Source organism: Ruegeria sp. AL3 (genome assembly GCF_056536065.1).
This window is the reverse complement of the sequence record NZ_JBQFJG010000003.1, coordinates 1-51488: the sequence shown is the minus strand read 5'-3', so window position 1 is coordinate 51488 and position 51488 is coordinate 1. Positions and strand designations below refer to the sequence as shown.

Here is a 51488-nt window from a genome sequence, read left to right as displayed (position 1 = left end):
AATTTCCTCCTCAAAACGGTACAAAGCGGGGCAGGCGGTTCAGGCTTGGCTCCATGAAACGTTGCAACCTTGCATCCGCATCCGCTTCGGTTTCACCGGGCAGGATGGGGGTCACAAACCGGACCAGAGCGCCATCGGTGCGCCCCATGGTGAAGCCGTCCTGAATAACGCTCATCTTGGCGCGGAAATCATTGACCATACGCTTGCCGCGCTGTTCGAACCAGTAATAGACCAGCTGTTTTGACAGCTCTTTCTGGATCACGGCGCGGTTGACCGTAAAGCGGCCATAAGGCGTGTTGCCGGGGTTGATCTCATACGGTTCAAGGCTGAAGATTTCCCAACCGCCCACCGGCAGGCACACTTCGGGCGAATGGATGCCGTCGCCGTCGGTCTGCTTGTCGTAAAGGCCACGAACATGTTCACGAAATCGCCCGATCCGGTGTTGATATAGGTGGCATTGAGGTAATCGCTGGCACCCAGAACCTGTTCTACCTGTGGATCCAACGTGGTGGGCGACCCGGACCAGGCCCAAGCTGCCGTGGATACAGTACAAACGGGTCACGTTCCACAGGCCGCACTTCGGAAGCGGGCCGCAGGGTCCAGGCGGTTGAAACCGTAAGCGTCAGAAGGGCCGCAACCGCCAGCGCCACCGATGCGCGAATGCCAAAGATACGCAAGGCAACAGAACCCAGCCCTGGGTATCCAGATCAATGGTCTCGGCAAAGGGTTGCGGATCGGCGCCAGACGCTGCAAGCCGATGGCCATCAGGAACAGAATGGCGACGCAGAGCAGGAAGATGATCCAGCCTTCAAAGAAATGCATGAAGCCTTCAGCCTGCTCGATGCCGTGCTGATTAACCAGCACGCCGATCACGCCAATGCGGATCGAGTTCATCAGCACGGTCAGAGGGGCCGCCGAAACCAGCAAAACCACCTTGTGCCAGATCGGGCCACGGTAAAGCAGGGCAAAGAGATACGAGAAGCTCAGGATCGGGAACAGATAGCGCAGCCCGGAACAGGCCTCGGCCACCTGCAGTTTGTAGACCCCCAGATCGATGATGTTGCCTTCGATGAAAACCGAAACACCGGCCATCTGCACGAACCAGACGCCCAGTTCGGACGAAATCCATTGCAGGAAGATCGTGAGCTTCCAATAGACGAACTGCGGCAGCGGCAGCATGAACACCAGATGCAGCACGGGCAGCTGGTGGTATTTGCCCCGCTGCCAGCCGAACACGGTCAGCATGACGCCGCCCACCCAGATGATCATGGCATAGGTGACGATATCGGGAATACGGGCCAGGTTGCCCAGAATGGCGATGATCAGGGCCACGGCAATCACAAGCACGCCCGGCCAGCGATCATGCACAACCGGGTTGGGGGCGGCATATCCCGCAATTCACGCAGGAACAGATACAGCGAGATGATCGGGATCAGCGGGCCATGGCTGTATTCGGGGTGCTCGTGCGGCGCCCAGAGACACGATCCCGATCCAGAAGACGGGTACCGATCCAAGCAGCAGCAGGACAAACCAGAACAGCCCGACGGTGTTCAGGACCGGCAAGCCTCTTCTGGCCGCTTCAAGGATATTACTGCGGCTGTTTTTCGAATCGAGGTGATGCATCACGGTCCATCATGCACAATAAGGTGTGGCCTGAAATTATGACGGCTCAAGTTCCCGCTATTTTGATCCGTTTTCGGGACATTGGGCGCGGGATGTCCTGATTGTCGATATCATGAACCGCGTGAATGAACGTCAGGGTTTGAGAGAAAAGCGTCGGCCCAAAGTCAGAAAGACCGAGTTTGAAGTTGCCTTAAAGCCGTTCTGATCGTCCATTTCATATTGGTACCCCACGTTTACAGCCCAGTCTTTCGTGACCGCCCGTGTATAGGACGCACTGAACGTACCGCGCTGGCGCGGGTTGGGTTGACTGGTTCCCTCGTCTTCCTGGTCGATGTAATCGACGCTGAAAGACAGACCCGATACCGGGTTGATGAAATAGTCATATGTCAGAAACACCAATGTTTCACGTGTTTCTATGCTCTGCGTACTGGTGCCGACCCGGCGTTGCACCGTTGCTCCGATCCGGGAACTGGCCAGCTGATAGCTGTAGTCGAGCTGCCCGATCGGTGTGACTTCGTCGAATGGTCCTCTGGTCAGGCCCAGGTTGAAGCTGAATAGTCCGTTGGCGCGCTGAAAACTGCGGCCGGCCGTTGCGTTTATCCGTGACCCATTGACCCCGAATGTCTGGTCAATCTGAAAATCCGCCGAACCATCTGGCAGGGTTTTGTTCCATGCGAAATCCCAGACGAAATCCTCGGTCACGGTGTTGGTATTGGTTGTGCGCTGCGTGTCATCCACCTGACTGTAACCGATATTCGCACTGACGGTGGTGACAGGGGATATGTCATAGGTCCCCCTACTGTCACAACCGTTGTTTGCTCATCGGTTCGCACGTTGTCTTCTGCCGAGAAATCAGTGTAGCCGAGACGCAAGTTGGCTTGGAAAACCGGTGACACCCGCAATGTCGTGATCGCAGTGTAATCGCTTGATTTGTTGTCGAACAGGTTCGGATCGATCGTGTTTGTATAAGTGCGTTCGCTATAGCTGTAGATGAATTGGAACCCGATTGGATCATTCAGGCCGGTTTGCCAATTCAGGTTGCCCAAGGAGTTGACCTGATCCCCGATGGTTCCGGTCACATCGGCGGCATCGATTCTGCCATCCAGATTGGTGTCGGTCAGTGAACGATTAAAAGCCAGATCCTGTTCGCGGTAATCCAATAGCAGGTCAAGCTGGCTGTTCTGGCGCGACCGCTGATACGACAGGCGGGCAGACGGGTCCGCAAAGCTGGAATCCGTCCCGATAATCGGCTCATTGGCGATCCGGTACAGTCCGGAAAGGTCAAGAGCCAATCTCGAATCCGAGGTCTGCTTCAGAATACCCAATGCCAGCGTATTCTCCCACCAGGTCGTGGACCCAAGCGAAGGATCGGTCAGGCGAAGATTGCTGTCATGTCTAAGCGACGAGAGATAATCCAGGGTCACACTCAGGCCGGTCCCGGTCCCAATCTGCTGACCGGTCGGCAGGCCGACCCTTCGGGCCGGGTTTCGCTGTGCCCGTTGTGCGATCAATTGCTGGCTGGGTGTCTGCTGCACAACTGTCGGTGCGACGGTTGTCTGCTGCACGGATGTTTGCTGTGTCGAGGTTTGTGTTTGCTGCGCAGTCGTTTGCTGTGTCGAGGCCTGCTGCCCGACAGCTGGTGTAAACGAACTTATGACAGCGATCCCGCCCCCAGAATGGTGGACAGCCTGCTCCTGGATTTCCCACCTGTATCAGCCCCTATTCGAACAAGCGGCGTGCTGGTACGACAACCACGTCTCCGGGTCTAAGCACTGTATTGCCTTGGATGCCACCGCCCGAGCCTTTGTAGTTATAGGTGTATTTTCTCATCACGCCTGTTTTACTGTCAGCCCGGCGCAATTCGATGCGCTTGCGAGCCGCGAAATTGGTCAGACCACCGGCCTGAGCCAAAACCTGAAGAATTGTCGTGCCTTCGGTTGCCAGATGCTTGCCGGGCACATTGACCTCACCCATGATGAAAACATCGATGGTTGGTCCGGATGCGGCCTGTCCGCCCAGAAGCGGCGGCGGAGCCAGCGACGCCACTGAAATAAAGACTGTCGGCGGCGTATTGAAATTCGAGGCCAACGCCGATGAGAGCGACGCGCTTAATCCGCTGGTCGACTGACCGGCCGCACGGATCGAGCCGGCAAGCGGAAAGTTGATGGACCCGTCCGGCAGAACCAGAATGGTCCGATTCAGGGTGGGGTCTTCGAGAACTTCAACCTGCAGCGCATCACCCGGTTGGATTTGATAGGATTGCGCCCATGATGCGGTGGCCGCGATCATGGTAAGGGCAAGAGCGATTAATGACCCGATGACTGTACGCATATTCAAATCTCTCACTTTTTCCTACTTATGCCTTCCCACAAGCTGCAAAACAATCAGCAGGAGTCTGATACATACAAGATGCGGCAGAAATGCAGCGGCGTCATTAGCTCTGTGTTAGTGGCTGTTGGTGGGTACAGCGTTCAGCTGTTCAATCTCAGCCTCTACCAATGACGCTATTTCCGTAGAAGCCCCGCTGAAAGCCCTGGCCTTATGGAAAGACGCAGCGCATCTTCGTTCCGCTCCAAAGCCGCATATGTTCTCCCCAGATGATATAGTACCGTGGGATGTTCAGGAACGCCGCTGCCGCAGGTTCAAGATAGGCGGCGGCCTCTTCATAATTTCCCACCCGGTAGGCGACCCAGCCATATGTTTCTTGGAAGGCCGGTTCCTGTGTGCCACGCAGACGTTGCGCCAAAACCTGTGCGCGCCGCAGACTCTCCTCATCGTTGCGATATGTTGTCAGCAGGCTTGCAAGATTGTTGGCTACAATCAGAGAGCGATTGGTGATCGGATAAAGCTTTTCGTATGTTGCGATTGCCTGGTCCAGATCCCCGCTGCGTTCGTAATCCGTCGCCTGCAGCATGAGCAAGGCCGGGTTTTCAGGCAGATTGGCCAATGCCTCGGTCAGAATTTCCCTAGCCTGATCGGGAGCGTTCCGTTCCGTTGCCAATCCGTGCAGCGCAATCCATGCCCGCGTCGTAGTCGGATATTCCTCAAGAATGACACGGTAGAGCTGCTCAGCCTCACCGCGGTCGCCTTCACTGATCAACGCGCGGGCTTTGATCAGGCGGATTGGCAAAGAATCCGGGTCTTCTGCAAGCAACTGGTCAAGATGGGCGAAGGCTTCGGCCGTCTGCCCCTTTGTAAGCATCAGGCGAACAAGCGCGATATCGGCGGGCAGGCCAAATTCGGGATCATCCGCCAGCTCGTTCAGGAAAGAGGTCAGCTCATGTGTGCGTTGCTGTGCGGCCAGCATGTGCGCCCTGAGCTCATTCGCGGAGCGCCGTGTTCCCGGGCTGTCCAGATCCCTGATGGCATGAAGGACGGTTTCCAGGCGGTCCCAATCCTGCATGCTCAGATATACTTCTCCCAACAAAAGCAGAAGCTCGGAATGTTCCGGAGTCTGGCGCAGGGCTTGGGCCAAAACACGTTCGGCGATCACCAGATCACCTTCCGCGATCAGAAATCGGACATAGCGCAGCGTTTCGTCCGGTGCGTTCCCCGAAATTTCCGTCGCCAGCGCCAGCATCTCGCCCATCAGTTCTCTGTCTCCGTTGCGCTCATGCGCCTGGCCATCAGGGTCATCAATTGCGGGTCACGGGGCGCCTGACCGAGCGCTTCGCGCAAAAGCACAATCGCATCGCCGGTCTTGTCCTCGTCAATCAGCCAGGACGCCTTGAACTTGAGAGCGCTGACCGGGCTGCATCCTCGGACAGGACTTTTTCAACCAAAGCGCGGGCTTCATCGGGCTGGCTGACCTGGAACAGCATGAGGGCAAATTCTACCTCACTAGCGCGGGTCTGTATGTTTCTTTCCGCGCCTTCCAGCAGTGTTCTGCATCTCGGCGATCGCGGCTTGTTCATCACCCGATCGGAATTTCAGCGCTGCACGCACCGTCTTGAATTGGAACGTGTTCGGGCCGTTCTGAGCGATGATCGTATCCAGCTCGGCAATTGCCGCTGCAGAGTCGCGGTTATCGTTCAGAAAGGCGATCAACCGCTGTGTCGGCATGTGATCTTCAGCGAGCGGATCCACCTCAGCCCGCAGCATCTGTTCTGCCGCATCCAGATTCCCCTGATCGATATAATGTTCCACAAGCAACTGCTCGACGCCCTCATCGTCAGGGAATGTCACGGCCATCTGCCGAAGAAACGTCTCGATTTCTGCGGGCATATCCAGTTCCTGAAGTGCGCGGAGCCGGATTCCATAAAGGCTTTCTTCCATTGGATCGGTGGCTATGGCCACCTCTGTTTCCTCCAGAACACCGGGCCAGTCCTCATCGCGGATCAGATGGTCAATTACGATCTGGCGCGCGGTCATCAGTTCCGGATGGCTTTTGATCATCTCGCGGGCCCTATGGACGGCGACATCCACACCTGCGAAATCCCCATCCCTGACCGCGTCGGTATAAGCCAGCATATTATTGATGGATTTGATTTCGATATCATCCGGAGCCAGAGCACTTGCCAATGCGCCGTGACGCCTGACATCTTCCCAATTCCCCACTTCCAGAGCCATCTCGGCAAGGTTCCGATGGCCCTCAAGGTTGTCTGGGTACTGTTCTATCAGCCGCAGATACTGACCATATGCAACCGGGATGTTGCCGCGCTCGCGCTCCACCTGGCAAAGGTCAGTCGCGCTTCTTTATGCTGGCCGTTGAGGTTGAAAACATTTCTGAACTCAACAAGTGCGCGCTCGACATCACCGGCTTCCAGATGGGCCAACCCGGCCGGAAATGCGCTTCGGCCCGCTCCTCGGCCGAGTCGCACGCGCTCAGCAGGAGCGTCGCCGCAAAAGAGCTGCGATCAGCCGTGCGCCAATAGGAGGTACGATCCAGTTCATTGCTGTTCTCCTGCAAAACTTAAGGAAAAAGCATACAACCAATCAACCTGTTCGGCTGCATGGCCCGTTCTCAGCAACCCGTGCCGCGCAGGACCACAAAAATGGTCCGGAACACGATTGAAACATCTGTACTGAACGACATGCTTTTCCAATACTCGGTATCGTGAAACGCACGCTCAGCAAATGTGGACTGATTGCGTTTCGAAACCTGCCAGGGTCCCGAAAGGCCGGGACGCATGGCGGTATAGAATTTTCTGGATAAAGCTCTTTCTGGTTCACCATCATCGGGCGGGGACCGACCACGGACATTTCACCTACAAAAACGTTCCAGAACTGCGGCAGCTCATCCATCGAGGATTTGCGCAGGAAAGTTCCGAATTTGATGATACGCGGGTCATTGCGCAGCTTCTGATCGCGGTCCCATTCTTCCTGGCTTCGGGGTTCTTCGCCAGATGCTCCTGCAGCACGGTTTCAGCATCATGCACCATGGTGCGCAATTTAAGCATCTTGAAGGCTTTGCCATTCTTGCCGACACGTTCCTGCCGATAAAACGGGGTCACGCCCTGACACGCAAGAAACGCGGCCAGCAACAGCACCACCGGCACGACAAAAGGCGCTGCAAGCACTGCGAACGCTATGTCAAAAGACGCTTGCCTCCGCTTCTGTATATCCCTGGATATGACACTGTGGCAGGCACAACAGAAATACCGGAGTAGCCCGCGCCAGCGTTGGCCACTTCTTTCGAATGACTTGTCACTATTTAAACCCCAACACACACAAACACTCATGAACCACTTACCAAACTCAGGAACCGAACACGCTCGACCTCAACTACATATATTTAAAATCTTATATTTCTATACCACTTCGACCCTGCACTTACTCACTTGCGAGGTCGCTTTCCCGTATACAACTGTTAACAAATTCCACCTGCCTTGCAAAACATTAATGCTGGCGAACGTGTTCTCTGGTCGCTGAATGCAGGTGCTTTTTACGGTATCATGAAGCTGCGACCAATTGATCGGCCGCAAATTCATGAACTTTCGTTTCCTGCGGGACACAATGGGCAAGAATTTAGATCTTTAGGTTTGATTCCCGCCCTAGAATCTCTTTTAATGTGTGATCACAGCAGGTTCTGATTGCCTCTTTCTCGGTCAACTCAATAAGGGCGCAACGGAAACAATCGCGCCGATCACCTCAGATTGAGAAAGCGGAAAGGTCAATTCACCGCGTGTGCAGTTTAGTGGTGCCTGCTATCTTGATTTTGTGACAAACTAGTACCCAAGTACTTTTTGTTTATGTGATGTGTTCTTTGTGTAAGGGATTTCTGGTGGTTCAGAGCATGAGTTTGGATAATCTCCGGGGGCCAGTACGAGGTTTGACAAGGCAGAAGGCAACCGAGGTGCAATGGCGTCCAGCGACGGGTTTTATCTAGATTATTTCGGGCTTGACCGACGGCCCTTCACGCTGCTTCCGGATCCCGGATTCATGTACTGGTCGCCGCTGCACAAGCGCGGTTACTCGGTCCTGCAATTCGGCATCATGAGTTGTGCGCCCATCACCGTGCTGACCGGGAAATCGGGGCCGGGAAAACAACCCTGATACAGCATCTCCTCAGCGAGATGGAGCAGTCGATCACCGTAGGGTTGATCTCGAATGCGCAGGGCGGTCGCGGAGAGCTGCTGCAATGGGTCCTGCACGCGCTGGGTCTGCCGATCGAGGCGGATGCAAGCTATGTACAGATATTCCGGGCGCTGCAGGATTTCCTGGTCGCGGAATATGCCGAGGGCCGGCGGGTGGTTCTGATCTTTGACGAAGCGCAGAACCTGACCGTCGAAGGGTTGGAAGAAATCCGGATGCTGACCAATATCAACTCGAATACGGATGAGCTGATCCAGCTTGTTCTGGTTGGTCAGCCTGAATTGCGCGACATGGTTCTTGATCCCAAGATGCGCCAGCTGACACAGCGCGTTGCCGCAAGTTTTCATCTTGAACGGATGGATGAGTCTTCGGTCAAAGCCTATATCAGACATAGGATGAAAACGGCTGGCGGTTCAGGCGATGAGTTCACCGAAGAGGCCTGCAAGCAGATTTTCACACAAACGCGCGGTGTTCCGCGACTTGTAAATCAGTTCTGCGACTTTGCCCTGCTTTATGCCTGGACGAATGAGGCCGAGAAGGTGGATGAAGAGGTTGTGGAGCAAGTGGTCAAAGATGGCGTGTTCTTTGGCGGAAACTCACTCGAGAAGGAGCTGACAGTCTGATATGGGCCCGGTTCGCTATTACTTTTCCATTTTCCTGAGGCGGTTTCCGTATTTCCTGATCGTCGCCCTGATCGTGTCTGTAGCGTCATTCATTGTCGCTAGAGCATTGCCGCCACGTATGTCTCGACGATGCGCCTTATTGTTGAATCGCCTCAGATTCCGGGCAATTTGGCTGCCAGCACCGTCACGACACCTGCAGCGGAACAGCTTCAGATCATCGAACAGCGCCTGCTGACCCGTCCGATCCTTCTGGAAATCGCGCGCGAGTTTCAGGTTCTGCCCGACCAGGATGAAGCAAGCCCCGATCAGGTTGTCAAAGCCATGCGCAAGAACACCTCGATCTGGATTTCCAGCGGTCTCAATCAGGCCAATCTGATGACAATCAGTTTCGAGGCGCGAACCGGTCCGATCGCAGCTGGTGTGTTGAACGCGTATCTGACGGAAATCCAAAAGCTGGACGTCTCGTATCGCAAGGAGCGCGCGACCGACACGCTGGCCTTTTTCCAGCTGGAAGTTGACCGCCTGAGCAACGAGCTAAGCAGACGCAGCGCCCGCATTCTCGAGTTCAAGAATGATAATTCCGATGCGCTCCCCGACAGTCTGCAGTTCAGGCTGGCGCAGCAGGGGGCATTGCAGACCAATCTTGAACAGACGGATCAGCAGATTTTTCCCTTAAGTCACAGCGGGAAAATCTCATGAATATCTTCAGTTCGACAGGGCAGGTTGTCGGGCCTCCGCAACAAAACCAGACCCCGGCACAACAGCAGTTAAGTCAGCTGCAGTCACAGCTCGACAATCAGCTTGTGGTCTATTCCGAGAACAGCCCGCAGATCAAACTGCTGCGCGCCAGGATTGAAAAGCTTGAGAAAGTTGTAGCTGCCGAACAAGCAAACGCCCCGGCGCCATCTAACCAGACGGGAAATTCATCCCTTGACCTGCAACTGGCGCAGATCGACTCGCAGATTGCAGCGCTCGAAGATCAGCGCCGGGTGCTTCAGGACAGGCTCGACGCGCTGACCCTGACGATTGACCAGACCCCGGCCAACGCCATCACGCTTGCAGAACTGCAACGCGAACACGACAATATTCAGAACCAGTACAACGTCGCGATCAGTCGCCTGGCCGATGCTTCAACCGGGGAACGGATTGAGGTCACGTCCCAAGGGCAACGTATTTCCGTCATTGAGCATCCCTCTACGCCAAGCGAGCCTTCGAAACCCAACCGCCTGATGATTGCCGGAGGGGATCGGCCTTTGGTATCCTGCTGGGGCTGGGGCTGGTGGTTTTGCTGGAGGTCCTGAATCGGTCCGTGCGTCGGCCCGAAGACCTGATCAACAAGCTTGAGGTCTGGCCGATCGCCACGATTCCTATGCTCCATCACGCGGTGAAGTGTTGATGCAGCGCGCGGTATGGGGTGGGATCATACTGGCCATTCTAATCGGAGTGCCAGCCGGGGTCTGGGCGGTGCATACTTATTACCTGCCCCTCGATCTTATTACCGAGAGAGTGATGGATAAACTGGAGACATACTGGTGAGTATTGTTTCGATTGATTTGGTGAATGTGTGATGGACCGTCTTCAGAAAGCGATTCAAAAGGCGCGCGAGGAACGGCAGAGCCGCGAAAGCCCGCCGCCGGTCATGGAACAACCGCCCCGTCACGCCCCGTCAGAAGACACTCGTGACGCCCGGTGGCAAAGCGTGCCCGAGATACAGATCGACCCAAAGCTCGCAGTGCGCAACCGGCTTGCATCTCTGGCTGGCGGCGCGGACGCCACCCCTACGACATGTTGCGGACCAAGATGCTGCAGCAGATCTTGTCCAACAAATGGCGCAGGGTGGCATTGACCTCCCCGTACAGCGGGTGCGGCAAAAGCACGACGACGGCCAACCTGGCGTTCAGCCTGGGGCGGCAGGAAGATCTGCGGACGATCGTGATCGATTTCGACATGCGGCGCAGGGGCTGGCCGAGATTCTGAAGCAAACCGGCAACCACAGCATGGCCGACGTCATTCAGGGATCGGTGCCGTTTCACGAACATGCGCTGCGGTATGGCAAGAACGTGATTTTCGGGCTGAATTACACGCCCACGCGCAACCCGGCGGAAATCTTGCAAAGCCGACGGGCGATCGAATTTCTCGAACAGCTCGAGGCGGATTACAAACCCGACGTCATTCTGTTCGACACGCCCCCTGATGATGAGCGATGACAGCCACGGCTTTCTCAGGAATGTCGATTGTGCCCTGCTTCTGGCTGCGGCCGAAGAAACCAGCATCGACCATATCGACGTTTCCGAACAGCAACTGGCGGAACTGACCAGCGTCATGGGGATCGTGCTGAACAAATGCCGATACATCAGCGGGACGTTTGGCAATGAGTACGGATCCTACTGATACGGCTCCGGCCGATGCGGTGATCATTCCCCATTACAACGATTTGCCCCGGCTGGAACGATGTCTTCTTGCCCTGAGAGAGAACGATCTGACGGCGACCGAAATCGTTGTCGTTGACAATAACTCTCCGGTGTCGCTGGACACGATGCGCCAGGCCTTTCCCGAGGTGCGTTTCGTGGTGGAAACCCAAAAGGGCGCGGCCCATGCCCGCAATCGCGGGTTGCAGAAACCAGAGCGCCCCGGCTGTTTTTCATCGATGCCGATTGCGTACCCGCGCCGGACTGGTTGAGCGTCGGGCGTCAGGTCGCGGATCAGGCCGATCTGATTGGTGGCCGGGTAGATGTCTTTGACGAAACCCCGCCCCGCGCAGCGGCGCAGAAGCGTTCGAGGCCGTTTTTGCATTCAACTTCCGCAGGTATATCGAGGTTCAAGGGTTTTCCGGCGCCGGCAACCTGCTGACCCGGCGCGATGTGTTCGATGCGATCGGCGGGTTCATCAACGGTGTCTCGGAAGATCGGGAATGGACCATGCGCGCGGTCGCGCGCGGGTATAGCCTGATCTACCGGGACGACTTTCGTGTCAGCCATCCATCCCGGCAGAACTGGCCCGCGCTCAAGGCCAAGTGGCGGCGCACGACCCAAGAGGCATATCTGCTGCATGGCACCAACGCCGCCGCCCGCATGCGGTGGGCGATCCGTGGATTGGCCATGCCGGCCAGTGCAATTGTGCATACCCCGAAAATCCTTACCAGCGACAAGCTGGCCTCGGCGGGCGAAACCAGTCGGGCGGTCATCACGTTGTTCCGGCTCAGATGTCAGCGGATGATCTGGATGTTGCGCCAGGCAGCAGGTGGCGACATCTGATCAAAGAAAGGGACCGCGAAACGGCCCCTTGTCCTGTTTGTCAGGTTTGTGTGTCGCTCAGGCGGCCCTGCGGCGACGCGTCAGAGCCAGACCACCAAGCGCGGTCAGAAGCAGCAGACCACCGGCGGGCAGCGGAACTGGTGCGACGTCGAAATCAAACGTAACCGGCACCGGATTGCCATTGGCATCGGTCGCCCCTTGAGAGTTGGCCCAGCTAAACACCAAATTCTGGCTCAAGGTGTTCGGGCTGACGCTGCTGAACAGCGTGCTGAGTGTCGTCTGAACACCACCCAGAACCGACGTCGATGCCAGCACGTTGGCCGGATTCAAGGCGTCGACCCAGCTCACCGTCAGACCTGTGAACGTGCTCAGCAGATTGATGGTGATCGAAGCGTTCGCAACACCAAAAAGAGGATCAATCGGCGACTGGAAGTTGATCATGTAAGCCCCGGGTCCACCCATCGTGGAAACGGTACCGGAGAAGAGCGTGTCGGAGGTGATGTCATATCCACCCCCGGAAGAGGACCACCACCCGCTGACACCGAAGTCAGAGCGCTGGCCGATCCGGCCATCATCACAGCAGTAGCAAGCCCCGCCGCCATCATTTTAAAAGTTCTAAACATACAAAGTCCCACCTTTGATTTTTATACACACAACCCGCTCGAAATCTCGGCAGGGCACCTACTGCAATTATTAATAATTCATTTCTATTTGATTGCGAAGGATTTTCCTCGGAATTGTGGCTTTTTTGTCGCAAGGGCCCATTGCTCAGCACAATGGATACCTGAGTTACAGTTTGTTTCCTATCGTGAACCAGAATCACCCGAATAAGGCGAATCTGCGTCTGGAGAACATGCCGACTTTCCGGCGATTCCAAGCGTTTTCACATTGCACCAAGCATAATCCGAACCGGTTCAGGCAATGCAGAACCACGCCCGATCACTCTGTCATGAAATGCCGCCGGCACGTCTTTTCGCATGACGGGCGCCCCGTGCCGCACAAGGCAAGAAACAATACAAATCATTTCAGCGCACTGTCCACTTTCGGCCCGCGACAAGGGCCCTGCGGATCGCGACAGAAGGGAAAAAGGCCACAAACCCGGGTTCCGCCATATTTCTTCTTCGACGGTCCGAAAGTTTCGTGTAGCTTTGGATTGTTATTGTACCAAGTTCAGGCACGCATTTTCAATCGGAAGCCCTTGTTTAGCCGTTTGTCCATTGTGCCTGCCTATTTAGCGAGGAGACATTGCGCATGGGCGTTGGCCAGAACATAGCCGCTGAGAATGCGAACTGGACCTTTGGGGGCAGTGTTCCCGATACGTTTGTAGACCACATCAAATTGTCTGTTCCTCTTTATGAAATGGGTCACGGCCTGATCTGTCAGGTTTCCGATTTCTTCGTCCGCAATGACAGTCTCTGCTATGAAATCGGCACATCAACCGGAGAGTTGATCCGCAAGCTGGCAGAACATAATGCGGGAAAGCCTGACGCACGCTGGATCGGCATCGATGTCGAACCTGAAATGGTGAAAGTCGCCGAAGCTCATTGCGCGGATGTCCCGAACATTTCCATTCTTCATGACGATGCCCGTCATATGGAGATGGAAAAGGCGGACATGATCGTCAGCTATTATACAATGCAGTTCATCCCGCCCCGGTACCGGCAGGAACTGTTCACCAAAATCTACAACACCCTGAACTGGGGCGGTGCGTTTGTCATGTTCGAAAAGGTCCGGGGGCCGGATGCGCGGTTTCAGGATCTTGTGACCCAGCTCTACAACGAATTCAAAATCGGCAACGGATTCTCAAGCGAGGAAATCGTCGAAAAGGCGCGCAGCCTGAAAAGCGTGCTGGAGCCGTTTTCCACTCAGGGCAATCTGGATCTGCTGGGCCGGGCCGGTTTCAAGGATGTGATGAGTATTCAGAAGTATATTTGTTTTGAAGGTTTTCTTGCTATCAAATGATTGCTTAACGCCATGCCGGCAGAGACCGGAGTGGGATAACGCCGCTTATGGCCCGATTGATGGAGGCTGCCGAGGACGCTGATGAACGCGCCTGATTTTGATCCTTGTGAAATGGCACTGGAAGACGGGCTAAATGCAATAGTTGCTTGCTTTCAGCACACCGTACTTGTGGCGAAGCTGGTCGCAGAACGGATATGACCGTGTCGGCTCTTTCGGATAAGCCATCTTGGACGGTCGGGGCTTTCCTCCTGTTGATCGCGGCGCTGCTGGTTTGCCTGTCCGTTCTCATGATCAATGGCGGGCCGCTTTATTACTTCGATACCGGCAGTTACATCCGGCAGGGAAATGTGGCCTTGAGCAGTTTCCTTCCGCCGACAGCTGACAGCGTTGCGGCAGGTGTAACCCACACCGCCGATGAGGATAACACCGCAACCGGATCACGGTCACTGATCTATGGCCTCATCATGGCTGCGCTTGTTCGGATCGATGCCCTGTCCGTCCTTCCGGTATTGCATCTGGTTGCTACGCTGCTGGCCGTCTGGATGCTGGCGCGAACCGCTGGCCGGTCGCCGGGCGGGGCGCCAAACACAACCATCATGACCGCAGTGCCTTTGCTGGTGGCAGCCAGCACTTCATTGCCGTTTTATGTCGCCTATATGATGCCGGATATTTTTGCACCGGTGCTGCTGATCGTGATTGCCTCACTGACGGCCTTTGGGCGGATGATGCAAACCGGAACTGTTTTTGGTATCCAGTCTGGCCCTGTTCAGCGCCCTTCTGCACCCGTCTCATCTGGCGGTTGCGGCGTTAATGATACCTTTGTCGCTTTGGCCGCGCTCTGGGGGAAAGACCACGGCGCTGGCGCGCGACAATCTTGATGATGATGGTTCTGGCGCTGGCACTGGCCGAGCGCAAGGCCTTTCAGGTCACCGTGGAAATCGCCACCAACAAAGAGGTCGTCTATACGCCGCATATCACTGCGCGGCTCATCGTTGACGGGCCGGGCATGGATTATCTGGACGAGGTCTGCCCGAATGCCGAAGTGCCCACCTGCGCACTACACGAAGCGCTGTCGTGGTCAGATGATCCCTACAGGCTGACACCCTCCCATATCATTTTCGAACGCTCCCCCAACCTAGGTTCATTCCGGCTCATGTCACCCGAAGATCAGAAACGGGTTGCCCTGTCCCAACGGGAATTCGCCAAGGCGGTTTTCCTGTCCCGGCCTCTTTCCACCTCGTTGGCACTGGCCCGGAACGGCTATCAGCAGGTATTGCGCTATAGCATTGCCATGACGATCCCAACAGATGTGGAGCTGGAAAACGCCCGCTGGTTGGCCAGAATGGAAGATATCCGGCCCGATATGTTCCAAGGCGGTTCATTGTCTCAGGACAGGGGCTGGATAGAAACGGCCGATATCGTGCACGGCGTGACCTATGCCGTCTCTTTTGCCTTTATCGTTTTCATTCTGCTGCGGCCGGGTAGTGTGTCGCGTGACATGAAGCTGTTTGCGCTGTTCATCCTGATCGGAATAGCGGTCAACGCTCTGGTCTGCGGAGGAGTATCACAACCCGCGGATCGTTACGGCGCGCGTGATGTGGTTGTTGCCCTTTACAGCGGCATTTCTTTTCCTTGTTCAGCGCTCAGGCGCTTCGCGTATCATTGCCGGAGATCCTTCGTGAGTTCAGATCACCCCTTTCCATCAGCGTGGTCATGCCGGCCTACAATGCCGAACATCTGCTGCCGCGCGTTTTGCCGCCATTGATTGAAATGCTGAATACCGGTCAGGTGCAGCAGGTTCTGGTGGTGGATGACCAATCCCCGACGGCACCGCGGCGCTGGCACGGGAAATGGGCGCAACCGTGTTGACCACGCCCGTCAATGGCGGGCCAGGGCTGCCCGCAACCTGGCCGCCCAACAAGCCACGGGCGATATCCTGTGGTTCGTGGATTCCGATGTCATCGCCTGGCCGGACGGGCCTGACCATATTCGCCGGGCGATGTCCGAAGACAATGTGGGCGCCGTGTTCGGATCCTATGATGATGCCCCGGACGGGCAGGCCTGGTTTTCACGCTACAAGAACCTTCTGCACCGCTATCACCATCAACGCGCCCGCCGCGAGGCGCGCACCTTCTGGGCCGGGTGTGGCGCCATCCGGCGCGACGTGTTTCTTGAAGTCGGTGGCTTTGATGTCAAAACCTATGAGGTGCCTTCGATCGAGGATATCGAACTGGGTTACCGGATCGCGGCCACCGGTCGCCGTATCCTGGTCGAGCCGCTTTTGCAGGGCAAACACCTGAAGGTCTGGACCATCCGCAACAGCCTGAGCACGGATATCTTCTGCCGTGCCCTGCCACTGGCCCGGCTGATGATCTCGCGTGAGGGGTTGACCGATGACCTGAACACCTCGATGGCTGAACGTGCACGGGCCGCAATTGCCGGGCTGTTGCTGCTGTCGCTTCTGGCCCTGCCGTTCTGGCCGGGAAGCTGGCCTTTGCCTTTTGTGTTACTGGCCGCGGCCTTTGTCGCCAATCTGGATCTGGTGCGCGCCATGTCCGGGCATGGCGGGCCGTGGTTTGCGTTCAAATGTCTGCTCTACCATCAGGTCTATTACGTCTATTCGGCCACCATCTATGTCTGGTGCCTGTTCGAATATCACATGCTGGGGCAAAAGCAGAAACTGCGCGTCAAGCGCAGCTAAAGCGTCCGACGCAAAACCTGAATCGTGAGGGATTCCCAAAGCGCTGATTTGTGATTATGGGATGGCCCGCCCTTTTCGGCGGCGGCCTTCGGTATGGTCGCCTTGGTCAAAAAGGAAAGGAGCGGACCAATGTCGATTGTTACTCTTGGGATTGATTTGGGCAAGACGGTTTGCAGTCTTGTGGGTTTGGACGCGGCCGGTACGGTTGTCATGCGAAAGCGTCTTCGGCGCGCAGGCCTCGTCGCGTTTGTCCTGGCCTCGATCGATGTGTCGTCGCAATGGAGGCGTGCTGTGGCGCGCATCACTTAGGACGTGTGTTTTGTGGCTCCGGTTTTGATGTTCGGCTCATGTCGCCGGAATACGTCAAGCCCTATGTGAAGGCGCAGAAGAACGATGACCGCGACGCGGAGGCGATTGCTGAAGCGGCGACGCGGCCCACGATGCGGTTCGTCCGGATCAAGACCCAGCAACAGTCCGATGTTCAATCTCTGCATCGCGCGCGGTCTCGGCTGGTGTCGGAACGTACAGCTCTGATCAACAACCTGCGCTCTCTTTGCTGGAGCGCGGCATCACGGTCGCCCAGAGCCGCAAGAAACTCGAAGCGGAGCTGTCTGTCTTTGCCGATGAAGAGCACCCTGATCTTTCACCTCGTATTCGAAGGCTGATCGAAGACATGCGCGCACAATGGCGATCTCTGGACGAGCGGATATCTGCCTTTGACAAGGAGTTCGCGACAATGGCTCGAGAGGACGTTGCGGCGCAGCGCCTGATGAGCATACCGGGCATTGGCGCCATCAACGCGACCGCCTTTGTCGCAGCAGTTGGCAATGCTGAAGCTTTTGGACGTGGTCGCGATCTGGCGGCATGGCTTGGGCTCACCCCAAGGCAGGCCTCGACAGGCGGTCGGCAGAAGCTCTTGGGTATCTCAAAGCGCGGCAACAGATACTTGCGTAGCACACTGATCCATGGTGCGCGTTCGGTGTTGCACAGATTGGTCCATGAACCATCGCAACTGGGGGCTTGGCTCCGTGATCTATCGGCCCGTGCCCATAAAAATGTGGTCGTGGTGGCACTGGCAGCAAAGCTTGCGCGAACGATCTGGGCTCTGCTCAGGAAGGAACAAGGCTACCAGCGCGTGTTGGCAGCCTGACAAGACGGGCAACCGGCGAACGAAGCCGGCGACCCTGCCTGCGAGTGGTTGAGAGGAGATGGCCTGACAGTTGAGCGGCGGCGGCAAAACCTGGAGAAAGTGAATGGTCGTGACAGACCGTTGTGATTATGAGGATGCCGGCGCGCGAACCCCATCTTGGCCAGGCAAGACCCTGAGACCGGATACGTTGATGCAGACTGCGCAGAGCTTGATCCAAAAACAACTTGCAGACCGGGCGGGCCATACGTTCATCCTCTTTGGGAGGATGGATCGTGTCAGCACCTTTACCGAATGCGCTGCGGGCTCGGTTTCAGAAGTTGGTTGAAGAAGGGTTAAGTGGTCGCGCGGCGGCGTTGCGCTTGAAGCTCTCGCCTGCCACCGGGGCACGTTGGGGTCTTGCGATCCGACGAACTGGACAAGCCAGAGCTGCGCTTCAGGGTCGTCCGCGCGGCAAGGGTAAGCTTGATCCGCATCGCACCTTTCTGATCGAACTGATTGACCAGGACGGCGATATGACCATGCCCGAACTGGCCGGTGCGCTGGCGGATGCGACTGGCGTTCAGGCGCACCCCGATGCAATTGGCCGGTTCCTTCGTAAGCTGGGCTTCACGTACAAAAAGACATTGGTCGCGACGGAGCGACGCCGCGCAAGGGTAAGAAAGCAGCGCGACCATTGGTTCAAACACCGCCTGCCAGCCGTGTCGGCCCGACCGGATCACGTTGTCTTTATTGACGAGACCTCTGTCAAAACCAATCTGACCCGCCAGCGTGGCTGGTCTCAGAGAGGCGAGCGGCTGGTCATGGATGCGCCCTTTGGGTCATGGGGCACACAGACCTTCATCGCAGGCCTCAGCGCCGACGCGCTGATTGCACCTTGGGTCATCAAGGGCGCAATGGATGGCGAAGCTTTTGCGGCCTACGTCGAGCAGGTGCTGGTACCGGAACTGGAGCCAGGCACCGTTGTCATTCTGGACAACCTTGCCACGCACAAGAATGCCGCCGCTGCCAAAGCCATGCGCAACGCCGGATGCTGGTTCCTGTTCCTGCCGCCCTACAGCCCCGATCTCAACCCCATCGAGATGGCGTTTTCGAAACTCAAAGCGCACCTGCGCAGGATCGGGGCGCGAACATTCACCGACATGTTCCACGCTCTCACGGAAATCTGTGACCTCTTCTCACCCGAAGAGTGTTGGAACTACTTCAAGGCTGCCGGATATGCCTCAGGTTAAAGGTCGAGTGCTTTAGCTGACCGTACAACACGATAAACGACCGGAACTACAGCTTCACAGCGCAGTGCTTTTACGAAGACTCTTACCCGGTGACACCTTCTGATTACGTGTGGCTTCAAACTCTTCGTGATAGGACCGCTCAACATTGACATCCCAGACGTCATGATCCTCGCCCAGAATATTGCGCGCGGCGTACATCGCCGACAGCATGGAATGATCCTGGTTGTTGTAGCGGTGCAATCCATTGCGACCCACGGTCTGGAAGTTTTCCAGCGTCTTCAGCCAGTCGCTGACCGTGTCCAGGGCGTCCTTGTATTCGCTGTCATAGACCGGATAAGCCTTGGGCTGCCGGATAACTGCGTGATCGATGACATCACTGGCCTTGGCCAGACCAAGCTTTTCAAGCTCTTCACTGGCAAGATGCCTGAGATCCTCGTCACTTGAGGACCACAACCCGTCACCCTTCTGACAGAAATATTCCATCCCGATCGAGGCAGTGTTCTGATCGGGCAGCATTTCCGCGGACCAGGCGCGGAAATTCTGGATGCGACCCACCTTCACCTGCGGGCTGTGGATGTAGATCCAGTTGTCCGGGAACGGATCCGCGTGATCCAGGATCAGGGTCACGATCAGGAAATCACGATACCGCAGACGGTCTGCCGCCTCGACGACCTCGGGCGGTGGCGGCGGATCAAAAGCATGGATCAGATCACGAACGGCCATCGAATTGACGAACTCTTCACCCTCCACCCGCTCGGTGTGTTTTTCGCCATCTTCAGTCCAGTGGCGCACATCGATCGAGGTGACGCGATTGCCATCACGGTTCACCTGGATCACTTCGGAATGGGTTTCGACCGAGCCCCCTTTTCCCGGATCAGGTCACGGGTCTTTTCCACATCATGCCGGGGCCAGGCGTGGATACTGGAATTCCTCGATCAGGCTGGCGGTGTCATTGGCCCCCGAAATCGCATTCCAGACCGCCTTGGGCAGGGACAGGTTCTTGATCCGCTGCGCGGCCCAGTCGGCGCGGATTTCGGACGGCGGAATACCCCAGACCTTCTTGGTGTAGCTGTGGAAGAAATGCATGTAGAGCCGTCCGCCAAAACGGTTGATTACCCATTCTTCGAACGTGTCTTCCTGCGGCTTCGGCCGCAGCTTCCATTTGATAAAGCTGCCGATGATCTTGTAGGTCTCGTAGGGGCCGATATTGCCAAGGGCGTTGAAGATACGCAGCGGATAATCGTAGAATTTGTTGCGATAGAAGATGCGGCTCAGGCGTTGCACGGTGATGAAATCATCCCCCATCACCTCGTGCCACATATCCTCGACTTCGCGCACCTTGGTGAAAAACCGATGCCCGCCAATGTCGAAGCGATACCCTTTGTGCGTTTCGGTTCGCGAGATGCCACCAACCATGTCCGAGGCTTCGAACACCCGGGGAACATGTGTGTCGCTCAGTTTCTGAAGTTCATAGGCTGCTGTCAGCCCTGCTGGACCACCACCAATGACGACAACGGGAACAATATCTTTTTCAAATGACTAACACCCATACCAAAACACTGACCTAAAGCTACAAGAGGTTATCCGAGATTCACAACAAAATCCTGTCAGTCCCCGAAACGGGGCTCCTGCGCCTTTAGCTCCACCCCTTCCGCGCAGAAAAATCAACCATTCCGTTTGACGAACCGCACTTTCGCCCTTCTGTGCAAATCGATGACAGGCCAAACCGGGTCACCTGTGCCGAAAGCCGGTTTGGGCTTTGCGAAACCGACGGTCTTTCACACCGCCCGAAACAGCACGCGTTTTCCACAATGCCCTGAAACATAACGATGATTGCTGACTGGCACAGCCAGCCGAAACTCCCCGCCCGGAAGCGAAACATAGATTTGATCCACACACCTCTTGCACGGCGCCTGACCTGAACCATGACCGTTTTTTTCAGGCTGCGTCTGTGATGTCCTTCACTGTATCGACGGACCGAAAGGGCGCATCAACAATGCTGTGACTTTTCTCGCATTGTGTATAGTTGAGCGCCAGAGCAGCAGGAAATTCAGCACCTCCGACTCGTCGCTTGGTGAATCTTGACAGGGTGGCACCGCTGCCGTCCTAATACGTGAGAATGTTTGCAAAACCAGGTGTCTCAAACCTGGGGACGATGAGTGAATTGGTAGCCAGTCTCGTTGTTAACGAGGGAGCAATTTTATGAAGTGTGTTATTCTGGCCGGCGGCTTGGGAACCCGGCTCAGCGAAGAAACCGTCAAGATTCCAAAACCCATGGTCGAGATCGGCGGCAAACCGATCATCTGGCATATCATGAAAATCTACGCGGCACACGGCATCACGGATTTCATCGTCTGCCTCGGCTACAAGGGTTACGTGATCAAGGAATACTTCGCGAATTTCTTTCTGCACAGTTCAGACGTCACGATCGATCTGGCCAATGGCGGGCTTGAGATTGCAAACAGTAAATCGGAACCATGGCGCGTGACGCTGGTCGATACCGGAGAGGACAGCCAGACCGGGGGCGGCTGCGCCGTGTCATGCATCTTCTCAAGGATGAAGAGGCCTTTTGCCTGACCTATGGCGACGGTGTTGGTGATATCGACATTCGTGCCGGGATCGATTTTCATCGGGCGCATGGCAAGCTTGCAACCGTCACGGCAGTTCCTCCGCCCCGCCGCTTCGGCCAGCTCGAACTCCAAAGCAACCAAGTTCTGAATTTCTCCGAGAAACCCGTCGGAGATGGTGGGCTGATCAATGGCGGGTTTTTCGTGCTGTCCCCGAAAGTGGGCGATTACATTGACGGCGACAATACCGCTTGGGAACGCAGCCCCTAATAAATCTGACTCGCGATGGCGAGCTGATGGCCTTTGAACATAAAGGCTTCTGGCAGCCCATGGACACCATTCGCGAACGTCAGGAACTGGAAGAGCACTGGGCCACAGGCAATGCGCCGTGGAAAATCTGGGAATGAATGCGAGCGCGTTTTACGGACGCAGGGTGCTTGTAACCGGGCATACCGGCTTCAAAGGCGCCTGGCTGGCTGCCTGGCTGGCCGAGGCTGGTGCAGAAGTCGCCGGATACGCCCTTGCCCCCGAAACGAAACCCAATCTCTGGGCATTGCTGGATCAGCAAAATAAAGTCGGTCACCGGCGACCTGAATGATCGCGCAGCCTGGACCGGATCATCGCGGAAACCGACCCTGAATTCGTCTTTCATCTGGCGGCGCAATCCTGGTCCGGCGCTCTATCGCACTCCGGTTGAGACCTTCGCCACCAATGTTCTGGGTACAGTTCAGCTTTTGGACGCACTGCGTGCAGCCCCGAGCTTGCGCGCGGTGGTGGTGGCAACTTCGGACAAGGCCTACGAGAATGTCGAACAAGTCTGGGGCTATCGCGAAACCGACCCGATGGGCGGGCATGATCCGTATTCCGCATCGAAGGGTGCGACCGAAATAGCGGTCGCAGCAATGCGGCGCAGCTATTATTCACCGGATGCTGCCGATCCACATCCGGCCCGGATTGCCAGCGCACGCGCGGGCAATGTCATTGGCGGTGGCGACTGGGCCGAAGACCGTTTGGTTCCCGATATCGTGCGCGGCTGTCTGAGCGATGAAGGACGCGTCGTATTACGCTATCCCGGCGCAATCCGCCCTGGCAACATGTTCTGGAACCTCTCAGGGGTACATGATGCTGGCCCAGAAGCTCGAACAGGACGGTGCCTTCGCAGCGGGATGGAATTTTGGCCCCGAACGTGACGATGAACGCCCGGTTCTGGATGTGGCCCAGGCGGTCATCAAGGCGCTTGGGCAGGGCCGGATCAATATCGACACCCCGGCGGATGCGCCGCATGAGGCCAAGATGCTCCGGCTGGATGTATCGCAGGCGCGTGCACTGCTTGGCTGGCGCCCGGTCCTGAGTTTTGACGACACCGTCAGGCTGACGGCAGACTGGTATGCGGGCTGGGCCCGCGGCACTCCGGCAACCGAGCTGTGCCATGCCCAGATTGCCGAATTCGAAACACTGAGCATGAGACAGGTATGACCGGCACGACCCATCCCACCTGCCGCCATTGCGGCGCGGACCTTGAGATGACGCTTGTCGATCTCGGACTGTCCCCTCTGGCCAATTCCTATGTCGACCCCGCGAAAGCGGACACGGACCCGGTCTATCCGTTGCACGCCCGCGTGTGCACCGAATGCTGGTTGGTTCAGGTGGATGATGTCGTACCGGCGGAAGAGATTTTTCGACCGATTACGCCTATTTCTCCAGCTTCTCGGACAGCTGGCTGGCCCATTGCCGGGATTACGTGGAAAAAATGGTCAATCGGTTCGATCTCGGGCCGGACGATCTGGTGATCGAGATCGCCTCGAATGACGGGTATCTGCTGCAGTATTTCGTTGAAAAAGGCATCCCGGTTCTGGGGATCGAGCCATCAGGCAATGTGGCAGCGGCGGCACAGGAAAGGGTGTGCGCACGCTGATCGATTATTTCGGCGAGGCGCTGGCCCGCAAGGTGGCCGCGACCGAGAAACCTCCGGCGCTGATCGCATCGGCCAATGTGCTGGCGCATGTGCCTGACATCAACGATTTCGTCGCCGGGATCGCCACGCTTCTGACCGGCGATGCGGTCTATACGGTCGAATTTCCGCATCTTCTGAACCTGATCAGAGAAGTGCAATTCGACACGATCTATCACGAACATTACTCCTATCTGTCGCTGCTGGCGGTGGAAAAGATTTTTGCCAAGGCGGGCCTGCGTGTCTTCGACGTCGAGGAACTGCCCACCCATGGCGGTTCGCTGCGGGTGTTCGCCTGCCTTGAGGGTGCCAGCCATCCCGAAGGGCCCGGTCTGGCCAAGGTCCGCGCGGATGAGGCTGCGGCGCAGTTCGACCGACCTGAGGGCTATATGAATTTCACCATTCAGGTCGAAGCGCTGCGCGACGGGCTGCTTGGCTTCCTGCGCGAAGCAAATGCCGGGTGACACCATTGCGGCCTATGGCGCCGCCGCCAAGGGCAACACGCTGCTGAACTATGCCGGGATCGGCCCCGACCTGATCTCTTACTGCGTTGATCGCAACCCGGCCAAGCAGAACACGCTGCTGCCCGGCAGCCATATCCCCGTGCATGGGGTCGAAGCCCTGCGCGAGACGCCGCCGGATTACGTGCTGATCCTGCCTGGAACATCCGGGACGAAGTCACGGATCAACTGTCCGACCTGAAGGCACATGGCACCCGCTTCGTAACGGCCGTGCCAGAGATCAGGATCAGCTGATGGCACGGGTTCTGCTGACGGGCGCAACCGGATTGATCGGGCGCGCGACAGCCACGGCTCTGACAGAGGCGGGCCACGAGGTGGTGACGCTGGGCCGCAACCCGGCAAGCGACATCACCTGCGATCTGCTGGACCCCGATGCCATCACGACAGCCCTTGAAACAGCCCGCGCCAGCTATCTGGTGCATCTGGCCTGGCATGACGGCGCGCGCGACCGCTGGACTTCTGGGGCCAATCTGGACTGGATGGCCGCCACCCTGCATCTGGTGCGGAGTTTGCACGCACAGGAGGCCAGCGTGCCGTCTGCGCCGGAAGCTGTGCTGAATATGACTGGTCGGTACCGGAGCTGATCGAAACCAGCCCCTGCGCCCCGCACCCTTTATGGGGCGGCCAAGGCCGGAACCGGTCTGGCACTGTGCGCGGGCCAGCAGACGCTTGGCCTGTCCCGGCATGGGCCCGCATCTTTTTGTCTACGGGCCGGATGAACCGCCGGGGCGACTGTTTGGCGATCTGATGTCAAACCTCGGGGCGGGACGGCCGGTTGATTGCACCGACGGGCGGCAGGAGCGGGATTTCCTGCATGTCGATGATCTTGCCCGCGCCTTGTTGCGCGTGCTGGAAAGCGATCTGACCGGCCCGGTCAATGTCGCCAGCGGTACGGCGACCCCGGTTCGAGACCTGATTGCAGAGGTGGCAAACCAGATGCACCGGTCCGATCTGATCCGCTTGGGCACCATCGCCCGCGCAGCGGACGATCCGCCCCGGCTGACGGCGGACGTGACCCGGTTGCGGGACGAGACCGGTTTTATGCCACAATATGACATTGCTTCCGGAGTCGCCCGGTGTCTTCGGTCAAGGGAGGAGGCCGTATGAAATCTTCATCCTTTCTACGCAAGCAATCCTTCATGCTTTTTGCCCTGGTCGGCATCGTGAATACGGCCTTCGGGTATGCGGTTTTCTCGGTTCTGAGCCTGTCGGGGTTGCCCGCACAGGCGGCTCTGCGATCTCGTTCGTCATCGGCGTGTTGTGGAATTTCATGACCCACGCCCGGATCGTATTCGACACCAAAGGGTTCAGGAAATTGCCCTTCTACCTGCTGGCATATGTCATGGTTTACGTTTTCAACGCCTTTTCGCTCGAAGCTCTTCTGAGCACGGGACTGCATCCGATCCTTGCACAGGGCCTGCTGGTTCTGCCCGCGGCCGTTCTGGCATTCATCCTTGTTTCCCGGGCGCTGACCGATCGCTTCCCGTGGCAGCAGGAGGTCTGATATAATGCCTCAAAACTACAGACATAAACACTTTCGATCCGTAACCGGTCCATCTGATATATAGTAGGATATGGACTGTTAAATGTATTTGGTACCAGTGCTGGAAGGATAATCGTCAATGCGTCTTTATCTTGCTGATCTTGGACATAACCTCGTTACTGCCACGTCGGACACCTACCCGTTGGGTGTTGGAAATCTTGCAACCTATGCCCAAGCTCATGCAAAAAGCCCGACACCGATTGAGGTCGCGATCTTTCGTGATCCGCAGGAATTCAAAGCGGCCGTCGACACAGCTCCGCCCGATGTGGTCGGCTTTTCCAGCTATTCCGGAACCACCATCTGGCCCTGTCCTTTGCCGACTACGTCAAGGCGGTCAATCCCAACAGCCTGACCCTGATGGGTGGTCCCAACTTTCCGCTGACCGAAGAAGAGCAGGACAGCTGGATCCGGACCATGCCGCAGATCGACATGCATGTGCGCGGCCCCACCTATGAGGGAGCGCGCGTTCCTCAGCACGCTGCAACGCTTCATCGATGTCGGCGCCCGACGCGAAGGCATGTGGGAAGAGGCCGTCGATGGCGCGCTTTACGTGCACCCAAAAACCGGAGAGATCCTGCGCGGGGCCGAGCCGCCCCGCATCCGCGATCTGGATGAAATCCCCTCGCCCTATCTGGCCGGGTTGATGGACAAGTTCTTTGACACCGGCCTGTTTGCACTGATGCAACTGGCACGGGGCTGCCCGTTCACCTGCGCGTTCTGCAATTCGGCGGTCAAATCGAACTCGAAGGTGTTCCGCCATTCGTTTGAACGCACCAAGGCCGATCTGGATTACGTCGTCGCCCGCATCAACCATGCCAGCCCGCTGTGCTTTGCGGATGACAATTTCGGCATGTATGTGCAGGACGAAGAGGTGGCCGATTACCGGGCCATCTGATGGATCGGTACGACTGGCCCAAATACATCCGGACAACCACGGGCAAGAACCGCGGCGACCGGATCATCAAGGTGATGCGCAAGGCCAAGGGCCGGTTGCCGATGACCTCGTCGGTTCAGTCTCTGAATCCGGAAGTTCTGAAGAACATCAAACGCGACAATATCAGCCTGGACACCTATGCCGAGGTACAGCAGGAGCTGCATTCAAAGGGCATGCAATCCTATGGCGAGCTGATCCTGTGCATGCCCGGTGAAACCCGGGAATCCTTCATGGATGCCGTCGATCAGCTGATCGAAACCGGCGTCAGCCGGGTCGCGGCGCACCAGTTGATGCTGCTGCACGGCGCACCGCTGGCCAACCCCGACAGCCGCGAGAAATTCGGCTTCAAAACCCTCCATCGCGTGGTTGCCCGATGCCTGGCAAATATACCGGCCCAACCGTGGTCGAGACCGAGGAAATGGTGGTCCAGTCCGAGAATTTCTCGTTCCAGGATTATCTGGACACCCGTGTTTTCCATCTGCTGCTGACGATCTTCTATTACGAAGACAATTTCGAAGAAGCCTTCCGGCTGGCGCGGTCCCGTGGCATCCGGCCCTTCCTGATCGTCAAGCATATGCAGGACATTCTCGATCAGGCCCCCAAACCCTTCCGGGATGCGGTGGCCGGTTATCTGGAGGAAAACCAGCAGGAGCTGTTTGAAACCCGGGCCGATTGTGTCGCCGGCGCAGGAAAATTATGATGATCTGATTAGCAGCGAATTGGGGGCAATCTGCTCAGCAAATATTCGATGATTGGCCGGTTCATCGTGCTGGACGAAGCACTTGATTTCCTGAAACGGGCCATCAGCGACCTTCTGGACAAGGACGACCACGAAGCGCACGAGATGCTCGACACGATCATCAATTACTACAGCGCCGTGATGCTGCATGTGCCCTTCTCGGAAACCCGGAACACGAACCCGTCTGGAGCTCGTCTTTCGATGTCGAGGCCTGGAGGAATTCGGGATATCAGGGCGTGCTGCAGGATTACCAGTTCGATGCCCCCGCGAGTTCCAGACCCAGGTCGATCAAAGGGTGAAAACCACCTTGCTGTCGCGGATCGAAACCTTTGGCGAACATGCCTCGGGGCTGGGCCGGTTTACCCGAACGATGTTCGCCAATGATTTCCGGCGCAACTTCGTGTCAGGCGAAAATCAGCACGCGGCCGAATAGGTCTGGCTTTGGGCTGGGCCTATTCGCCATCCCCCAGATAGACAACTTCGCGGCCCGGGAAGGCCGCGATGATGTCTGCGTTCTGCTCGGGGCCCATATCGCGCAGGAAAATCGGTTTGCCCTCGGGCAGGAACGGATCGTTGAGATAGAGCGCAGACCCGATATCGCCCTGTGTCGAGACAAAGACCAGAGCGTTTCCAAGCCCGGCAGCCTGCCGACGTATGTCACCGGTATAGCCACCATACCCATTGTATTTCGACACCCCCGCCATGGGGTGAAGCTGACAACAGACACCGCACACAGCAACAGGATGACGCATTGCAGGCGGCCACGATGCCGTTCGGGCAACCGGTCCCGGATGGTCTCGATCCCAGCCGCCGCCAAAGCCAGCGCCGGCAACAAAGCCGTATGCCAGTAGCGCGGCCCAAGATAGAACGTGCCCGTAAACCAGTAAAAAACAGGGCCCCCACAAGGATCGCGAACACCACCAACATGGCCCGATCGAACCCGGTCAGCTTTCTGCCCCATATGAACGCAATCCAGACCGGAACCAGGACCCGAATGTCCAGCCCAGAAGTTCGTAATTGAGCGCGGCAAAACCATTGATCAGATTCAGCAGACCCTCGGCCGGGCTATGCCCGACCCAGATGTCGAGCGCGCCCCAGCTCTCGGCCGGTGACCCTACATTGGGACCAAACCCATAGGCATTCTGCGTGTCGGGCCATAACCGGCTCAGGTAATCCGCTTGCGGGGTCAGCAGCGCGTCTCCGGTGATCATCAGGTTGAGCAGCAAAAGACGCCACCCGACAGAACACCGCCCAAGGCGCAGGCGATCATCTGTCCGATCCCCCGGCAGGCGCCGCAGCAACCACAGGCCGGTCAAAACGCTTATGATCAACCCATCAAGCTGTCGGGTGACAAAGGCCCAGCCCAAAGCCAGACCCGCAACAAGCGCAAGCAAGACATCCCTGCGCGTTGACCCCTCCCCAGCCCTGAGCAGACACCACCATCCCAGCAGCACCATCACCAATGTCGTGGAATGTGCCATCAGCGTGCCCCCGACGGCGAGCACCCAGGGCGACGTGGCCATCAGCAACGCCACCAGATCGGCCCGTTCGCGACTGACGGCACGGCACACGATGCCATGCGCCAGCCAGACAGAGATCCCGGTCAGCACGGGGTTGACCAGCCACGGCACCCCGGCCAGCACACCCAGGCTCAGAACGATGGCCCAACCCTGTGCCGGCACGCCGATCCACTGATCGCCGCGAATGTCGAACAGGTAATATTCCAATGCAGGCTGCGCCGCTGCGGGGGGCGGGCTTCCGAGGACGCCCGCAGCAAAGGTACGCGCCTGAAACAGATACGCCACCTCATCCTCGACATGAGGCACGCGGTCGAACGCCGCCAGGCCAGAGCCGCGCTGGCCAGCATTGCAAAGACCGCGAGGGCAGCCACCGGAATGCGGGGTGCCCGGTCAGGCCCGGCAACAGAAAACGGCGACCAGCGTCGCCATCTGCACAAGGTTCAGCGCACCGCCGATCCCGATCTGCAAACCGAAGGCCAGATAGTACCCGTAAGCCACGTACGGCGTCGCAGAAACGCAAAAGGCCGCAGCCAGCCCCAGCAAAAGGATCAGCCGCCACCGTCCTGCTTCTGCCATCAGGCCCGTTATGGCCGCCCTTCCCTGCGGCCGCACAAGCACAAAGCCCGTCAACACCGTCTGCCCCGCCAGTATCGCCAGCATGATCAGGTTTTCAGGAGGGTTCGCGGAAATCTCAAGCCGTGGAAACCAAAGGGGTTGGGTCAACCACAACCGGGCCGCACTGCCCAGAAGCAGCGCCGCGCCAAGCAAGCCAAAAGAAACTGGCCGCGCTGCCGGAAAACACCCCACAAGCAACGCAGCAATCACCACGGCCGCATACCAAAGGCGCAGTTCCGCCAATGTGGCATTGCTGCCCGGCAGGTCCGCAGCCCAGGCCGAGCTGCCGCACAAGGCCATCGCCCCGGCAAAGAGCCACATCACCCGACCTGAACGCATATTCATGCCATATGCTCGTCTTTGACAATCGCCGGGTCCCGTGCAGGACCTTCGATATTGATGCGTTCCTGTTCAGTGACGATCGGACCGCCCCGCACCTGATTGTGGATCGAGGTTATGTATTCTCCCAACATGCCGATAAACAGCATCTGGATACCTGACAGGAAGAACAGCGCGACGATGATTGTCGTGGTTCCCCGTGGAGCCAAATCCGGATTGAAGAAATAGAACACCACTGAAATGAGGGAAAACAGAATACAGCTGATGGCAATCACCAGACCACTCAGCGTACAGAACCGCATTGGGGCACGTGTGAAAGAGAAGATCGCATTCAGCGCCTGATCGGTCAGCGCCATCAGATTGTGCTTGGAAACACCTCTTTTGCGGGCCCGCCACACATACGGAACGATGATGCGGCGAAACCCGCAATTGGCGATGATGCCGCGGATATAGGGGTAGTGGTCGTTATGCGACAGCACCGCATTGAGCACTTTGCGGTCAATAAGCTGGAACTCACCCACTGATGGCTCCAGCCAGACATCGGACAGCCGGTTGACGATCGTATAAAGATGCCGCGCGCCACGCGCATCACGATCTCCTCTTCGCGGGTGGTGCGGGCACCGGCCACCACATCGTAACCGCTTTCCCATAACTGCACGAATTCCGGGATCATGTCCGGCGGGTCCTGAAGATCCACCGGCAGGATGACGACCACGGCATCCCCTTCGGCATAACGCAACCCGTTGAAGGCGGATCGGAACACTCCAAAGTTGCGGGCGTTTACGACAACTTTCACATTCTGATCTTTTCAGCGATCTCTCGCAGGATCTCGACAGTCCGGTCGGAGGATGCATTGTCGACAAAGATATGCTCGCACCTGTAGCCTGGCAGCTTTTCCTCAAAAATCGCTTTTACGGTTTCATAGCAATTCGCCACATTGTCTTCTTCGTTGTAGCAAGGCGAAACAATGGAAATTGTTTTGTGATTTTGTTCTAAATCTGAAGACACCAATTACCCAACCTCCAAGTTGGAAACGATTGTATCACCCGGTGCTGTATCGGATTCACATCGCCCAAAGTACAGGAATATTTTGCAATAACGTGCGCACACCGCCACATCTTTTGCCGATTTCACGCATTCACAACAGTCAGTTTTCTCCGACCCCTTGTTTCTTGAACATCAGTGTCATTTAGTGTGCCGGTAAATTTATCAGTTGTCAGCGTTCCAGATGAACCGAACCTTTCGAAACCGGCTATTTTCCCTGCACACCTGGCTGGGATTGCACCTGTCCATCTTCTTTACCTTCATGTTCCTGACGGGGCAGTGCTTGTCATCGGCATCGAGGTTGAATCCATTGCCCGGCCGGAAATCTGGACCACCATTGCCAAAGAAGACCGGACGGCCAGTTTTGCGGAAATCCATGACGGCATTAAAACCGCCCATCCCGAAAGCGCTGTATTTGTAATCGAAAAATACCCCGCCCCGTGGTTCGCAGATCGAACCTTCGGACGAACCGGCTGGGGCGAAAACATCAGCTTCTGGACTGACCCGGTGACCGGAGCAGTCGTTTACGAAACGAGGGATGGCGGGTTTCGCGACATTCTGCGCGATCTGCATGATACGTTCCTGACCACCAAACGCCCCATCTTCATCCTGATCTCGGCAACATCCGTTCTGCTGCTGTATCAGATCGTCAGCGGGCTGATTACCTACCGACGTTTCTGGAAAGGGTTTTTCCGCTGGCCCAAACGCTCCGGGGGTTCAGATCCTGGGTCGGCGCCACGCACCGGCTAACGGCCCTTTGGGCAGCGCCGCTTCTGATCCTGATTGCAATCACCAGCTTTTATTTCATGCTCGGCGGTCTGGGAATCGAAGGCACAACCCCAAAACCTCAGCCCACTTCCCCGTGACACCGCCCTGCCTATCGGCTTCAGTTCCGACACCCTTGAACAGGCCGAGGCAAACGCTGTTGCCGCCTTGCCGGGCCTGGAGCCGCTTGTCATGGTGCTGCCGGGAGATCCGGCTGGCACTTTTGCCTTTGAAGGCCCCGTGGTCGGTTTTGCGAAGACGAGTGGATGGGGCAGCGTATCGGTTGATCCAGTGACCCTTGAGGTGCTCGGCGCGTTCACCCCGGATGATACCCGCGGCTTCGCACGCTGGAAGGCATTGATGAACACATTGCATTTCGGCACCTGGGGTGGTGCGTTCTCATTGGGTCTCTGGGTTCTGTCAGGCTTCGTGGCCACCGGCGTTGCCCTGACGGGCGCCTTGATCTTTGCGGCCCGGCTGGCTCCTGAGGCCGCACAATACGGCCCGATCCGGCGCATCTGGCGCGGATTGGGGCTGTCCCGCTGGATCTATCTGTTGATCGTTCTGGGTATCCTGCTGACCGCGTATCAGCGCTTTGGGCCGGGCAGCTACCCGAGAGCTGGGGTCTTCCCGACCGACGCACCTGCTGCGGTGGCCTATCTGATCCTGCCCGCACCTGTGCGCCGCGATACCCCGCTTGATGTCGAAATGCTGGTTGGGGAACCCGGCATCACTGCGGCGTCCATAGCAACAGATGGGGGCAGAGCAGCCCGTCGAACTGGTACGGAACGGTGAAAAGGCGCAGGCATCTTTTCGCATCACCCCCAATGACACGGCCAACCAGATCACAGCCCGTCTGACAAAACCCGATGGCACTAAAAAACCGTCACGTTCCGACTGGGGCAACCGATATGGTAAACGAAACAACACTTCCTCTGACGAATGAGAAGGCTTTTCAGGAACGGCTCAGCATCCTGCAAATGTGCTCGTTTTTCACATTCGGAGGCGGCATTCAGCGCCACATTACCGATCTGGGCGGGTCCCTGATGGCGCATGGGCACAAGGTGATCAAGGCTGGTGCCCCCGGCGAGCTTGGCGAGACCGCGGATGGCAGTGTCTTTGTACCTTTGCAACTTGACCGGGTCAGCGACCACAGTGCGAATGGCAAACTCAACCCGGCCCTCAGAATGTACTGGCTGGTACGTTCGGCCCTGACCCTGCGCCGGGCGCTCAAGGACCATAAGGTCGATATCATCCATGCGCATGAAACCGCCCCGCTTCTGACGGCTCGTCTGGCCAGTCTGGGAATGGGAATTCCCATTGTGATGACCTATCACGGCTCGTCGCCCGACCGTCTCAACGCGGTGGCCCGCGCCTGCCGACAGCAAGCCGATCTGGCGATCTGCCCCAGCGAAACCGTCATGCAATCCCTGCTGGAACGCCAGGTCGATCCCGACAAGGCGCGGGTGATGCTTTGGGGGTACGTCCCAACCCGCCCGCCGATCCGGCAGCTGCGGATGCCCTGCGGCGCGAACTGTTGGGCGCAGATGGCACACATCTGGTTCTGTCCTTGTCCCGTCTGGACCGCCAAAGGGCCTCGACGCGATGATCGAAGTGGCCCGGCGTGTGCGGCAGGATCTGCCCGGTCTGCGGATCGTCGTCGGGGGCGAAGGCGTGCTGCGCGGCCAGGTCGAAGCCTGGGCCGAACAGGCCGGGGTTTCCGACATCATCCGTTTCCCCGGGGTGATCTCGGATGTCGCCACCTATCTCGCGGCCTCGGATCTTTATATGCTGACCTCCCGGTGGGAGGCCCTGCCGATTTCAATTGTCGAGGCGTTCCGCGCCGGGCTGCCGGTGATCGCCACCGATTGCGGCGGTGTGCGTGAATTGGTGGATGGCGATGTCGGGCGCCTGTGTGCGGTCGATGATCTTGATGCCCTGTCTCAGGCGCTGCGCGATCTTTGCATCGACCGCGCCGAATATGACCGGCTAAGCGCCAATGCCACGGCGCGCGGTGCAGAAGACAGGTTCTCGCCAGCCCATGTGCATAGCGGGTTTGAAAAGCTGTATCGGCAACTGGCCGGGCGGGGATAACCCCGGTCAGCCCGATGCGCCGTTCTCGAAAGCACCAGCTTCCAAGGCATGGGCCAGATCGGCCCGCCCTGCACGATGCGCGGCCTGCGCGAAAGCCGCGCCGAACCGGCCCAATACCTGATCTTCACGCCAGAGCGTCTCAAACCCCTGCCGCGCCGCTGCTGCCATCTGATCCCGCGCGGCACCTCCGTTCTGAAAACGGCGCATGGCTGCAATCAGATCATCCTCGGTTTCGAACAGTTCCCGCCCCTGCCCGCTCCACGATCTCGGGAACGGACCCAGCCGCCGGGCGATCACCGGCGTGCCCAGCCGGAAGCTTTCGATCAGGATGATGCCGAAGGTTTCATAACAGACCGAGGGCACGATCAGCCCCAGTGCGCCACGATAGTAAGCGTTCAACTCGTCCGGCGTCTTGCGGCCAGGAATTTGATCCGGTCATTGCCTGCGGCCTGTGCCTTCAACTCATCCGCATAGTCACCATCACCCAGGATCAGCAGATCCGCGTCGGGATAGCGGTCAAAGGCCGGGAACACATCCTGCAACCCCTTGATCTTTTCCAACCGCCCGACAAACAGGAAATAGGGGCGTTCCTGCGCCGCCGGTTCCGGCAAGGCGCTCTGATCCAGGTCGGGCAGGAAATAGGGCAGCACCTGCATGTCCTGCCGCAGGCCGAATTCACGATGTTTGGCGCGGCTGAATTCGCTTTTGGCAATGATCAGATCCATGTGATCCAGCGCCCGGTCCAGCGCACCGGTATACCGCCAGAGCTGCGGCGGACGTTTGTGCTGCAACACGCAGCGCAGGCACTGGCGCTCATCGCACAGCTCGCGCCCATGCCGCCACAGAACATGGGTGGGGCAGACCAACCAGTGTTCATGCGCTTCATAGATTTTCAACCCCTCGCCCATCGGCAACAGGCCGGGGCCGCCGATCAGGGATGTGTTGTTGTGCCAGATGATATCCGGCTTCCGCTCGGCCAGTAACTCGCGGATGCGGGCAGCATGGACAACCGGACGGCCCAGTTGCTGGGTCAGCAGGTTCGACATCATGCCGTTGCGGCTGCGCAGCCCGATCCGCCGCACCCCGTCAGGTGCCTTCGGCTGCGGTTTGCCGCCCAGAATCAGATAGCTGTCTTCGTCATGCACCACCGTCACGTCGTGCCCGCGCGCCACTAGCGCCCGCGCCATGCGCTGAATGCCGATGGCGTCACCGCCAAAGGAATAGGGGGATAAAATGTGGTGAACATCAAAATGCGTAACGATTTCATCTATCTCTCAATTCCTTGAGTGTCAGCCGCAGGCAGGTGCCCGCCTTGCGGCCCAAGCATCGAAACCAGCAGGCGCAGCCTGTCCCGCTGGAACAGAAAAGCCAGCAAACCATAGGCCAGAACACCCGTCACCGTACCGGCAAGTAAAAGCAAAGCCGGGGACAGGCCGTCCAGTTGCCACATGACCCCTGCACGGCCGCCACCATCCCCCTGACAGCAGAAGCGGCGCAAGATGCTGCCGCATCAAAGCCGGCCCGGACAGCCCGGCAATATGCCCCAGATTGGCAAATTTGAGCGGCCAGACCAGCAGAAAGACAGCCACAAAACCGGCTGTGACGACCGGCAACCCATACGGGGCCAGCACCACAATCACCCCGCCGCCAGCGCCACCTCGACCCAGGACAGAACCGCCAGACGACCGGGCTGACCGGCCGCCAGACAAAGGTCTGCTGCACCTTTTCGGCGCACAGATACATGCCAAACACCGACATCAGGCTCAGGACCGGAGCCGCCGGAGCCCATTTCTGACCGAACAGCAGCACCAGCGCCGGTTCCGACAGAACCGCCAGCCCGGCAAAGGCCGGAAAGGCCAGAAACCCGGTCAGGCGCATGACGTCGATCAGCAAATCCGTCGCCGGACCACCATCGCGCGCCGCCGCACCAAAGGCAGGCTGCGCCACGGTGCGCAGCGGTGTGATAATCAGGAACGAGGCGGTCTCGATCACGCGCCAGGCGATTGCATAATACCCCGCCGGAACCGGCCCCAGCATCGCGCCGATGATCACCGCAGGCGATTGCACCGCAGCCAGTTCGGCCGCGCGCAGGCCCAGAATCCGGTGACTGAAATGCAAGACCCTGCGCATGTGATCCCGCGACGCATGGAATGCCGGGCGCAGGAGACCGCCCCCAGGCCATCACGATATTGGTGGCTGTCATCGCCAGCCGCTGACCGACCAGGCTCCAGACCCCGTATCCGGACAGCGCCATGCCAATGCCCACGACCCTCCGACCGCCGCGCCGAGCGCTGCACGGATGGCCAGAACACGGAACCGCATTTCCCGGCGCAGGATCGCAACCGGCACCGCCGTCAGTGAAATCATCAGCACCGTTGGGGACAATCCGATCAACAATTCGCGCGCAACCGGCTCATTGTAGAAATATGAGACCGGCCCCGCCCCCAGATACAGCGCAACCGTCAACACACCCCCAGCAGCGCCAACAGCCAGAAAACCGAGTTCAACCGCTCTGGTGACAGCGCCTCATGGGTCAGCAGAATGTCGGAAATCGTTTCACGGACCAGGAATTCGGAAAACAGCACAAAGGCTGCAACCATCGCCAGAAGACCAAAGGCCTCGACCCCTAAAATACGGGCAAGAATGGCAAAAATGATGAAATTGAACGCCTGCTCGACCCAGATACCGGCCGACATCCGAGCAACTCCGCTGCTGAAACTCTGCCGCCCTGACACCCGTTTCCTTCCTGTTGCCCGAACCCCGCCAAGTGCCGATGGACACATGGCTCAAACACTCACACCTGTTGCGCACAGTATGCGCAATTGCAAACTTGACGCCTTAACGGTCGAATTTGGTCAAATTTATTGTCTATGTTCAGTCTGTACGTGTTCGAATACTATACGCAATACAGGGAATTATGCCCGTCATGTTCCAGGCGCCACGCAATTCTTGCAGCGGGGGCTGGGGCAGGGATTATTGAGTGAATAAAAGGTTTTCATTTTCATGAACAAAGTCGCAGAGCCGATGGAGACGAACAGCACCACACCCGAAGAGCTGATCGCATCGGAAACCGCCGGCATGAGCCTGAGCGTGGTCATCCCCGCCTATAACGAGGAAAACGCCGTCCGCCACACGGTCGAGGACGTGCGCACCCATCTCGAACCGCTGGGCATTCCCTACGAGATCATCGTGGTGGACGATGCCAGCCAGGACAACACCCGCGCCGAGGCCGAGGCCAGCGGTGCCACCGTCACCTTCAATGATGTCAATTCCGGCTATGGCGCCAGCCTCAAGCGCGGGGTGCGGATGGCGCAGCATGAATATGTGGCCATTCTGGATGCCGACAGCACCTATCCCGCGCGCTACCTGCCCGGAATGCTGGCCATGTGCCGCGATCAGGACATGGTCGTGGGCGACCGGGGCGCGGCGATGAAGAACGTGCCGCTGCTGCGCCGGCCCGCCAAGAAATTCCTGTTCGCCTTTGCCTCGTTCCTGGCCGAGCGCAAGATCAACGATCTGAATTCCGGCCTGCGGGTGTTTCGCAAATCCGAGCTGATCCCGTTCCTGCCGCTCTTGCCGCAGAATTTTTCCTTCACCACCACGATCACGCTGTGCATGACCTCGAACGGCAAGCGGATGATCTATACGCCGATCGAATACGGCAAGCGGGTGGGCAAATCGAAAATCCGGCCGATCGACTTCATCAATTTTATTATCCTGATCTTGCGGATCAGCACATTGTTCAATCCGCTGCGGGTTTTCATCCCTATGGGGCTGGTGTTTTTGCTCTGGGGACTGTGAAGTTCATTATCGACCTCACCTACCTGAACCTCAGCGGAACCACGGTGTTCGCGTTCCTTGCTGCGATCATGATCTGGTCATTGGGATTGATCGCCGACATGATCTCACGGCTGCATCTCAGACCCTGATTGGGCATGATACAAACTTTCTGAAGCAGTAAAGGAATGCACACGTGACGGATGTCTCCCTTCAGATGGCAGCACTGAAAGACCCCATATCATCATTCTGGGCGCCGGGCCGGCCGGTCTGGCCGCAGCCATGCCCTGACCGGGCAGGCGAAAGTGACCGTGATCGAACGCGCGCCCAGTGCCGGGGGCAATTCGGCCTCATTCCCGATTGAGGGCGTGATCTGTGATTACGGCTCGCACAGGTTTCATCCGGCGGCAGAGCCCGAGGTTCTGGCCGATGTGAAATCCCTGCTGGGGACGATCTGCTGCTGCGCCCCGCCACGGGCGCATCCGGCTGGGCGGCAAATGGATTCACTTTCCGCTGAAACTGACCGATGCGCTGATGCGCCTGCCCAAACCCTTTGCCGCGTCGCTGATCGGCGACATGGTGCTGAAACCCTTCCGCAAGAAAAGCACGGGCCCCGAGACATTCTCGACCGTGCTGTATGACGGCTGGGGCCGACGATTTCGGACAATTTCTATTTCCCATACGTGCGCAAGCTTTGGGGGCTGGATCCGGACAAGCTGGCGGTGAAACTGGCCGAACGTCGGGTGGGCAGCGGATCGGTCGGCAAGATCCTGATGAAGATGCTGCGCCTGTTGCCGGGGCTGCGCAGTGAAACGGCGGGGCGGTTCTTTTATCCGCGCAAGGGGTTCGGGCAAATCTCGGACGCGATGCGCAACAGTGCCGAGGCCAATGGCGCCACCTTCCTGTTCAATACCGAAATCACCGCCATCGAACGGGACGGCAATCGCATCACCGGGTTGACGATCCGCGACGAAGAGGGCGAGCGGCACCTGACCGGCGATCTGATCCTGTCGACCATCCCGCTGACCGGGTTGACGCGCCTGATCAGCGACCCTCCGGCAGAGGTGGTCGAGGCCGCCCGCGCCATCCGCTTCCGCGGCATGATCCTGCTGTATCTGGTGCTGGAGACAGACCAGTTCACCGAGTTCGATGCGCATTATTTCCCGGAACTGTCGATCCCGATCAGCCGCATGTCCGAGCCAAGAACTATAACGCCAGTGGCGCGCCGAAGGGCGTCACCGTTCTGTGTGCCGAGTTGCCCTGCGACCCGGATGAAAAATGGTGGTCCATGTCCGACGAGGAGTTGGGACAAGAATTCACCAAATGGCTGGGGCAACTGGGCCTGCCCGTCACCGTGCCGGTGCGCCGCTGCGAAACCCGGCGGCTGAGCCATGCCTATCCGGTCTACGATGTGGGCTATGAAGACCGGTTCGATACGGTTGATCAGTGGCTCTCAAATCTGGACGGATTGCTCGTATTTGGACGGCAGGGCCTGTTCGCCCATGATAATACGCACCACGCATTTGCCATGGCCTATGGCGCGGCGGATTGCATCGACGACAAGGGCAATATCGACCGCGCGAAATGGAACAGCTATCGTGAGGTCTTTGCCACCCATGTGGTGGAAGACTGACCATGCCCGCCTGGCAGGCCGATATCCTGATGTATCATTCGATCTCGGACGCCGGGGCCAACCTCGATCGCACCCGACATCTTTGCGGCACAGATGCAGGCGCTGGCGGCGTCCGGCCTGCCGGTGGTGACGCCGGACGCGCTGGCCAACCCGCCTGCCCCCGTGTGGTCATCATCAGCTTCGATGACGGGTTCCAGGATTTCGCCGATACCGCCTGGCCGATCCTGCGCGAACATGGCTTCTGCCCGATCGTCTATCTGCCCTCGGGCCTGATGGGTGGCGCCGACAGCTGGGCCGGGGGCAACATCCCGCCCGCCCGCTGATGGAATGGGACAGGGTCAAGGCGCTGGCAGCGGAAGGGGTCAGCTTTGGCGCACATAGTGTCAGCCATCCCGATCTCTCGACGCTGGATGCAGAGACCTTGGAGGATGAAGTCACCGGATCCGGTCAGGATATTGCCGCCCGGCTTGGTCAACCCGTCCGGCATTTCGCCCCGCCCTATGGCGCGTCGAACCCGAATGTACGCGCACAGATCGCCCGGCACTACGACACCTCGGTCGGCACAAGGCTGGGCGTGGCAAAAGCGGGCGATGATATGCACGACCTGCCGCGGCTCGAGATGTTCTATTTCACCGACATCGCCCGCTGGCAAGCTCATCTTGCCGGGCGCGGCGGGGCCTATTTGGCGGCCCGCAAACTGATGCGCGGCGTGCGAAGCGGGCTGAGCAGGGTGCTGCCCATCAACTGAGTGTCAGGCTTCGGGTGCAAGCGTTCCGATCCGGTGGGCATTCGCCATCACACTGAATGTAATTGTCGTCGCCGGGATGGTCGGCAGGACAGAGGCATCAACGACGTGAATGCGCGTCGCACCATACGGGCGCCCCAGCACATCGCTTTCACCCGGGCCCGGGTCATCCGACATCGGCAGATCACCTCCGACATGAAAACTGGCCCCGGTGCCCCGAACCGCGCTGCAAAGACAGGCTGGTCAGACCAAGCCCCGCAAGGCCCGGCCATAGCACGCAAGCGCTGCCCGCATTGTCTCGGCGGTTGCGGGGTTTTCGTTCAGTTCCGGGCGTAACCGCCCATCCTCTGCCAGACGCAAGGCTATTTCATGCGAATGATCGGAATGCAGGAAAACCTGCGCCACGATCAGACGTCGGGCCAGCGCCTCAAGCAGCGGCCCGCTGCCGGGTATCCGGCGGCCATAGTTCTGTTTCAGATCGCGGGCATAGTATTCATTCCAGGTATAGATCTGCGCGTGAACCAGTTGCCGCGACACGGTCGGGTCATCCAGTTCGGCAAAAAGCTGCGGCAGCGTCTGATAGGAAAAACATCGGGCCGCCTGGGTGCCCGCCAGCGGTGCAGCATCGGCAGAAAGGCCTGCTGGCTGTCTTTCAACACCAGCTCCTTGCCCCGCAAGCCGGGTGACGCCAACAGGATGCGCGCGCTTTCCAGCACCCCGGCGGCCAAAAACACCCGGTTTCCGCAGACATCGCTGCCATCTGCCAGAGTGACGACAACATCGTCGCCTTCCTCGCGGACCTGCCGCACCACGTGATCCGCGCGGTAAGTAAAGCCCGGCTCTGCCTGCAGTGTTGTACGCGCCTGCCGAGCCGACCAGATCAACGACCACGGGCACCCGTGCAGACACAATCCACAGGTCTGACATCCCGGTCCAACCGCCTGACGCGCAAGACCGACATGCATTCCCACCCCCTGCAATGCCTTCGCCTTCTGCCTGGACCGGGCCAGCAGCATCTCGGCCTGCGCGGTTGGCGGAATGGGAGTTCGACCTGTCATATCGCAGGCGGGAAGAGGTCTTGCAGCCCATCTTTTGCCCGGACACAGGCATTATGTCCGCCACCGCGCTGTAATGTGGGGCAAGATCATCGGTCGTTATGGGCCAGTCGTCGATATCCGCCTGCCGATACGGCAAAACCGCAGCGCCCCAGACATTGGACAGCCCGCCCGCCGCCCGCGACGCGCGCAAAGCAAACCAATCCGCCCCTTCCGCCAGTGTACGCGCAGGTGAGGCCAGCGCATAACCGGATCCATAGCGCCACACCTCGCCCTCCAGGGCCTGAAACTGAGGCTCCATCCAGGCTGTACGCGCCTCGGCACTCCAGTCTTCGGCGCGTGTTCGAGACATCTGCTGCACCCGGTCCGTGACCCCGGGCCCTGGTTCCACCCCGGCATCCAGCATCGTGACGTTTCGCCCGCGCCAGCAAGGCCCGGGCGACGGAAACCCCGGCAGGCCCGGACCCTATGACAAGATCGCTCACTGCGCCTTTACTGCCCGGACCAGAACCAGCATTTCATAGTTAGGATCATGGGTGGACAGTTCTTCGGGCGCAATTTCACTGGCCCCAAGGCCATGCAGGTTGCAGATGCAGGTAAAGACGTTGCCAACGGTCGACACCTCGACATTCTCTGCCGGGAAGACCGCCCGGAACAGGCGGCGCTTGGACTGGCTGGTGAAATGCCAGTATTCGCCCCAGTCATCCACGCCTTCGCGCCGCGCCACACGGGTCATCCCATGCGAGGTGCACAGCACCACGCCACCGGGTTTCAGAATGCGTTCCAGCGTTGCAATCGCCTTGTCGACCTCAAAGATCATCTGAAGGGTCTGGGTGATGATGATGCAGTCGAAACTGTTGTCGGGAATATGCGGCGCATCGGTGATATCCGCCACGATGGTCGCTTGTGGATTGCCCTCGACATAGCTCAGTACATCCGCCTGCGTGACCCGGTCACCGCCGAATTTCTTCGTATAGGCCGGATCGCCGAATTCCAGAACCCGGCCACGGATATCGTCGCTGTGGTTTTGCAGGAATTCTTCCATGTAATGGCGTTCGATGGTCAGCAGGTCGCGATCCTGCCCGAACACGGCACTGATCGGCGACAATCGCCGTAAGCCGCCGAAATCGACCGACCCAACCGGCACCGACTGAAGATTGTGCAACCGTTGTTGTTTACGGATCCATTTGCGCAGCCGGTCCGGCAGCAGCACGGTCGCGGTGTCGCGCACCAGCTTTTCAACTCTTTGTCCCGGTGTCATCGTGTTTGGCTCTTCATGCGTAGGCTTTGGCGCGTTTCTCGGCCATGATATCGGCGATGATATCATCCAGCGTGCGCGCCGGGCTGAACCCGGTGAACCGCCGCAGCTTGGACACATCGGGCAGACGGCGGGCCATGTCTTCGAACCCTTCGGGATAGACCTCTTCGTAAGGCACCAGCCGGATTTCCGAGGTTGAGCCCGTCATCGCGATGACCTTTTCGGCCAGCCCCGGATCGTCACTTCCTGTTCACCACCGATATTGAAGACCTGCCCCGGGCTTCGGGGACATCGAGCAGACGCACAAGCGCCTCGATCACATCGGCCACATGGCTGAAACAGCGCGATTGCTCGCCGGTGCCATGAACCTGAATGGGCTGATCCGTCAGCGCCGCTTCGATGAAGTTCGGAACAACCATGCCATAACGCCCGGTCTGGCGCGGACCGGTCGTGTTGAAAAAGCGCAGGACGATCACCGGTAGATCAACCTCGCGCGCATAGGCCAGTGCCATGAACTCATCCAGCGTTTTGGCGCAGGCATAAGACCAGCGCAGAATGCTTGTGGCGCCAATCGTTAGGTCGTCATCCTCGTTGAACGGGAACTTCGATGCCTTGCCGTAGACCTCGGAACTGGAGGCGATGAAGACCAGGGCTTGTGGCGCAGGGCCGCGCGCAACACGTTCTGCGTGCCGTCCACATTGGTCGCAATCGACTGGCTGGGCTGATCCATGATCAGCTTGACCCCGACCGCGGCGGCCATGTGAAACACCGCGTCAGCAGCCCCGACCAGTTCCTCGACCAATGTGGCATCCAGAACGCTGCCTTCGACAAAACGAAAGGCGGAATGATCCTGAACGGAAGACAGGTTTTGCAGCGATCCGGTGGACAGGTCATCCAGCACCGTCACCTCATGCCCATTGCCAATCAGGCGCTCGGCCAGATGTGATCCGATAAAACCGGCCCCGCCCGTGATCAAAATTTGCATGAAAAACCCTCGTACCAACAGAATCCACTCTAATGCCACAGGCTTAGCATAGGATCGGTGGCCACCAAATGGTAGATACCGCTATGGTGCGCTGACAGGCCGGGCCTGCACAGTTTTGGAAAAAGGGCTGAATTGTTGCACAACGCATTAAGAATGTTGAACCTGCGGACATGACCGAAAAACACGTGGACCCCGCCCCGGCGACGAGCTTGCAGGCCAGCGCGTGGTCGTGACCGGCGCCACCGGCTTTATCGGCCGGCGCCTGATCGATGCGCTGCTGAAACTGGGATGTGACGTGACCGCCTTGCTGCGCACACGCCACGGGGCTGCCACGTTGGAACAGGCCGGAGCAAAGGCACTGGTTTGCCCGCTGCACCTGGCCCGGCTCTGACGCAGGCGCTGGACGGTGCGGCGGCTCTGTTTCATCTGGCTTATGATTTCCGGGCCTCCGGCGCGGACAACCTGCAGCCTTCGACGCGCTTGCCAAAGCCGCCGAAGACGGGTCTTGCAACCGTATCGTGCATCTGAGTTCCGCCGTGGTCTATGACAGCTGGCCCAACGGGCCGATCACCGAACGCAACCCGATCACGCCGGAAGATGTGCAAAGCTATCGCGGTGCCAAAATTGCGATGGAACAGAGACTGTTGCAGGGAAATGCGACGCCGCCATCTTGCAGCCGACCATCGTCTATGGGCCCGGCAGTGCACTTTGGACCAACGGGCCATTGGCGATGATGCGCAGGGGCGGCATCATCCTGCCCGACCCGCCCGGACAATGCCCGGCCGTGCATGTCGATGACGTGGTACAGGCCGCCCTGCGCGCGGCCTCATCACCCCGGACCGGGGTCGAGCGATACCTGATCAGCGGACCGGACACGCTGGGGTGGAAGACGTTTTTCGAAGGCTATGCCCGCCTTGCCAGATGCGGAGAGGTGCGGATTGATCCGGCTGCGAACCCGGCCCCGCCCCGTCGCCCAATGGCAATGCGCCCGCAGGCCCCTCTCTGGCGGGGCAGCTCAGCGCGCATCTGCGCCGCCTTGTCGGGCGCCGCCGGGTCGAGGCCGCCGCAGACTGGGCACGGTCCGTTCAGGCCCGGCTGGCAAAACCCCGGCCCGTGATGCCTGACATGGCGGGACGCAGACTTTGCCGGTCAGCCAGAGGTTTCAACCCGATATGCACAGGATCAGATCGGGTATGTGCCTCGTGTTTCCTTCGACGAATGGATCGAGCATATGCGAAAACAATCGGCACGCTGATTCAAGACTGCCTTGTTTTTGGAAACACCCATTCCGGGTCTTTGCCGGGAACGACAAATTAGTTGGCTTCGTTCCCGATCTGTCCTATCCGATGAAGAGAAGGTTTCCAATCTGCTAAGCTAATTTTAATTCAGTGTGACTTTGTACGATCAGGATAGATTATGAACTACGAAACCTCGCACCATCAGTCCCTCAAGCAGCTTATCGCGGCGCGCGATGCGCGGGTTGCCGTGGTCGGGCTGGGCTATGTTGGCCTGCCGCTGGCGCTGACGGCTTATGATGAAGGGTTTGATACCACCGGCGTTGATCTCAACCCCGACCGGGTGGCGCGGATCAATCAGGGGGTCAGGTCATCTCGTATCTGGCACCGGATCGGATCGCACACGCGGTGGAGAGTGGGCGCTTTCGCGCAACGCAGGACGCCGCAGCACTGGCCGAGGCCGATATCATCCTGATCTGTGTGCCGACCCCGCTGACCGACGCACAAGATCCCGACATGCGTTTTGTCGCCGCCGCCGCGCAGACCATCGCACAGCATCTGCGCCCCGGTCAGATGGTGGTGCTGGAAAGCAGCGTCTGGCCCGGCGCCACGACCACGCTGGTTCAGCCGATCCTCGAAGCGGGCGGTTTGCGGGCAGGTTCCGATTTCTTTTGGCCTTCTCGCCCGAGCGCGAAGACCCCGGCAATGACAAGTTCGACACACACAGTATCCCCAAGGTGGTCGGCGCCGACGATCCGCTGTCGCGGCAACTGGTCGAGGATTTCTATCGCGCCATCGTCACCAGCGCCGTACCGGTCAGTTCGGCCGCCACGGCCGAAGCGGTGAAGCTGGTCGAAAACAGCTTTCGCACCGTCAATATCGCGCTGGTCAATGAATTGAAGACCGCGCTTGAAGCAATGGACGTGGATGTCTGGGAAGTGATCGAGGCTGCGGCGACCAAGCCGTTCGGCTTTATGCCCTTCTATCCCGGTCCTGGAATTGGTGGGGCCTGCATCCCGGTGTCTCCGGCCTATCTGGCCTGGCGCGCCGCGGATGCAGGATCTGATACGCCGCTGATCAATCTGGCCCGCGCCAGCAATGACGCGGTGCCGGAAATGCTGGCGGCACGGATGGCGGCGGAACTGGCCGCGCGCAACGGGTCTGCATTGGCGGAAACCGGGCAACCCCTGACCGGACAGCGCATTCTGCTGATGGGCATCGCCTATAAGCGCGATGTCGAGGATACCCGCCGCAGCCCGGCGCTGGTGCTGCTGGACGAGCTGGAAAAGCTGGGGGCCGAGATTGACTATCACGATCCGTATTTCCCCGCCTGCCCGAAGGTGGCGAATACCCGCAGCTTGCGGGCCGGACATCCCAGCCGCTGACGGCGGACAACCTGAAACGCTATGCGGCGGTGGCCGTAATCACCGATCACAGCGCCCCGGATTATGGTCTGGTCGCGCGCGAGGCCGCGCTGGTCTTTGACACGCGCAACGTCTTTGAAAAGCAGGGGATCAGGGTGGCAGACGGGCGTCTGGTCAAGATGTGACCGTCTTGCCGGCGGTGGCACACCCCGTCGGATCCTGCCCGAATATCGATATGTGTTGACAGGTATTCTCTGCATCAGGACACTTTCCAGGATAACACCATGCGGGTTCAGGAGCGATAATTGCAGGTTTCATCAGCTGCCTCATCTCATGTGAAGTCGGCCTCTCCACAATTGCGCGGTGAATACCTGATCAGTATTGCCGTTCTGGCAAAGGGCGATATCGCGGATATCGAGAAGACAACGCTTGAAGCGTTGCAGTTTCTGGAAAACACAACCGAGTTCTTTGAAATCCTGCTGCTTGTCGGAACGACGGATTACGATCGCAACCGGGACGTTTTTGACCGTCTGTTCCGTCTGCGCAATCTGCGCAGCCTGATCCTGCGTGAAGGAACCGGCGAGTACCGCGCCGCTGTAATTGCCGCAATGGAAACAATAGGTGATTTTGCGATCATTGCTTCCCCGGATGAACACCCCTTATCGATCTTCGGAAAATCTACGACACCATGACCAGCACCGGTGCCTCGGTCAGGTTGCGGAACCCAAACCGGGCTGGTCTTCCGGCCCGCTGCGGCCGGTTTGCTGAGCCTGATTTCCGGCTATGACGTTGATCCTCAGATTCTGCGGTCAGCGGCGTTTCATCGCTCTCATATCGGGTGGATCGCCTCACGGCCCGATCGGGAAATTGCCTTGCGTTTCATGCCACGCAGCGGCGGGCATTCCGAAGATGTCACGACGCTGGACGTCGATCCGGGTCAGGATTTCCGCAACAGACGTTCAATCTACCTCAAGTTCGGGATGGCGATGGAAATCCTGTCCAACTCGCCCCCAGTATTCTGCGTTTTCTGGCGATGCTGAGCTTTTTTGTTTCATTCTGTTCAGTTCTGTTTTTCTTCTACGCGCTCTGCCTGTTCGTCTTTGGCGCTACGCTGCAACCCGGCTGGTTTACGACCAGCATCGCGATCAGCGGTTCCACCGCGCTGGCAGGCCTTTTGTTCGGTGCCATTGCGACAGCGCTCTATCAGATTCTCAACAGATTGCAGGACAATACGGGCGACGAGGTCATCCGGGAATTGAACAACACCGATTTCTTCAAGAATTTCCGGAGGGTCAATGTCGAGACCATGGCTCCGGATTGACGCCCCCGATCAACCGTGATGACCCATTCAGCCCCCTGAACCGGCAGGTGCTGCGGATTTCGACGTCGTCATCATAGGCGGCGGGTTCTTTGGCTGTGCGCTCAGCCTGCTGTTTCGCAGTATGACCGACCGGATATTGGTGATCGAACGCGACGCCGAGCTGATGACACGTGCCTCGGCGGTCAATCAGGCGCGGGTTCACTCTGGCCTGCATTATCCCAGAAACTTTGTCACAGCGCAGCGGTCCCTGAAGAACTTTCCGATATTCACAGACGCCTTCCGAAGTTGCATTCAGGACGATTTCGAAATGCTCTACGCCATCGCCCGGCGCAAATCACATGTGCAGGCCAACCGGTTCGAGGCGATGTACAAGCTGATGGGTGCCTCTATCCAGCGCGCCAGCCCGTCGCAAAGCGCCTTGTTCGACACAACTGAAATCGAGGCGGTATTCACCTGTCAGGAATATGCGTTTGACTGGACCAGGCTGCGGCAGCACCTGCGGGCAAGAATGACCAAGCATGACGTACCTGTCTGGTTCGAAACCAAAGCACATCGGGTTAGGAAGACCAAAAGCGGGCTTCTCGAAGTCGACCTTTCGAACGGCGCCACGGTTGGCGCGAAAACTGTTTTCAATGTTGGCTATGCCCAGATCAATACATTGCTGAGAAACAGCGGTCTTGATCTGTACCCTCTCAAACATGAAATGGTCGAGATTGCGCTGGTCACCCCCTGCCGAGCTGAACCACCTTGCCGTCACCGTAATGGACGGGCCTTTCTTTTCGGTCATGCCCTTCCCGGCAGAAGGGCCTATTCTCTGTCGCATGTCCGCTATACGCCTCAGGCGTCGTGGATCGATACACCTGCGGGCCCTCCGCATATGAACAGTTCGAACAGTTGCAGCATCACAGCCGCTGGCGTCATATGGTCAATGATGCGGCGCGCTATATGCCCTGCCTGGCTGGTATCGAATGGCAGCAGTCTCTGTTTGACGTAAAGACGGTGCTGTTGCGCAACGAGTTTGACGATGGACGGCCCATCCTGATGGATGAGCACGAGCAGATGCCGGGCTTGTTTTCAATACTCGGAGGGAAGATCGACAATATTTTCGACCTGTTCGAGTTTCTCCAGGCCAGACGCCCGGACTGGGCCGCGCTGTCACCACATCTGGTGACCGAGACCTGATGCGCTTTCTGAGGTTCACAGCAATCAGCGGGATCGGTCTGGTCGTCGACATTGTGATGGCCCTTTTCCTGCATCGGGTTGCCGGGGTCCCGCTGTGGCTATCGGCGACGCTGAGCTTTCTTGCTGTTGGGGCATGCAACTATCTGCTCTTCGAATTCTGGCTGTTCCGCTCTGACAACAGTGCCGTTTCGATGCGGCGTCTGGCCGGGGTTCTGCTGAGCGCGGCCTGTGCCGGCGGTGCCAGAATCGCAACAATCGTGGAAATTGGGCCCTTTGTTGACGATGCTCTTACAGCCAGCTGGCTACGCGACACTCTGATCCTGTTGGCGGGGGCCAGCGTGTCACTTACGGTGAATTTTGTTATAAACTCCGCATTGTTTTCAAACGGAATACGCAAGGGTTACCACCGGAAGAGTTGTAAGCCTGATCTGTGTGTCAAAGAGTTTCAAAGGATTAAAAAATGGATTGTCTCGTCGGATATACAGGGTTTGTCGGCGGGAACCTGGTTCGTCAGCACAAATTCTCGGGCCTTTTCAACTCATCCAACATTGACCAGGTGGCTGAACATGACTGTGACATGCTTGTGGTTTCGGCCGTCCCCGCCACGATGTGGCTGGCCAATCAGAACCCCGATGCGGACCGGGCCAATATTCTGGGATTGTTCGAAAGGCTGCGTCATGTACGGGCAGATCATGTCGCCCTGATCTCGACAATCGCAGTCTACCGCGACCCATCCGGCGGCGTGACCGAAGACAGCGACGATTTTGAAACCGAACTTGCTTATGGGCGCCACCGCCGAGAGTTCGAGACCCTGATTGCGGATTGCTTTCCACGCCATTCCATACTGCGCTTGCCGGCTTTGTTCGGGCACGATCTGAAAAAGAACTTCCTGTTCGATTGCATGAACCCGGTGCCCTCTTTCTTGAAGCCTGAAAATATGACGCCTTGTACACGGCAACAGAGGCTGCCGAACGGCACATTGTCGAACAGGGCTTCAGCTGGGATGAGACCGCCCGGATGTGGCGCTGCAACCGGGCTGAAATAGCAGCTTCGGGCACCGGCGAACATCTGCGTGAAATCTGCGAAACCGCCGGGATCACGGCGCTTGCCTTCACGCACGCCGACAGCATGTTCCAGTTCTACGACCTGTCCAGACTGTGGCGCGACATCATGACAGCCCGTGAAAACGGTTTGTCCTTCCTCAACCTTGCAACCCGTCCTCTGCGCGCCGACGATATTTATCAAAGCCTGACGGGAGCCCCTTCAACCACCGTGAAGCACCGCAGATCACTCAGGATATGCGCAGCCGGTTCTCACAGCTCTGGGGACGTCAGGATGGCTATCTGCTTGGACGGGATGACATTCTGTCCGGTATCCGGGAATTTACCGGGATCAACCAATGAAGCTGTCTGTTTCAAATATCGCCTGGTCCCCCGATCAGAGGCTGGACGCTTATGCGCTGCTGCGTGACCATGCGGTCAGCGGCCTTGAATTCGCACCGGGGTTGCTGTTTCCCGATCTGGCCGCGCCGCTGGATGCAACGGCGCAGGAGTGCGAACAGGTCCTCTTGCAGCTTGCGGAATTCGGGCTGCGCCCCTCTTCGATGCAGTCACTTTTGTTTGGTGCCGATAACGCCCGGCTTTTTGGCTCGCCTCTGGAACAGGAAACCTTGCAGGACACCATGAAGGGCGCGATCAGGCTTGCAGCCCGTCTGGGGTGCGAAAACCTTGTATTCGGGTCCCCGAAAAACAGGGTGATCCCGGATGACATGACAAAAGCGCAGGCCGAGGCAATCTGGCGCGACAGTTTCTTCAGGATGGGGATGCCGCGGCAGCGGCAGGTGTTGTCATCGCGCTGGAACCCAACCCGGTGCAATACGGCACGAATTTCATGACCCACATCTCGGATACGCTGGATGTTGTCAAATCACTTGATCACCCGGCAATTCGCATGAACCTAGATCTGGGGCCGCCATCATGACGCATGAGATCGAAACATTCGAGACGGCTTCCTGCCGCTCTGAGTGTTTCAAACCATGTTCATCTCAGCACCCCAGAGCTGGCTCCTCTGTCAACGCAGGTGCCGGTTGTCAGACATGCATCGGGCGTGTTGGACGCGGCGGGCTGGCGCAAGTGGGTTTCGGTTGAAATGCGCGGCGGGATTCCCGCGCTTTCGGAATCTCTGACCTCGTGTTTCGGGCCGCGATGAGAGGGGCCACATGTCCATGGATGAACCAGACCACGGTCCCCGCATATCAATGCACCGTTTTCAAACCCGCGTGGCTTCCACGGCTCTGGTGATCCCGGTCATCAACGAAGGCACACGACTGCTGGGTCAATTGGACGCTATCGCCGACCTGCAACCGCCGGTGGACATCATCATTGCTGATGGCGGATCCGACGACGGGTCTACGGATGCACAGCAATTGGAATACAGAAGGGTCCGGGCCTGCCTGACCAAGACCGGCCCCGGCAGGCTGAGCGCGCAATTGCGAATGGCCTATGCCTGGCGCTTGAACAGGGTATGACGCGATCATTACCATGGACGGCAATGGCAAGGATGGCGTCGATGGAATTCAATCCATCCTCGAAAGCTTCAGGCCGGATATGGCTATGTGCAGGGTCGCGCTATGCGCCCGGAGGCAGCGCGATCAACACCCCCTGTCACGGTGGATCGCAGGTCGCCTGATCCACGCGCCTTGATCAGCCTTGCGGCGCGGCACTGGTTCACTGACACCACCAACGGGTTCCGCGGTTATTCCCGCGCCTTCTGACAGACCCGGGCGTGCGCCCGTTTCGGGACGTCTTCATGAACTACAATCTGCTGTTTTACCTGTCCGTACGGGCCTCGCAGCTCGGGTATGACGTCACCGAAGTCGGTGTGACCCGGCCTATCCAGGCAGTGGGAAAATACCAACTAAAATCAATGGGTTTCGTGGAAAATTCGACCTGTTCGGCGAATTGATCGGGGCCGTGACAGGACGCTATCACCCCAAGGTTTAGACATTCAAACCGGCATTGCGAAATTCAACGACACCACCGATTTCCGGTACAAGGCGAAGGCAAGGAAAGATGAACACCCACCAGTACTGGCCCGGCATAATTCTTGCGATCCTCTCATTTCTTCTGCTGCTGCCACTGATGCTATGGCTGCCCGAACAGTTCGGGCACACACCGGCGTGATCAGTGCGGCACAGGCTGAAGGGTACAACAATCGGATTGCTCA

At 58.3% G+C, this 51488-nt stretch carries 80 protein-coding genes and 10 pseudogenes; 61 read left to right on the top strand and 29 right to left on the bottom strand.

What is annotated here, in order from left to right; all coding sequences use genetic code 11:
- Positions 1 to 10 precede the first annotated feature (10 nt).
- The 8 genes from ACR3E6_RS21185 to ACR3E6_RS21150 all read right to left on the bottom strand — a co-directional run bounded on the left by ACR3E6_RS21185 (position 11) and on the right by ACR3E6_RS21150 (position 6294).
- Complete coding sequence (locus ACR3E6_RS21185; protein ID WP_480489321.1) at positions 11 to 562, bottom strand: exosortase C-terminal domain/associated protein EpsI; 552 nt, start codon at positions 560 to 562, stop codon at positions 11 to 13.
- Positions 559 to 1368, bottom strand: coding sequence for an exosortase (gene xrt, locus ACR3E6_RS21180; protein ID WP_480489319.1), 810 nt, complete (start codon positions 1366 to 1368; stop codon positions 559 to 561). Before xrt ends, ACR3E6_RS21185 begins: the two co-directional genes overlap by 4 nt.
- 30 nt (positions 1369 to 1398) lie before the next feature.
- Positions 1399 to 1623: a hypothetical protein gene (locus ACR3E6_RS21175; RefSeq protein WP_480489317.1), complete on the bottom strand. Its 225-nt coding sequence runs from the start codon at positions 1621 to 1623 to the stop codon at positions 1399 to 1401.
- A 132-nt stretch (positions 1624 to 1755) separates the two neighbouring features.
- Entirely contained in the window at positions 1756 to 2361 is a 606-nt protein-coding gene (locus ACR3E6_RS21170) for a hypothetical protein (RefSeq protein ID WP_480489315.1), read from the bottom strand.
- Entirely contained in the window at positions 2322 to 3188 is an 867-nt protein-coding gene (locus ACR3E6_RS21165) for a hypothetical protein (protein WP_480489313.1), read from the bottom strand. Before ACR3E6_RS21165 ends, ACR3E6_RS21170 begins: the two co-directional genes overlap by 40 nt.
- Positions 3189 to 3342: 154 nt before the next feature.
- Entirely contained in the window at positions 3343 to 3954 is a 612-nt protein-coding gene (locus tag ACR3E6_RS21160) for a polysaccharide biosynthesis/export family protein (RefSeq protein ID WP_171637905.1), read from the bottom strand.
- A gap of 208 nt (positions 3955 to 4162) precedes the next feature.
- Positions 4163 to 5212 (bottom strand): tetratricopeptide repeat protein, encoded by a 1050-nt coding sequence (locus tag ACR3E6_RS21155; protein ID WP_480489311.1) that lies wholly within the window; start codon positions 5210 to 5212, stop codon positions 4163 to 4165.
- A 251-nt stretch (positions 5213 to 5463) separates the two neighbouring features.
- Positions 5464 to 6294: a tetratricopeptide repeat protein gene (locus ACR3E6_RS21150; RefSeq protein WP_480489309.1), complete on the bottom strand. Its 831-nt coding sequence runs from the start codon at positions 6292 to 6294 to the stop codon at positions 5464 to 5466.
- A gap of 26 nt (positions 6295 to 6320) precedes the next feature.
- Here ACR3E6_RS21150 and ACR3E6_RS21145 point away from each other — a divergent pair, with 26 nt between their 5' ends.
- On the top strand, positions 6321 to 6497 hold the full coding sequence (locus tag ACR3E6_RS21145) for a hypothetical protein (protein WP_480489307.1): 177 nt from the start codon (positions 6321 to 6323) through the stop codon (positions 6495 to 6497).
- Between the two features lie 89 nt (positions 6498 to 6586).
- Here the strand turns inward: ACR3E6_RS21145 and ACR3E6_RS21140 are convergent, their stop codons facing one another.
- Complete coding sequence (locus ACR3E6_RS21140) at positions 6587 to 6754, bottom strand: sugar transferase (RefSeq protein ID WP_480489305.1); 168 nt, start codon at positions 6752 to 6754, stop codon at positions 6587 to 6589.
- Positions 6755 to 7049: 295 nt separating this feature from the next.
- Positions 7050 to 7304, bottom strand: a pseudogene (locus tag ACR3E6_RS21135) (hypothetical protein); the annotation flags it as partial.
- Between the two features lie 619 nt (positions 7305 to 7923).
- Here ACR3E6_RS21135 and ACR3E6_RS21130 point away from each other — a divergent pair.
- The 9 genes from ACR3E6_RS21130 to ACR3E6_RS21090 all read left to right on the top strand — a co-directional run bounded on the left by ACR3E6_RS21130 (position 7924) and on the right by ACR3E6_RS21090 (position 12034).
- On the top strand, positions 7924 to 8118 hold the full coding sequence (locus tag ACR3E6_RS21130; RefSeq protein WP_480489303.1) for a hypothetical protein: 195 nt from the start codon (positions 7924 to 7926) through the stop codon (positions 8116 to 8118).
- A 20-nt stretch (positions 8119 to 8138) separates the two neighbouring features.
- Positions 8139 to 8780 carry an ExeA family protein gene (locus tag ACR3E6_RS21125; RefSeq protein ID WP_480489301.1) on the top strand — a complete coding sequence of 214 codons (642 nt, stop codon included), beginning with the start codon at positions 8139 to 8141 and terminating at the stop codon, positions 8778 to 8780.
- A gap of 168 nt (positions 8781 to 8948) precedes the next feature.
- A complete protein-coding gene (locus tag ACR3E6_RS21120; RefSeq protein ID WP_480489299.1) occupies positions 8949 to 9479 on the top strand; it encodes a hypothetical protein in 531 nt (176 codons plus the stop codon).
- The gene (locus ACR3E6_RS21115; RefSeq protein ID WP_480489297.1) at positions 9476 to 10081 is read left to right on the top strand and encodes a hypothetical protein; all 606 of its coding nucleotides are present in this window, start codon (positions 9476 to 9478) and stop codon (positions 10079 to 10081) included. The genes ACR3E6_RS21120 and ACR3E6_RS21115 overlap by 4 nt, the downstream gene beginning before the upstream one ends.
- A gap of 499 nt (positions 10082 to 10580) precedes the next feature.
- Positions 10581 to 10757: a nucleotide-binding protein gene (locus ACR3E6_RS21110; protein ID WP_480489295.1), complete on the top strand. Its 177-nt coding sequence runs from the start codon at positions 10581 to 10583 to the stop codon at positions 10755 to 10757.
- Between the two features lie 20 nt (positions 10758 to 10777).
- Positions 10778 to 10987 (top strand): hypothetical protein, encoded by a 210-nt coding sequence (locus ACR3E6_RS21105; protein WP_480489293.1) that lies wholly within the window; start codon positions 10778 to 10780, stop codon positions 10985 to 10987.
- The gene (locus ACR3E6_RS21100) at positions 10977 to 11171 is read left to right on the top strand and encodes a hypothetical protein (protein WP_480489291.1); all 195 of its coding nucleotides are present in this window, start codon (positions 10977 to 10979) and stop codon (positions 11169 to 11171) included. The genes ACR3E6_RS21105 and ACR3E6_RS21100 overlap by 11 nt, the downstream gene beginning before the upstream one ends.
- Complete coding sequence (locus ACR3E6_RS21095) at positions 11152 to 11460, top strand: glycosyltransferase family 2 protein (RefSeq protein WP_480489289.1); 309 nt, start codon at positions 11152 to 11154, stop codon at positions 11458 to 11460. Before ACR3E6_RS21100 ends, ACR3E6_RS21095 begins: the two co-directional genes overlap by 20 nt.
- 181 nt (positions 11461 to 11641) lie before the next feature.
- Positions 11642 to 12034 (top strand): hypothetical protein, encoded by a 393-nt coding sequence (locus ACR3E6_RS21090; protein WP_480489287.1) that lies wholly within the window; start codon positions 11642 to 11644, stop codon positions 12032 to 12034.
- 57 nt (positions 12035 to 12091) lie between these two features.
- Here the strand turns inward: ACR3E6_RS21090 and ACR3E6_RS21085 are convergent, their stop codons facing one another.
- A complete protein-coding gene (locus tag ACR3E6_RS21085; RefSeq protein WP_480489285.1) occupies positions 12092 to 12475 on the bottom strand; it encodes a VPLPA-CTERM sorting domain-containing protein in 384 nt (127 codons plus the stop codon).
- A gap of 810 nt (positions 12476 to 13285) precedes the next feature.
- Between ACR3E6_RS21085 and ACR3E6_RS21080 the strand changes: the two genes are divergently transcribed.
- From ACR3E6_RS21080 to ACR3E6_RS21050, 7 genes and pseudogenes are all read left to right on the top strand, one after another.
- The gene (locus ACR3E6_RS21080; RefSeq protein ID WP_170347013.1) at positions 13286 to 13996 is read left to right on the top strand and encodes a methyltransferase domain-containing protein; all 711 of its coding nucleotides are present in this window, start codon (positions 13286 to 13288) and stop codon (positions 13994 to 13996) included.
- Between the two features lie 194 nt (positions 13997 to 14190).
- On the top strand, positions 14191 to 14874 hold the full coding sequence (locus tag ACR3E6_RS21075; protein WP_480489283.1) for a hypothetical protein: 684 nt from the start codon (positions 14191 to 14193) through the stop codon (positions 14872 to 14874).
- Positions 14874 to 15761 carry a hypothetical protein gene (locus ACR3E6_RS21070; RefSeq protein ID WP_480489280.1) on the top strand — a complete coding sequence of 296 codons (888 nt, stop codon included), beginning with the start codon at positions 14874 to 14876 and terminating at the stop codon, positions 15759 to 15761. Before ACR3E6_RS21075 ends, ACR3E6_RS21070 begins: the two co-directional genes overlap by 1 nt.
- Positions 15710 to 15865: a hypothetical protein gene (locus tag ACR3E6_RS21065; RefSeq protein WP_480489278.1), complete on the top strand. Its 156-nt coding sequence runs from the start codon at positions 15710 to 15712 to the stop codon at positions 15863 to 15865. The genes ACR3E6_RS21070 and ACR3E6_RS21065 overlap by 52 nt, the downstream gene beginning before the upstream one ends.
- Positions 15807 to 16697, top strand: coding sequence for a glycosyltransferase (locus ACR3E6_RS21060; protein ID WP_480489276.1), 891 nt, complete (start codon positions 15807 to 15809; stop codon positions 16695 to 16697). Before ACR3E6_RS21065 ends, ACR3E6_RS21060 begins: the two co-directional genes overlap by 59 nt.
- 129 nt (positions 16698 to 16826) lie before the next feature.
- A pseudogene (locus ACR3E6_RS21055) lies at positions 16827 to 17847 on the top strand (IS110 family RNA-guided transposase).
- 272 nt (positions 17848 to 18119) lie between these two features.
- Complete coding sequence (locus ACR3E6_RS21050; RefSeq protein ID WP_480489274.1) at positions 18120 to 19076, top strand: IS630 family transposase; 957 nt, start codon at positions 18120 to 18122, stop codon at positions 19074 to 19076.
- A gap of 54 nt (positions 19077 to 19130) precedes the next feature.
- On the opposite strand, the gene ACR3E6_RS21045 is transcribed toward ACR3E6_RS21050, so the two are convergent.
- Entirely contained in the window at positions 19131 to 19913 is a 783-nt protein-coding gene (locus tag ACR3E6_RS21045) for a hypothetical protein (RefSeq protein ID WP_480489272.1), read from the bottom strand.
- A 60-nt stretch (positions 19914 to 19973) separates the two neighbouring features.
- Complete coding sequence (locus ACR3E6_RS21040; RefSeq protein WP_480489394.1) at positions 19974 to 20582, bottom strand: NAD(P)-binding protein; 609 nt, start codon at positions 20580 to 20582, stop codon at positions 19974 to 19976.
- A 696-nt stretch (positions 20583 to 21278) separates the two neighbouring features.
- Here ACR3E6_RS21040 and ACR3E6_RS21035 point away from each other — a divergent pair.
- The 15 genes and pseudogenes from ACR3E6_RS21035 (at position 21279) to ACR3E6_RS20965 (ending at position 27292) form a co-directional block, all read left to right on the top strand.
- A complete protein-coding gene (locus ACR3E6_RS21035; protein WP_480489270.1) occupies positions 21279 to 21653 on the top strand; it encodes a sugar phosphate nucleotidyltransferase in 375 nt (124 codons plus the stop codon).
- The gene (locus tag ACR3E6_RS21030; protein WP_480489268.1) at positions 21617 to 21913 is read left to right on the top strand and encodes a sugar phosphate nucleotidyltransferase; all 297 of its coding nucleotides are present in this window, start codon (positions 21617 to 21619) and stop codon (positions 21911 to 21913) included. Before ACR3E6_RS21035 ends, ACR3E6_RS21030 begins: the two co-directional genes overlap by 37 nt.
- Before the next feature lie 251 nt (positions 21914 to 22164).
- Positions 22165 to 22833 carry an NAD-dependent epimerase/dehydratase family protein gene (locus ACR3E6_RS21025; RefSeq protein WP_480489266.1) on the top strand — a complete coding sequence of 223 codons (669 nt, stop codon included), beginning with the start codon at positions 22165 to 22167 and terminating at the stop codon, positions 22831 to 22833.
- Positions 22766 to 23119 carry a hypothetical protein gene (locus ACR3E6_RS21020; protein WP_480489264.1) on the top strand — a complete coding sequence of 118 codons (354 nt, stop codon included), beginning with the start codon at positions 22766 to 22768 and terminating at the stop codon, positions 23117 to 23119. Before ACR3E6_RS21025 ends, ACR3E6_RS21020 begins: the two co-directional genes overlap by 68 nt.
- On the top strand, positions 23116 to 23433 hold the full coding sequence (locus tag ACR3E6_RS21015; protein WP_480489262.1) for a class I SAM-dependent methyltransferase: 318 nt from the start codon (positions 23116 to 23118) through the stop codon (positions 23431 to 23433). The genes ACR3E6_RS21020 and ACR3E6_RS21015 overlap by 4 nt, the downstream gene beginning before the upstream one ends.
- The gene (locus ACR3E6_RS21010; RefSeq protein WP_480489260.1) at positions 23430 to 23558 is read left to right on the top strand and encodes a hypothetical protein; all 129 of its coding nucleotides are present in this window, start codon (positions 23430 to 23432) and stop codon (positions 23556 to 23558) included. The genes ACR3E6_RS21015 and ACR3E6_RS21010 overlap by 4 nt, the downstream gene beginning before the upstream one ends.
- Positions 23546 to 24296: pseudogene (locus ACR3E6_RS21005) on the top strand (class I SAM-dependent methyltransferase). Before ACR3E6_RS21010 ends, ACR3E6_RS21005 begins: the two are co-directional and overlap by 13 nt.
- Before the next feature lie 52 nt (positions 24297 to 24348).
- Positions 24349 to 24699 (top strand): NAD-dependent epimerase/dehydratase family protein, encoded by a 351-nt coding sequence (locus ACR3E6_RS21000; RefSeq protein ID WP_480489258.1) that lies wholly within the window; start codon positions 24349 to 24351, stop codon positions 24697 to 24699.
- Positions 24700 to 24799: 100 nt separating this feature from the next.
- The gene (locus ACR3E6_RS20995) at positions 24800 to 25222 is read left to right on the top strand and encodes an NAD-dependent epimerase/dehydratase family protein (protein ID WP_480489256.1); all 423 of its coding nucleotides are present in this window, start codon (positions 24800 to 24802) and stop codon (positions 25220 to 25222) included.
- On the top strand, positions 25219 to 25389 hold the full coding sequence (locus ACR3E6_RS20990) for a hypothetical protein (RefSeq protein ID WP_480489254.1): 171 nt from the start codon (positions 25219 to 25221) through the stop codon (positions 25387 to 25389). Before ACR3E6_RS20995 ends, ACR3E6_RS20990 begins: the two co-directional genes overlap by 4 nt.
- Complete coding sequence (locus tag ACR3E6_RS20985) at positions 25386 to 25619, top strand: hypothetical protein (RefSeq protein ID WP_480489252.1); 234 nt, start codon at positions 25386 to 25388, stop codon at positions 25617 to 25619. The genes ACR3E6_RS20990 and ACR3E6_RS20985 overlap by 4 nt, the downstream gene beginning before the upstream one ends.
- 118 nt (positions 25620 to 25737) lie before the next feature.
- Positions 25738 to 26010: a hypothetical protein gene (locus ACR3E6_RS20980; RefSeq protein ID WP_480489250.1), complete on the top strand. Its 273-nt coding sequence runs from the start codon at positions 25738 to 25740 to the stop codon at positions 26008 to 26010.
- A gap of 99 nt (positions 26011 to 26109) precedes the next feature.
- Positions 26110 to 26553, top strand: a complete 444-nt coding sequence (locus tag ACR3E6_RS20975) for a hypothetical protein (protein ID WP_480489248.1) — start codon at positions 26110 to 26112, stop codon at positions 26551 to 26553.
- Entirely contained in the window at positions 26553 to 27080 is a 528-nt protein-coding gene (locus tag ACR3E6_RS20970; protein ID WP_480489246.1) for a radical SAM protein, read from the top strand. The genes ACR3E6_RS20975 and ACR3E6_RS20970 overlap by 1 nt, the downstream gene beginning before the upstream one ends.
- Positions 27011 to 27292 carry a hypothetical protein gene (locus ACR3E6_RS20965; RefSeq protein ID WP_480489244.1) on the top strand — a complete coding sequence of 94 codons (282 nt, stop codon included), beginning with the start codon at positions 27011 to 27013 and terminating at the stop codon, positions 27290 to 27292. Before ACR3E6_RS20970 ends, ACR3E6_RS20965 begins: the two co-directional genes overlap by 70 nt.
- On the opposite strand, the gene ACR3E6_RS20960 is transcribed toward ACR3E6_RS20965, so the two are convergent.
- Positions 27287 to 27481 (bottom strand): hypothetical protein, encoded by a 195-nt coding sequence (locus ACR3E6_RS20960; RefSeq protein ID WP_480489242.1) that lies wholly within the window; start codon positions 27479 to 27481, stop codon positions 27287 to 27289. The two genes, ACR3E6_RS20965 and ACR3E6_RS20960, sit on opposite strands and share 6 nt — an antisense overlap.
- A 145-nt stretch (positions 27482 to 27626) precedes the next feature.
- Here ACR3E6_RS20960 and ACR3E6_RS20955 point away from each other — a divergent pair, with 145 nt between their 5' ends.
- Complete coding sequence (locus tag ACR3E6_RS20955; protein WP_480489241.1) at positions 27627 to 27764, top strand: hypothetical protein; 138 nt, start codon at positions 27627 to 27629, stop codon at positions 27762 to 27764.
- A gap of 19 nt (positions 27765 to 27783) precedes the next feature.
- Here ACR3E6_RS20955 and ACR3E6_RS20950 read toward each other — a convergent pair whose 3' ends face one another.
- From ACR3E6_RS20950 to ACR3E6_RS20925, 6 genes and pseudogenes are all read right to left on the bottom strand, one after another.
- Positions 27784 to 28083, bottom strand: coding sequence for a hypothetical protein (locus tag ACR3E6_RS20950; protein WP_480489239.1), 300 nt, complete (start codon positions 28081 to 28083; stop codon positions 27784 to 27786).
- 192 nt (positions 28084 to 28275) lie between these two features.
- Positions 28276 to 29157, bottom strand: a complete 882-nt coding sequence (locus ACR3E6_RS20945) for a hypothetical protein (RefSeq protein WP_480489237.1) — start codon at positions 29155 to 29157, stop codon at positions 28276 to 28278.
- Positions 29158 to 29241: 84 nt separating this feature from the next.
- Entirely contained in the window at positions 29242 to 29811 is a 570-nt protein-coding gene (locus ACR3E6_RS20940) for a hypothetical protein (protein ID WP_480489235.1), read from the bottom strand.
- Positions 29808 to 30455, bottom strand: a complete 648-nt coding sequence (locus ACR3E6_RS20935) for a hypothetical protein (protein ID WP_480489412.1) — start codon at positions 30453 to 30455, stop codon at positions 29808 to 29810. Before ACR3E6_RS20935 ends, ACR3E6_RS20940 begins: the two co-directional genes overlap by 4 nt.
- A gap of 2 nt (positions 30456 to 30457) precedes the next feature.
- A pseudogene (locus ACR3E6_RS20930) lies at positions 30458 to 30568 on the bottom strand (hypothetical protein); the annotation flags it as partial.
- Positions 30569 to 30597: 29 nt separating this feature from the next.
- Entirely contained in the window at positions 30598 to 30813 is a 216-nt protein-coding gene (locus ACR3E6_RS20925; RefSeq protein WP_480489392.1) for a glycosyltransferase, read from the bottom strand.
- Positions 30814 to 30987: 174 nt separating this feature from the next.
- Between ACR3E6_RS20925 and ACR3E6_RS20920 the strand changes: the two genes are divergently transcribed.
- From ACR3E6_RS20920 to ACR3E6_RS20900, 5 genes and pseudogenes are all read left to right on the top strand, one after another.
- On the top strand, positions 30988 to 31599 hold the full coding sequence (locus ACR3E6_RS20920) for a PepSY domain-containing protein (protein ID WP_480489233.1): 612 nt from the start codon (positions 30988 to 30990) through the stop codon (positions 31597 to 31599).
- A gap of 207 nt (positions 31600 to 31806) precedes the next feature.
- Positions 31807 to 32409: a hypothetical protein gene (locus tag ACR3E6_RS20915; protein WP_480489231.1), complete on the top strand. Its 603-nt coding sequence runs from the start codon at positions 31807 to 31809 to the stop codon at positions 32407 to 32409.
- Between the two features lie 74 nt (positions 32410 to 32483).
- Positions 32484 to 33026: pseudogene (locus tag ACR3E6_RS20910) on the top strand (glycosyltransferase family 4 protein); the annotation flags it as partial.
- Positions 33027 to 33088: 62 nt separating this feature from the next.
- Positions 33089 to 33223, top strand: coding sequence for a hypothetical protein (locus tag ACR3E6_RS20905; protein ID WP_480489410.1), 135 nt, complete (start codon positions 33089 to 33091; stop codon positions 33221 to 33223).
- Entirely contained in the window at positions 33220 to 33708 is a 489-nt protein-coding gene (locus ACR3E6_RS20900; RefSeq protein WP_480489229.1) for a glycosyltransferase, read from the top strand. Before ACR3E6_RS20905 ends, ACR3E6_RS20900 begins: the two co-directional genes overlap by 4 nt.
- A 6-nt stretch (positions 33709 to 33714) precedes the next feature.
- Here ACR3E6_RS20900 and ACR3E6_RS20895 read toward each other — a convergent pair whose 3' ends face one another.
- The 3 genes and pseudogenes from ACR3E6_RS20895 to ACR3E6_RS20885 all read right to left on the bottom strand — a co-directional run.
- Positions 33715 to 34107 carry a glycosyltransferase gene (locus tag ACR3E6_RS20895; RefSeq protein WP_480489227.1) on the bottom strand — a complete coding sequence of 131 codons (393 nt, stop codon included), beginning with the start codon at positions 34105 to 34107 and terminating at the stop codon, positions 33715 to 33717.
- Positions 34104 to 34910 carry a glycosyltransferase gene (locus ACR3E6_RS20890; protein WP_480489390.1) on the bottom strand — a complete coding sequence of 269 codons (807 nt, stop codon included), beginning with the start codon at positions 34908 to 34910 and terminating at the stop codon, positions 34104 to 34106. The genes ACR3E6_RS20895 and ACR3E6_RS20890 overlap by 4 nt, the downstream gene beginning before the upstream one ends.
- Positions 34911 to 35103: 193 nt before the next feature.
- Positions 35104 to 36489, bottom strand: a pseudogene (locus tag ACR3E6_RS20885) (oligosaccharide flippase family protein); the annotation flags it as partial.
- Between the two features lie 222 nt (positions 36490 to 36711).
- On the opposite strand from ACR3E6_RS20885, the gene ACR3E6_RS20880 reads away from it, so the two are divergent.
- The 7 genes from ACR3E6_RS20880 (at position 36712) to ACR3E6_RS20850 (ending at position 39866) form a co-directional block, all read left to right on the top strand.
- Positions 36712 to 37509 carry a glycosyltransferase family 2 protein gene (locus ACR3E6_RS20880; protein WP_480489225.1) on the top strand — a complete coding sequence of 266 codons (798 nt, stop codon included), beginning with the start codon at positions 36712 to 36714 and terminating at the stop codon, positions 37507 to 37509.
- Positions 37506 to 37637 carry a hypothetical protein gene (locus ACR3E6_RS20875; protein WP_480489223.1) on the top strand — a complete coding sequence of 44 codons (132 nt, stop codon included), beginning with the start codon at positions 37506 to 37508 and terminating at the stop codon, positions 37635 to 37637. Before ACR3E6_RS20880 ends, ACR3E6_RS20875 begins: the two co-directional genes overlap by 4 nt.
- Before the next feature lie 153 nt (positions 37638 to 37790).
- Positions 37791 to 38126: an NAD(P)-binding protein gene (locus ACR3E6_RS20870; protein ID WP_480489221.1), complete on the top strand. Its 336-nt coding sequence runs from the start codon at positions 37791 to 37793 to the stop codon at positions 38124 to 38126.
- Positions 38127 to 38168: 42 nt separating this feature from the next.
- Entirely contained in the window at positions 38169 to 38873 is a 705-nt protein-coding gene (locus tag ACR3E6_RS20865) for an FAD-dependent oxidoreductase (RefSeq protein ID WP_480489219.1), read from the top strand.
- On the top strand, positions 38840 to 39118 hold the full coding sequence (locus ACR3E6_RS20860) for a hypothetical protein (protein ID WP_480489217.1): 279 nt from the start codon (positions 38840 to 38842) through the stop codon (positions 39116 to 39118). Before ACR3E6_RS20865 ends, ACR3E6_RS20860 begins: the two co-directional genes overlap by 34 nt.
- Positions 39119 to 39120: 2 nt before the next feature.
- A complete protein-coding gene (locus tag ACR3E6_RS20855) occupies positions 39121 to 39441 on the top strand; it encodes a hypothetical protein (protein WP_480489215.1) in 321 nt (106 codons plus the stop codon).
- Positions 39441 to 39866, top strand: coding sequence for a polysaccharide deacetylase family protein (locus ACR3E6_RS20850; protein WP_480489213.1), 426 nt, complete (start codon positions 39441 to 39443; stop codon positions 39864 to 39866). The genes ACR3E6_RS20855 and ACR3E6_RS20850 overlap by 1 nt, the downstream gene beginning before the upstream one ends.
- Positions 39867 to 39869: 3 nt before the next feature.
- Here ACR3E6_RS20850 and ACR3E6_RS20845 read toward each other — a convergent pair.
- From ACR3E6_RS20845 to ACR3E6_RS20825, 5 genes and pseudogenes are all read right to left on the bottom strand, one after another.
- Positions 39870 to 40067, bottom strand: a pseudogene (locus ACR3E6_RS20845) (GMC oxidoreductase); the annotation flags it as partial.
- 39 nt (positions 40068 to 40106) lie between these two features.
- A complete protein-coding gene (locus ACR3E6_RS20840; protein ID WP_480489212.1) occupies positions 40107 to 41270 on the bottom strand; it encodes a hypothetical protein in 1164 nt (387 codons plus the stop codon).
- 129 nt (positions 41271 to 41399) lie between these two features.
- A complete protein-coding gene (locus ACR3E6_RS20835) occupies positions 41400 to 42179 on the bottom strand; it encodes a class I SAM-dependent methyltransferase (RefSeq protein ID WP_170347056.1) in 780 nt (259 codons plus the stop codon).
- 13 nt (positions 42180 to 42192) lie between these two features.
- Positions 42193 to 42384, bottom strand: coding sequence for a hypothetical protein (locus ACR3E6_RS20830; protein ID WP_480489210.1), 192 nt, complete (start codon positions 42382 to 42384; stop codon positions 42193 to 42195).
- 127 nt (positions 42385 to 42511) lie between these two features.
- Positions 42512 to 43161, bottom strand: a pseudogene (locus ACR3E6_RS20825) (NAD-dependent epimerase/dehydratase family protein); the annotation flags it as partial.
- Positions 43162 to 43390: 229 nt separating this feature from the next.
- Here ACR3E6_RS20825 and ACR3E6_RS20820 point away from each other — a divergent pair.
- The 16 genes and pseudogenes from ACR3E6_RS20820 to ACR3E6_RS20745 all read left to right on the top strand — a co-directional run bounded on the left by ACR3E6_RS20820 (position 43391) and on the right by ACR3E6_RS20745 (position 51227).
- Positions 43391 to 43552 carry an NAD(P)H-binding protein gene (locus tag ACR3E6_RS20820; RefSeq protein ID WP_480489208.1) on the top strand — a complete coding sequence of 54 codons (162 nt, stop codon included), beginning with the start codon at positions 43391 to 43393 and terminating at the stop codon, positions 43550 to 43552.
- A gap of 279 nt (positions 43553 to 43831) precedes the next feature.
- Positions 43832 to 44278 (top strand): NAD-dependent epimerase/dehydratase family protein, encoded by a 447-nt coding sequence (locus ACR3E6_RS20815; protein ID WP_480489206.1) that lies wholly within the window; start codon positions 43832 to 43834, stop codon positions 44276 to 44278.
- A gap of 299 nt (positions 44279 to 44577) precedes the next feature.
- Entirely contained in the window at positions 44578 to 44871 is a 294-nt protein-coding gene (locus ACR3E6_RS20810; RefSeq protein WP_480489204.1) for a hypothetical protein, read from the top strand.
- A pseudogene (locus ACR3E6_RS20805) lies at positions 44805 to 45005 on the top strand (UDP-N-acetyl-D-glucosamine dehydrogenase); the annotation flags it as partial. The gene ACR3E6_RS20810 and the pseudogene ACR3E6_RS20805, both read left to right, overlap by 67 nt.
- Before the next feature lie 62 nt (positions 45006 to 45067).
- Positions 45068 to 45781: a nucleotide sugar dehydrogenase gene (locus tag ACR3E6_RS20800; RefSeq protein ID WP_480489202.1), complete on the top strand. Its 714-nt coding sequence runs from the start codon at positions 45068 to 45070 to the stop codon at positions 45779 to 45781.
- Between the two features lie 29 nt (positions 45782 to 45810).
- Positions 45811 to 45945, top strand: a complete 135-nt coding sequence (locus ACR3E6_RS20795; protein WP_480489201.1) for a hypothetical protein — start codon at positions 45811 to 45813, stop codon at positions 45943 to 45945.
- Positions 45946 to 46065: 120 nt separating this feature from the next.
- Complete coding sequence (locus ACR3E6_RS20790; protein WP_480489199.1) at positions 46066 to 46452, top strand: hypothetical protein; 387 nt, start codon at positions 46066 to 46068, stop codon at positions 46450 to 46452.
- A 9-nt stretch (positions 46453 to 46461) separates the two neighbouring features.
- On the top strand, positions 46462 to 46800 hold the full coding sequence (locus ACR3E6_RS20785; protein WP_480489197.1) for a hypothetical protein: 339 nt from the start codon (positions 46462 to 46464) through the stop codon (positions 46798 to 46800).
- Positions 46794 to 47081: a hypothetical protein gene (locus tag ACR3E6_RS20780; protein ID WP_480489195.1), complete on the top strand. Its 288-nt coding sequence runs from the start codon at positions 46794 to 46796 to the stop codon at positions 47079 to 47081. The genes ACR3E6_RS20785 and ACR3E6_RS20780 overlap by 7 nt, the downstream gene beginning before the upstream one ends.
- 121 nt (positions 47082 to 47202) lie before the next feature.
- The gene (locus ACR3E6_RS20775; RefSeq protein WP_480489193.1) at positions 47203 to 48075 is read left to right on the top strand and encodes an FAD-dependent oxidoreductase; all 873 of its coding nucleotides are present in this window, start codon (positions 47203 to 47205) and stop codon (positions 48073 to 48075) included.
- A complete protein-coding gene (locus tag ACR3E6_RS20770) occupies positions 47976 to 48263 on the top strand; it encodes a hypothetical protein (protein ID WP_480489408.1) in 288 nt (95 codons plus the stop codon). Before ACR3E6_RS20775 ends, ACR3E6_RS20770 begins: the two co-directional genes overlap by 100 nt.
- Positions 48263 to 48625, top strand: a pseudogene (locus ACR3E6_RS20765) (GtrA family protein); the annotation flags it as partial. The gene ACR3E6_RS20770 and the pseudogene ACR3E6_RS20765, both read left to right, overlap by 1 nt.
- A gap of 98 nt (positions 48626 to 48723) precedes the next feature.
- Positions 48724 to 49308: an NAD-dependent epimerase/dehydratase family protein gene (locus ACR3E6_RS20760; protein WP_480489406.1), complete on the top strand. Its 585-nt coding sequence runs from the start codon at positions 48724 to 48726 to the stop codon at positions 49306 to 49308.
- A gap of 354 nt (positions 49309 to 49662) precedes the next feature.
- Positions 49663 to 50157 carry a hypothetical protein gene (locus ACR3E6_RS20755; protein ID WP_480489191.1) on the top strand — a complete coding sequence of 165 codons (495 nt, stop codon included), beginning with the start codon at positions 49663 to 49665 and terminating at the stop codon, positions 50155 to 50157.
- Between the two features lie 363 nt (positions 50158 to 50520).
- On the top strand, positions 50521 to 50790 hold the full coding sequence (locus tag ACR3E6_RS20750) for a hypothetical protein (RefSeq protein WP_480489189.1): 270 nt from the start codon (positions 50521 to 50523) through the stop codon (positions 50788 to 50790).
- Between the two features lie 281 nt (positions 50791 to 51071).
- Complete coding sequence (locus tag ACR3E6_RS20745) at positions 51072 to 51227, top strand: hypothetical protein (RefSeq protein ID WP_480489188.1); 156 nt, start codon at positions 51072 to 51074, stop codon at positions 51225 to 51227.
- 34 nt (positions 51228 to 51261) lie between these two features.
- Here the strand turns inward: ACR3E6_RS20745 and ACR3E6_RS20740 are convergent.
- On the bottom strand, positions 51262 to 51488 hold a 227-nt coding region (locus ACR3E6_RS20740), incomplete at its 5' end, for a hypothetical protein (RefSeq protein WP_480489186.1).

Excerpts from the sequence above, each read along its gene's own strand:
- ACR3E6_RS21175 (WP_480489317.1), bottom strand. The coding sequence starts at position 1,623 with ATGCATCACCTCGATTCGAAAAACAGCCGCAGTAATATCCTTGAAGCG.
- ACR3E6_RS21160 (WP_171637905.1), bottom strand. The coding sequence starts at position 3,954 with ATGCGTACAGTCATCGGGTCATTAATCGCTCTTGCCCTTACCATGATC.
- ACR3E6_RS21155 (WP_480489311.1), bottom strand. The coding sequence starts at position 5,212 with ATGGGCGAGATGCTGGCGCTGGCGACGGAAATTTCGGGGAACGCACCG.
- ACR3E6_RS21145 (WP_480489307.1), top strand. The coding sequence starts at position 6,321 with ATGCTGGCCGTTGAGGTTGAAAACATTTCTGAACTCAACAAGTGCGCG.
- ACR3E6_RS21140 (WP_480489305.1), bottom strand. The coding sequence starts at position 6,754 with ATGCGTCCCGGCCTTTCGGGACCCTGGCAGGTTTCGAAACGCAATCAG.
- ACR3E6_RS21130 (WP_480489303.1), top strand. The coding sequence starts at position 7,924 with ATGGCGTCCAGCGACGGGTTTTATCTAGATTATTTCGGGCTTGACCGA.
- ACR3E6_RS21125 (WP_480489301.1), top strand. The coding sequence starts at position 8,139 with ATGGAGCAGTCGATCACCGTAGGGTTGATCTCGAATGCGCAGGGCGGT.
- ACR3E6_RS21115 (WP_480489297.1), top strand. The coding sequence starts at position 9,476 with ATGAATATCTTCAGTTCGACAGGGCAGGTTGTCGGGCCTCCGCAACAA.
- ACR3E6_RS21110 (WP_480489295.1), top strand. The coding sequence starts at position 10,581 with ATGCTGCAGCAGATCTTGTCCAACAAATGGCGCAGGGTGGCATTGACC.
- ACR3E6_RS21105 (WP_480489293.1), top strand. The coding sequence starts at position 10,778 with ATGGCCGACGTCATTCAGGGATCGGTGCCGTTTCACGAACATGCGCTG.
- ACR3E6_RS21100 (WP_480489291.1), top strand. The coding sequence starts at position 10,977 with ATGAGCGATGACAGCCACGGCTTTCTCAGGAATGTCGATTGTGCCCTG.
- ACR3E6_RS21095 (WP_480489289.1), top strand. The coding sequence starts at position 11,152 with ATGAGTACGGATCCTACTGATACGGCTCCGGCCGATGCGGTGATCATT.
- ACR3E6_RS21085 (WP_480489285.1), bottom strand. The coding sequence starts at position 12,475 with ATGATCAACTTCCAGTCGCCGATTGATCCTCTTTTTGGTGTTGCGAAC.
- ACR3E6_RS21080 (WP_170347013.1), top strand. The coding sequence starts at position 13,286 with ATGGGCGTTGGCCAGAACATAGCCGCTGAGAATGCGAACTGGACCTTT.
- ACR3E6_RS21075 (WP_480489283.1), top strand. The coding sequence starts at position 14,191 with ATGACCGTGTCGGCTCTTTCGGATAAGCCATCTTGGACGGTCGGGGCT.
- ACR3E6_RS21070 (WP_480489280.1), top strand. The coding sequence starts at position 14,874 with ATGATGATGGTTCTGGCGCTGGCACTGGCCGAGCGCAAGGCCTTTCAG.
- ACR3E6_RS21065 (WP_480489278.1), top strand. The coding sequence starts at position 15,710 with ATGCCGGCCTACAATGCCGAACATCTGCTGCCGCGCGTTTTGCCGCCA.
- ACR3E6_RS21060 (WP_480489276.1), top strand. The coding sequence starts at position 15,807 with ATGACCAATCCCCGACGGCACCGCGGCGCTGGCACGGGAAATGGGCGC.
- ACR3E6_RS21035 (WP_480489270.1), top strand. The coding sequence starts at position 21,279 with ATGAAGTGTGTTATTCTGGCCGGCGGCTTGGGAACCCGGCTCAGCGAA.
- ACR3E6_RS21030 (WP_480489268.1), top strand. The coding sequence starts at position 21,617 with ATGCATCTTCTCAAGGATGAAGAGGCCTTTTGCCTGACCTATGGCGAC.
- ACR3E6_RS21020 (WP_480489264.1), top strand. The coding sequence starts at position 22,766 with ATGCTGGCCCAGAAGCTCGAACAGGACGGTGCCTTCGCAGCGGGATGG.
- ACR3E6_RS21015 (WP_480489262.1), top strand. The coding sequence starts at position 23,116 with ATGACCGGCACGACCCATCCCACCTGCCGCCATTGCGGCGCGGACCTT.
- ACR3E6_RS21000 (WP_480489258.1), top strand. The coding sequence starts at position 24,349 with ATGGCACGGGTTCTGCTGACGGGCGCAACCGGATTGATCGGGCGCGCG.
- ACR3E6_RS20995 (WP_480489256.1), top strand. The coding sequence starts at position 24,800 with ATGGGCCCGCATCTTTTTGTCTACGGGCCGGATGAACCGCCGGGGCGA.
- ACR3E6_RS20990 (WP_480489254.1), top strand. The coding sequence starts at position 25,219 with ATGAAATCTTCATCCTTTCTACGCAAGCAATCCTTCATGCTTTTTGCC.
- ACR3E6_RS20985 (WP_480489252.1), top strand. The coding sequence starts at position 25,386 with ATGACCCACGCCCGGATCGTATTCGACACCAAAGGGTTCAGGAAATTG.
- ACR3E6_RS20980 (WP_480489250.1), top strand. The coding sequence starts at position 25,738 with ATGCGTCTTTATCTTGCTGATCTTGGACATAACCTCGTTACTGCCACG.
- ACR3E6_RS20975 (WP_480489248.1), top strand. The coding sequence starts at position 26,110 with ATGAGGGAGCGCGCGTTCCTCAGCACGCTGCAACGCTTCATCGATGTC.
- ACR3E6_RS20970 (WP_480489246.1), top strand. The coding sequence starts at position 26,553 with ATGGATCGGTACGACTGGCCCAAATACATCCGGACAACCACGGGCAAG.
- ACR3E6_RS20965 (WP_480489244.1), top strand. The coding sequence starts at position 27,011 with ATGGTGGTCCAGTCCGAGAATTTCTCGTTCCAGGATTATCTGGACACC.
- ACR3E6_RS20960 (WP_480489242.1), bottom strand. The coding sequence starts at position 27,481 with ATGCAGCATCACGGCGCTGTAGTAATTGATGATCGTGTCGAGCATCTC.
- ACR3E6_RS20950 (WP_480489239.1), bottom strand. The coding sequence starts at position 28,083 with ATGCGTCATCCTGTTGCTGTGTGCGGTGTCTGTTGTCAGCTTCACCCC.
- ACR3E6_RS20940 (WP_480489235.1), bottom strand. The coding sequence starts at position 29,811 with ATGAATATGCGTTCAGGTCGGGTGATGTGGCTCTTTGCCGGGGCGATG.
- ACR3E6_RS20935 (WP_480489412.1), bottom strand. The coding sequence starts at position 30,455 with ATGGGAAAGCGGTTACGATGTGGTGGCCGGTGCCCGCACCACCCGCGA.
- ACR3E6_RS20915 (WP_480489231.1), top strand. The coding sequence starts at position 31,807 with ATGGTGCTGCCGGGAGATCCGGCTGGCACTTTTGCCTTTGAAGGCCCC.
- ACR3E6_RS20900 (WP_480489229.1), top strand. The coding sequence starts at position 33,220 with ATGATCGAAGTGGCCCGGCGTGTGCGGCAGGATCTGCCCGGTCTGCGG.
- ACR3E6_RS20880 (WP_480489225.1), top strand. The coding sequence starts at position 36,712 with ATGAACAAAGTCGCAGAGCCGATGGAGACGAACAGCACCACACCCGAA.
- ACR3E6_RS20855 (WP_480489215.1), top strand. The coding sequence starts at position 39,121 with ATGCCCGCCTGGCAGGCCGATATCCTGATGTATCATTCGATCTCGGAC.
- ACR3E6_RS20850 (WP_480489213.1), top strand. The coding sequence starts at position 39,441 with ATGGAATGGGACAGGGTCAAGGCGCTGGCAGCGGAAGGGGTCAGCTTT.
- ACR3E6_RS20840 (WP_480489212.1), bottom strand. The coding sequence starts at position 41,270 with ATGTCTCGAACACGCGCCGAAGACTGGAGTGCCGAGGCGCGTACAGCC.
- ACR3E6_RS20835 (WP_170347056.1), bottom strand. The coding sequence starts at position 42,179 with ATGACACCGGGACAAAGAGTTGAAAAGCTGGTGCGCGACACCGCGACC.
- ACR3E6_RS20830 (WP_480489210.1), bottom strand. The coding sequence starts at position 42,384 with ATGACGGGCTCAACCTCGGAAATCCGGCTGGTGCCTTACGAAGAGGTC.
- ACR3E6_RS20810 (WP_480489204.1), top strand. The coding sequence starts at position 44,578 with ATGAACTACGAAACCTCGCACCATCAGTCCCTCAAGCAGCTTATCGCG.
- ACR3E6_RS20780 (WP_480489195.1), top strand. The coding sequence starts at position 46,794 with ATGCTGAGCTTTTTTGTTTCATTCTGTTCAGTTCTGTTTTTCTTCTAC.
- ACR3E6_RS20775 (WP_480489193.1), top strand. The coding sequence starts at position 47,203 with ATGACCGACCGGATATTGGTGATCGAACGCGACGCCGAGCTGATGACA.
- ACR3E6_RS20760 (WP_480489406.1), top strand. The coding sequence starts at position 48,724 with ATGGATTGTCTCGTCGGATATACAGGGTTTGTCGGCGGGAACCTGGTT.
- ACR3E6_RS20755 (WP_480489191.1), top strand. The coding sequence starts at position 49,663 with ATGAAGCTGTCTGTTTCAAATATCGCCTGGTCCCCCGATCAGAGGCTG.
- ACR3E6_RS20750 (WP_480489189.1), top strand. The coding sequence starts at position 50,521 with ATGCACCGTTTTCAAACCCGCGTGGCTTCCACGGCTCTGGTGATCCCG.
- ACR3E6_RS20745 (WP_480489188.1), top strand. The coding sequence starts at position 51,072 with ATGAACTACAATCTGCTGTTTTACCTGTCCGTACGGGCCTCGCAGCTC.